The 57,671-nt window shown below is 56.3% G+C and carries 46 protein-coding genes and 1 other RNA gene (2 of these 47 cut by a window edge); 16 read left to right on the top strand and 31 right to left on the bottom strand.

Annotated features, from left to right (window positions below; genetic code table 11):
- The 3 genes in view from ABEA92_RS24955 to hpt are tightly spaced (each overlapping or abutting the next) and all read right to left on the bottom strand, a layout consistent with a single transcriptional unit that may run on beyond the window.
- Positions 1 to 767: the 5' portion of a glycosyltransferase family 4 protein gene (locus tag ABEA92_RS24955; RefSeq protein WP_345687397.1), read on the bottom strand. Its footprint begins 343 nt before the window's first position; 767 of the gene's 1,110 nt are visible here — the first part of the coding sequence; it begins with the start codon at positions 765 to 767; the stop codon falls past the left edge of the window.
- A complete protein-coding gene (locus ABEA92_RS24950) occupies positions 764 to 2,074 on the bottom strand; it encodes a glycosyltransferase (protein WP_345687395.1) in 1,311 nt (436 codons plus the stop codon). The genes ABEA92_RS24955 and ABEA92_RS24950 overlap by 4 nt, the downstream gene beginning before the upstream one ends.
- Positions 2,071 to 2,616, bottom strand: a complete 546-nt coding sequence (gene hpt / locus ABEA92_RS24945) for a hypoxanthine phosphoribosyltransferase (RefSeq protein ID WP_345687393.1) — start codon at positions 2,614 to 2,616, stop codon at positions 2,071 to 2,073. The genes ABEA92_RS24950 and hpt overlap by 4 nt, the downstream gene beginning before the upstream one ends.
- 251 nt (positions 2,617 to 2,867) lie before the next feature.
- On the opposite strand from hpt, the gene ABEA92_RS24940 reads away from it, so the two are divergent.
- Positions 2,868 to 3,248, top strand: a complete 381-nt coding sequence (locus ABEA92_RS24940) for a hypothetical protein (protein WP_345687391.1) — start codon at positions 2,868 to 2,870, stop codon at positions 3,246 to 3,248.
- Positions 3,249 to 3,519: 271 nt separating this feature from the next.
- On the top strand, positions 3,520 to 3,762 hold the full coding sequence (locus tag ABEA92_RS24935) for a hypothetical protein (RefSeq protein WP_345687389.1): 243 nt from the start codon (positions 3,520 to 3,522) through the stop codon (positions 3,760 to 3,762).
- A 119-nt stretch (positions 3,763 to 3,881) separates the two neighbouring features.
- Here the strand turns inward: ABEA92_RS24935 and ABEA92_RS24930 are convergent, their stop codons facing one another.
- The 9 genes from ABEA92_RS24930 to ABEA92_RS24890 form a co-directional block, all read right to left on the bottom strand.
- Positions 3,882 to 4,610: a sensor histidine kinase gene (locus ABEA92_RS24930; RefSeq protein WP_345687387.1), complete on the bottom strand. Its 729-nt coding sequence runs from the start codon at positions 4,608 to 4,610 to the stop codon at positions 3,882 to 3,884.
- On the bottom strand, positions 4,607 to 4,972 hold the full coding sequence (locus ABEA92_RS24925; RefSeq protein ID WP_345687385.1) for an STAS domain-containing protein: 366 nt from the start codon (positions 4,970 to 4,972) through the stop codon (positions 4,607 to 4,609). Before ABEA92_RS24925 ends, ABEA92_RS24930 begins: the two co-directional genes overlap by 4 nt.
- Positions 4,973 to 5,165: 193 nt before the next feature.
- Entirely contained in the window at positions 5,166 to 5,894 is a 729-nt protein-coding gene (locus ABEA92_RS24920; protein WP_345687383.1) for a hypothetical protein, read from the bottom strand.
- A complete protein-coding gene (locus ABEA92_RS24915; protein WP_345687381.1) occupies positions 5,845 to 6,675 on the bottom strand; it encodes a hypothetical protein in 831 nt (276 codons plus the stop codon). Before ABEA92_RS24915 ends, ABEA92_RS24920 begins: the two co-directional genes overlap by 50 nt.
- 15 nt (positions 6,676 to 6,690) lie before the next feature.
- Entirely contained in the window at positions 6,691 to 7,206 is a 516-nt protein-coding gene (locus ABEA92_RS24910; protein WP_345687379.1) for a hypothetical protein, read from the bottom strand.
- Between the two features lie 8 nt (positions 7,207 to 7,214).
- Positions 7,215 to 8,276 carry a hypothetical protein gene (locus tag ABEA92_RS24905; protein ID WP_345687377.1) on the bottom strand — a complete coding sequence of 354 codons (1,062 nt, stop codon included), beginning with the start codon at positions 8,274 to 8,276 and terminating at the stop codon, positions 7,215 to 7,217.
- A gap of 6 nt (positions 8,277 to 8,282) precedes the next feature.
- Positions 8,283 to 8,558 carry a DNA-directed RNA polymerase subunit alpha C-terminal domain-containing protein gene (locus tag ABEA92_RS24900; protein ID WP_040770093.1) on the bottom strand — a complete coding sequence of 92 codons (276 nt, stop codon included), beginning with the start codon at positions 8,556 to 8,558 and terminating at the stop codon, positions 8,283 to 8,285.
- A gap of 213 nt (positions 8,559 to 8,771) precedes the next feature.
- On the bottom strand, positions 8,772 to 9,869 hold the full coding sequence (locus ABEA92_RS24895; RefSeq protein ID WP_345687374.1) for a polysaccharide biosynthesis/export family protein: 1,098 nt from the start codon (positions 9,867 to 9,869) through the stop codon (positions 8,772 to 8,774).
- Between the two features lie 276 nt (positions 9,870 to 10,145).
- Positions 10,146 to 13,151, bottom strand: a complete 3,006-nt coding sequence (locus ABEA92_RS24890; protein WP_345687372.1) for a translocation/assembly module TamB domain-containing protein — start codon at positions 13,149 to 13,151, stop codon at positions 10,146 to 10,148.
- Positions 13,152 to 13,782: 631 nt separating this feature from the next.
- On the opposite strand from ABEA92_RS24890, the gene ABEA92_RS24885 reads away from it, so the two are divergent.
- The 3 genes from ABEA92_RS24885 to dnaX all read left to right on the top strand — a co-directional run bounded on the left by ABEA92_RS24885 (position 13,783) and on the right by dnaX (position 18,039).
- A complete protein-coding gene (locus ABEA92_RS24885; protein ID WP_345687370.1) occupies positions 13,783 to 15,669 on the top strand; it encodes a hypothetical protein in 1,887 nt (628 codons plus the stop codon).
- Positions 15,670 to 15,978: 309 nt separating this feature from the next.
- Positions 15,979 to 16,073: signal recognition particle sRNA small type (gene ffs, locus ABEA92_RS24880), an RNA gene on the top strand.
- A gap of 118 nt (positions 16,074 to 16,191) precedes the next feature.
- Positions 16,192 to 18,039: a DNA polymerase III subunit gamma/tau gene (gene dnaX / locus ABEA92_RS24875; RefSeq protein ID WP_345687368.1), complete on the top strand. Its 1,848-nt coding sequence runs from the start codon at positions 16,192 to 16,194 to the stop codon at positions 18,037 to 18,039.
- Positions 18,040 to 18,284: 245 nt separating this feature from the next.
- Here dnaX and ABEA92_RS24870 read toward each other — a convergent pair whose 3' ends face one another.
- The 5 genes from ABEA92_RS24870 to surE all read right to left on the bottom strand — a co-directional run bounded on the left by ABEA92_RS24870 (position 18,285) and on the right by surE (position 25,079).
- Positions 18,285 to 19,079, bottom strand: a complete 795-nt coding sequence (locus ABEA92_RS24870) for an inositol monophosphatase family protein (protein ID WP_345687366.1) — start codon at positions 19,077 to 19,079, stop codon at positions 18,285 to 18,287.
- A gap of 10 nt (positions 19,080 to 19,089) precedes the next feature.
- The gene (locus ABEA92_RS24865; RefSeq protein WP_345687364.1) at positions 19,090 to 20,211 is read right to left on the bottom strand and encodes a serine/threonine-protein kinase; all 1,122 of its coding nucleotides are present in this window, start codon (positions 20,209 to 20,211) and stop codon (positions 19,090 to 19,092) included.
- A 243-nt stretch (positions 20,212 to 20,454) separates the two neighbouring features.
- Entirely contained in the window at positions 20,455 to 21,897 is a 1,443-nt protein-coding gene (locus ABEA92_RS24860; protein ID WP_345687362.1) for a PQQ-binding-like beta-propeller repeat protein, read from the bottom strand.
- A 212-nt stretch (positions 21,898 to 22,109) separates the two neighbouring features.
- Positions 22,110 to 24,155 carry a transketolase gene (tkt, locus tag ABEA92_RS24855; RefSeq protein ID WP_345687360.1) on the bottom strand — a complete coding sequence of 682 codons (2,046 nt, stop codon included), beginning with the start codon at positions 24,153 to 24,155 and terminating at the stop codon, positions 22,110 to 22,112.
- Between the two features lie 162 nt (positions 24,156 to 24,317).
- The gene (gene surE, locus ABEA92_RS24850; RefSeq protein WP_345687358.1) at positions 24,318 to 25,079 is read right to left on the bottom strand and encodes a 5'/3'-nucleotidase SurE; all 762 of its coding nucleotides are present in this window, start codon (positions 25,077 to 25,079) and stop codon (positions 24,318 to 24,320) included.
- Positions 25,080 to 25,316: 237 nt separating this feature from the next.
- Between surE and guaA the strand changes: the two genes are divergently transcribed.
- The 5 genes from guaA (at position 25,317) to ABEA92_RS24825 (ending at position 34,416) form a co-directional block, all read left to right on the top strand.
- Positions 25,317 to 26,903, top strand: a complete 1,587-nt coding sequence (gene guaA / locus ABEA92_RS24845; RefSeq protein WP_345687356.1) for a glutamine-hydrolyzing GMP synthase — start codon at positions 25,317 to 25,319, stop codon at positions 26,901 to 26,903.
- 103 nt (positions 26,904 to 27,006) lie between these two features.
- Positions 27,007 to 28,686: an energy-dependent translational throttle protein EttA gene (ettA, locus tag ABEA92_RS24840; protein ID WP_345687354.1), complete on the top strand. Its 1,680-nt coding sequence runs from the start codon at positions 27,007 to 27,009 to the stop codon at positions 28,684 to 28,686.
- A 174-nt stretch (positions 28,687 to 28,860) separates the two neighbouring features.
- Positions 28,861 to 29,115 (top strand): hypothetical protein, encoded by a 255-nt coding sequence (locus ABEA92_RS24835; protein ID WP_345687352.1) that lies wholly within the window; start codon positions 28,861 to 28,863, stop codon positions 29,113 to 29,115.
- Between the two features lie 138 nt (positions 29,116 to 29,253).
- Positions 29,254 to 33,321, top strand: coding sequence for a hypothetical protein (locus tag ABEA92_RS24830; RefSeq protein ID WP_345687350.1), 4,068 nt, complete (start codon positions 29,254 to 29,256; stop codon positions 33,319 to 33,321).
- A 276-nt stretch (positions 33,322 to 33,597) separates the two neighbouring features.
- Positions 33,598 to 34,416 (top strand): sugar phosphate isomerase/epimerase family protein, encoded by an 819-nt coding sequence (locus tag ABEA92_RS24825; protein ID WP_345687348.1) that lies wholly within the window; start codon positions 33,598 to 33,600, stop codon positions 34,414 to 34,416.
- A 79-nt stretch (positions 34,417 to 34,495) separates the two neighbouring features.
- Here the strand turns inward: ABEA92_RS24825 and ABEA92_RS24820 are convergent, their stop codons facing one another.
- The 7 genes from ABEA92_RS24820 to tpx form a co-directional block, all read right to left on the bottom strand.
- Positions 34,496 to 34,711 (bottom strand): hypothetical protein, encoded by a 216-nt coding sequence (locus ABEA92_RS24820; RefSeq protein WP_345687346.1) that lies wholly within the window; start codon positions 34,709 to 34,711, stop codon positions 34,496 to 34,498.
- A gap of 126 nt (positions 34,712 to 34,837) precedes the next feature.
- Positions 34,838 to 35,239, bottom strand: a complete 402-nt coding sequence (locus ABEA92_RS24815) for a hypothetical protein (protein WP_345687344.1) — start codon at positions 35,237 to 35,239, stop codon at positions 34,838 to 34,840.
- Between the two features lie 283 nt (positions 35,240 to 35,522).
- The gene (locus ABEA92_RS24810; RefSeq protein WP_345687342.1) at positions 35,523 to 35,960 is read right to left on the bottom strand and encodes a hypothetical protein; all 438 of its coding nucleotides are present in this window, start codon (positions 35,958 to 35,960) and stop codon (positions 35,523 to 35,525) included.
- 513 nt (positions 35,961 to 36,473) lie between these two features.
- The gene (locus tag ABEA92_RS24805; protein WP_345687340.1) at positions 36,474 to 37,298 is read right to left on the bottom strand and encodes a hypothetical protein; all 825 of its coding nucleotides are present in this window, start codon (positions 37,296 to 37,298) and stop codon (positions 36,474 to 36,476) included.
- Between the two features lie 235 nt (positions 37,299 to 37,533).
- Complete coding sequence (locus tag ABEA92_RS24800; protein WP_345687338.1) at positions 37,534 to 38,043, bottom strand: hypothetical protein; 510 nt, start codon at positions 38,041 to 38,043, stop codon at positions 37,534 to 37,536.
- 213 nt (positions 38,044 to 38,256) lie between these two features.
- A complete protein-coding gene (trhO, locus tag ABEA92_RS24795) occupies positions 38,257 to 39,159 on the bottom strand; it encodes an oxygen-dependent tRNA uridine(34) hydroxylase TrhO (protein WP_345687336.1) in 903 nt (300 codons plus the stop codon).
- Positions 39,160 to 39,187: 28 nt separating this feature from the next.
- Positions 39,188 to 39,703 carry a thiol peroxidase gene (gene tpx, locus ABEA92_RS24790; RefSeq protein ID WP_345687334.1) on the bottom strand — a complete coding sequence of 172 codons (516 nt, stop codon included), beginning with the start codon at positions 39,701 to 39,703 and terminating at the stop codon, positions 39,188 to 39,190.
- 262 nt (positions 39,704 to 39,965) lie between these two features.
- Here tpx and ABEA92_RS24785 point away from each other — a divergent pair, with 262 nt between their 5' ends.
- Both ABEA92_RS24785 and ABEA92_RS24780 read left to right on the top strand, forming a co-directional pair.
- Entirely contained in the window at positions 39,966 to 42,209 is a 2,244-nt protein-coding gene (locus ABEA92_RS24785) for a hypothetical protein (RefSeq protein ID WP_345687332.1), read from the top strand.
- Positions 42,210 to 42,277: 68 nt separating this feature from the next.
- A complete protein-coding gene (locus ABEA92_RS24780; protein WP_345687330.1) occupies positions 42,278 to 42,712 on the top strand; it encodes a hypothetical protein in 435 nt (144 codons plus the stop codon).
- On the opposite strand, the gene ABEA92_RS24775 is transcribed toward ABEA92_RS24780, so the two are convergent.
- The 5 genes from ABEA92_RS24775 to tatC all read right to left on the bottom strand — a co-directional run bounded on the left by ABEA92_RS24775 (position 42,613) and on the right by tatC (position 52,030).
- Positions 42,613 to 43,890: a M48 family metalloprotease gene (locus ABEA92_RS24775; protein ID WP_345687327.1), complete on the bottom strand. Its 1,278-nt coding sequence runs from the start codon at positions 43,888 to 43,890 to the stop codon at positions 42,613 to 42,615. The genes ABEA92_RS24780 and ABEA92_RS24775 overlap by 100 nt on opposite strands.
- 138 nt (positions 43,891 to 44,028) lie before the next feature.
- A complete protein-coding gene (locus ABEA92_RS24770; RefSeq protein ID WP_345687325.1) occupies positions 44,029 to 48,297 on the bottom strand; it encodes a sulfatase-like hydrolase/transferase in 4,269 nt (1,422 codons plus the stop codon).
- 82 nt (positions 48,298 to 48,379) lie between these two features.
- Positions 48,380 to 49,402, bottom strand: a complete 1,023-nt coding sequence (locus ABEA92_RS24765) for a tRNA pseudouridine(13) synthase TruD (RefSeq protein ID WP_345687323.1) — start codon at positions 49,400 to 49,402, stop codon at positions 48,380 to 48,382.
- A gap of 446 nt (positions 49,403 to 49,848) precedes the next feature.
- On the bottom strand, positions 49,849 to 50,610 hold the full coding sequence (locus ABEA92_RS24760) for an FkbM family methyltransferase (RefSeq protein WP_345687321.1): 762 nt from the start codon (positions 50,608 to 50,610) through the stop codon (positions 49,849 to 49,851).
- Between the two features lie 346 nt (positions 50,611 to 50,956).
- Positions 50,957 to 52,030, bottom strand: coding sequence for a twin-arginine translocase subunit TatC (gene tatC / locus ABEA92_RS24755; RefSeq protein WP_345687319.1), 1,074 nt, complete (start codon positions 52,028 to 52,030; stop codon positions 50,957 to 50,959).
- A 284-nt stretch (positions 52,031 to 52,314) separates the two neighbouring features.
- Here tatC and ABEA92_RS24750 point away from each other — a divergent pair, with 284 nt between their 5' ends.
- The 4 genes from ABEA92_RS24750 to ABEA92_RS24735 all read left to right on the top strand — a co-directional run bounded on the left by ABEA92_RS24750 (position 52,315) and on the right by ABEA92_RS24735 (position 56,298).
- Positions 52,315 to 53,289, top strand: coding sequence for a type I phosphomannose isomerase catalytic subunit (locus ABEA92_RS24750; protein WP_425572493.1), 975 nt, complete (start codon positions 52,315 to 52,317; stop codon positions 53,287 to 53,289).
- Between the two features lie 319 nt (positions 53,290 to 53,608).
- Positions 53,609 to 53,875, top strand: coding sequence for a membrane or secreted protein (locus tag ABEA92_RS24745; protein ID WP_345687315.1), 267 nt, complete (start codon positions 53,609 to 53,611; stop codon positions 53,873 to 53,875).
- Positions 53,876 to 54,121: 246 nt separating this feature from the next.
- On the top strand, positions 54,122 to 55,399 hold the full coding sequence (locus ABEA92_RS24740; protein ID WP_345687313.1) for a pseudouridine synthase: 1,278 nt from the start codon (positions 54,122 to 54,124) through the stop codon (positions 55,397 to 55,399).
- A 5-nt stretch (positions 55,400 to 55,404) separates the two neighbouring features.
- Positions 55,405 to 56,298, top strand: a complete 894-nt coding sequence (locus tag ABEA92_RS24735) for a dihydroorotate dehydrogenase electron transfer subunit (RefSeq protein WP_345687311.1) — start codon at positions 55,405 to 55,407, stop codon at positions 56,296 to 56,298.
- Positions 56,299 to 56,363: 65 nt separating this feature from the next.
- On the opposite strand, the gene ABEA92_RS24730 is transcribed toward ABEA92_RS24735, so the two are convergent.
- Both ABEA92_RS24730 and serS read right to left on the bottom strand, forming a co-directional pair.
- Positions 56,364 to 57,314 (bottom strand): hypothetical protein, encoded by a 951-nt coding sequence (locus ABEA92_RS24730; protein ID WP_345687309.1) that lies wholly within the window; start codon positions 57,312 to 57,314, stop codon positions 56,364 to 56,366.
- A 303-nt stretch (positions 57,315 to 57,617) separates the two neighbouring features.
- Positions 57,618 to 57,671 carry the 3' end of a serine--tRNA ligase gene (gene serS, locus ABEA92_RS24725; protein ID WP_345687307.1) on the bottom strand. It continues 1,221 nt past the right edge of the window, so the window shows 54 of its 1,275 coding nt (coding positions 1,222-1,275); its start codon lies beyond the right edge, outside the window; the stop codon is at positions 57,618 to 57,620.

The following is a 57,671-nucleotide window of genomic DNA, read 5'->3' as shown; positions in this document are numbered from 1 at the left end:
TCGTGACGCGTTCCGGCGAATCGAACACGATCGGGAATCGTCACCGAGTCACGAAAACGCAACAGTTCACCGCGTTGCGGTCCGTCACCGAGGATCACCAACGTCGTGTCCTCTCGCGTGGTTCCGAGCAATTCGGCAGCCCAAATCAGATCGCGGTAGCGTTTCTGAGGCCACAATCGGCCCACGGCCAAAATTAGTTTTCGGTCGGCCGGAACCTGTAAACGAGCAAACGCTTCGTCACGCTCGATCCGGTTGCCCGATGGCGGTTCGATTCCATTGGGGATGACACAAAATTTGTCTCGGTCGATCCCGTGGGCGGCATAAAAATCGACCACTCCGGTGCTATTGGTGGTGATGGTGTCGGTCAGCCGTGCAAGCCGGCGATCGACAAAAAAGTGCGACTCGGTTTTCCAAGAATCAACACATCGCTCGCTGGCCATGATCGTGGGAACTCGCGCCAACCGAGCCGCGGCGCGACCAAAGCTGTTGGCCGCAAAGATCCATGTATGAACGACGTCGGGTTTCAAACGGACCAATTCACGTCTCAAACGAAATAGCGCCGTCGGATCCGCTTTGAATCGTTTGCCAATCACCGTGACGGGGATCCCGGCAGCACGCAGCGACTCGCTACGCGGGCCGTCACGCGTCAACAGGATGACGTGAACATCAAACGTGTCGCGTGGCAGATTTTCGGCCAACAAACAAAGTTGTTTCTCAGCCCCACCACGATCCATCGTTGGAATCACCAATGCGATTCGTCGGCTCATGAAGCAGTCTCGATCGAATTGGAATCATTGGCAATCCGCGATTTGCCGCTGGATTTTTCCTGGACGACTCGCGTCATTAAATCGATATACGCTTCGATCACTTTGGTTTGCGGACGCGATCGAATCAGATCCCGACGGAGCTGCAATGCACGCTGTTTTGCCTGGGAAATGTCATCAAGGGTGCGGCGAATGGCGATGCGAAGCGACTTGGATTTGCCAGCCGCGAACCACGCAACGGCTTCGTTTTGCGGATCGCCCACTGGCCCCGTTGATGCCGTCGCCGCCGTGGTTCGTTTGATCGGTTGTCCGGTGGGGGTCAATATCGAACGCAGTTCCGGAAACTCCGCTGCGACGATCGGTATCGCCGCAGAAACCGCCGATGGCAACGCAAAATCGAGACCTTGTTGATCACCGTGAACGAACACATCCGCCGCGATCATCAGATCCGTTGCGTCGACAAAGGATCCAGGCATGGCGATTGAATTCCGCACCCCGTCGGCACGTAAAAAATCGTACAACGTTTGACGTTCGGGACCGTCGCCGACGAACCAAAACCGTAAATCCGGTCGGTTGGCAATCAAATGCCGCGCGGTGGAAGCCAACCACTGCATCGCCCCCTTTTTCTGCATTCGGCCGGTGCACAGCACGACCTCGGATTCAGCCAACGTGGTCAGATCCGAATTGACGGCAGCCAAACGATTGCGAGCCGCCGCACGATTGTCTTCGAGGTTGTTCACGCTGCTGGTGAATCCAATTTCGATTCGATGCAGCTGAGATTGAGGAAAGCCTTGGGCGATCATCATCCGCTCGGCCGCGGCGTTCTTGACCACGATCGCATCCGCCTCTTTGGCCGTCGCTGCGCAGCGGCGGGCGGTTCGCGAGGTTTGCCACCACGCCGCATCACTTTCGTCACCCCAGCCTGCGGAAATCAACACCGAGGCGATACCGGCGGCGGCCGCCGCGTCGATGACCGCCTGTGATTCCTCGCGTATCGCATCCGCCAAAATCAAGTCAAACGATCCGCTGTTTTCTTTGAGCCAAGTGGTCAAATGACGCACGTAACGCCCCATCGACCAATCGCTGCGAGGGGCCGCGGCGGGACGGTGCACAGGGATCTCACGAAAGTGAAAATGCTCGGGCCACGACGCGGCATAGCGGGGCGTCACCACTTCGACATGCACCCCACTGCGATACAGATCGGTCGCCAATTGAGCCAAAAACCCTGCAGCATCAAATGAGGCATGGGGCCAGAAATGCCGCCCCACCAACAAGACTCTCAGCGATCTCGCGTTGGGATGAACACTCACGGTTGCGATTCCGATGCCGTTGCCTCAATCTCGTCAGGTTCAAGCACAGCCAGATAGGGAAGATTGCGATACATATCTAGATAGTCTAATCCGTAACCGACCACAAATTCGTCCGGAATCTCAAAGGCCACAAAGTCGGGTCGCATGGCGACAGAGTGTTCTCGATTTTTGTGCAACAACACGGCCGTCTTCACCGTCGTCGCCCCTGAATCGAGCATCATTTGGCGAAGCCGATCGAGCGTTTTGCCGGTGTCAAAAATGTCGTCCACAAGCAAGACATCACGGCCCGAAACGTCGATCATCATTTTCGAATCCACCTGCAGATCGCCCGATTTTGTCCCTCCACGATAGCTTGATGCTTGCACCACCCCAACCCGTTGTGGCATCGACAGCCGGCGGATCAGATCCGCAAACAGCACCAAACTGCCCGTCATCACGGCGATCACCGTCAAATGTCGCTTGTTGCCGTAGAAATCGTCAATCTCGCGTGCCAGACGCAGAACGCCCTCGTTCAATTCCGTTTCGTCTAACAAGACTCGCATCACACCAATTCCTGGAGGCAAAGAAAGCAATAACCGATGGCAACTTGGGAAGTTTAGGGGCAGATTGCCTACGAATCGAGATCGATCGAACGAAACAATTGCAATGAGTCGAAAAAGAAAAGACCGGCGGGTGGCCACCAGGGACGGGGGCACATTCGCCGGAGCTCTCGCTTTTCCAGGGATCACCACCGCTGTACCGAACAACGCAGCGGTTCGTATCCCCCTCGATTCGACCGTGATTTGACCATCGAATGACAAACTCTCAACGCCTGGAAACTGTCCGAAGCCGTCTGTGCCAATGGATCAACGACCAGTGTAACGATGCGGATCAAGCAAACGGGCCCGAAACGCAGGGGCCCGAAAAAATGGGGCCCGCGAAGGTGTTGTCCGAGTCGCTGTTGATTCGTGATGGTTTCTTCTGTGGACGCTGTTTCCGCACCGAAACGTTTCGAGCGGTTTGGTTTATCGAAGAGGACGAGCTAAAAATCTATTCCAATTCCGGCAATTTGGAATGCGTCTTGACCGGTGACGAGATCGATCAAGTCGAAGAAGTCCAATCGGCGGAAGAATCGATCCTCCGCATGCCCGAACGAGTTGCCGAAAACGACACGCCCGTTCGGCGAGCCGCGTAGTCTCTGCGTAACGTTCGCGTCCAGGATGATCTTCGTCGCGTTGCGGCACCGCGTTCCAGTGGCGCAAATCCACCGGCAGGATTTTCACTGCCGAAATTGGACTGCTGAATATTTACGGGCCGTTTGGCGGGTTGTTCACTTCGCCATGCGGCGGGCGGCCAAATCGGTCTAGACGCTCGGCTGCTTTCTTTTCTAGAACCGGCAACGCGTGTGAGGCTTGGACACACCGCGTGGAAAAGATCAGCAAACAAACTAAGGACGGAGAGTTGGAATGAACGTAAATTTCTTTGAATGGCTGCGAGACGGCGTACGCCAATCGGTGCTGTTGGGCGTCAGCGACGCGATCGAGCAAATCGGAACCCCAACCGACAGCGACGACCTGCATCCCAACGTAGCGGCTCTTTTGGCGACCGACACCGGGACGACCAAGGGAACTCGCGGCAAAACGACCGCTGCCAGCAAAAAACGACTGGGCAAATCGCTCAAAGACATGAATTCAAGCGACGCGGCGTAAGGCCCGGTCAAAAGGCCCGGTCAAACGGAAATTCAAGGGTCACGAAACTCACACGCGAGTTTCGGATCGTTCGTGAAAAAAGAAAAAGTCTCAACGACTTTCCGCGACGACGATTCACCCTATTTTGACTCGGATCCCACCTGCACGCGGCAGCGAAACGTGACGGTGGTAGGACAACTTGGTTTGGCGGCCAGCGTTAGTTGTCCACCGACTAATTCCGCACGCCCTTTCATCGACCGGATCCCAAAGCGGTCCGATGAAACCGCTTGAGGGTCGAATCCGGCCCCGTTGTCCTCGATCGTGAGGGTCAATGTATGGTCATCGACATTGGCGGCGACGCGAACCTTCGTCGCCATGCCATGGCGAGCGGCATTGCGGATCGCTTCGATGGTGATCCGATAGGCCGCCGTGGCAACGTCTTCGGGCAACTCCGTGGCCGCGTCGGAAACATCCCACTGGATCACCGTCCGACGCTGGGCGGCACCATCAAGAATCCGCGTCAGCGTTTCCGCAGCCGCGGCGGACCAAGTTTGGTGCCGTAGTTCCGCGGGGTAGGCCGCGCCAAGAATTTGTCGACCGGTCTGCAACGCCTGGTCGACCCACTTTGTTATTTTTTCAAGCTGCTCGCGTCGCTCGATCGCCTCGGCGTCCAACTCACTCTGCGGCTTGCGATCATGACGATCGATCAAGTGATGCAGCCCTGCCGAAGCCCCGAAGATCAACGGCAACAAAGCGTCATGAATCTCGTGACCGATCGCCGCTCGCTCGGCTTCAATCAAACGCGAATTTTCGAGCGTTTGATCCTTGTCGGAGTGATCGTCCGTGGGCTGAATGTCGGCTGCGTTCAACCGAACCAACCTTTCTTGTCGAAGCTCGCCATCGCTTTCTCTTCGCCTTCCTGAATATCAAACAGCTTGTTTAGCTTGGTGATCTTGAAGACTTCCATCACGTTGGGCGAAACTTCACAAAACTTCAAACCCACCCCTTGCGCTTTACAACTTTTGTTGAGCATCACCAATTTGGTGATCATCGCGGAGGACATGAAAGAGACGCCGCGAAAATTAAGCAGCATCTTTTTGTGAACCGCTTGTGGGACGGCCTCTTGAAGTTCGCGTCCAACCTGCTCGATGCGTTGACTGTCAAGAATCTTGCTGTCGGTAAACCCAACCAACAAAATATCATTAACAACTTGGGTGGTGATTGCCGACATACAGAGCTTTCGAAGGATGGGAAAGAAGGAAAGCGGGTGCCCGCCGGATGACGGTTTCCGCTAATAGATTATCACCCAAAACCGCGGCTGGCAATTCACCCAAAGCAAGCAAATGACGTGGAAACACGATTAAACACGTCGTTTTTCGAATGTCGCTCGCGTCAATCGCTTCGGCGACCAAGCCGACAACGGACTAGGGATCAAAATCGTCCAGCTGGTCGACCAAAGAATCCAGCTGCTCGGAAGTGACCGAGCGGCGGAGCGAGCGATCGAGCGGCGGAGTCTGCGAGTTTGCGTTGTCGCTTGGCTCGTTGTTGGCGTCGCCCTCCGGTTTAGGACGGATCGGCTGAGTCGACGGTGGTAGTGAGGGCGCCGTTTGCGGTTGGCTCGACACCGGTGATTGGGGCCGTGCGGCCGAAGGGGCTCCGAGTGACAACGAAAACGTTTTGACCTGCTTGCTCGCATGCAGCCGCAAAATCGATTCACGCAACTTCTTGGCCTCGGCAAACCGACGTAGATCAAACGCATAAACTCGCCGCGATCGCTGCGTGGGATCGCCCACCGCGTCGGGATCATCCGGGTGTGGCCAGCGAACAGCATCAACACCGATCGCCTGCAGCGACTGACATGTCTGCGACGCCGTTTGCCAATCCAACACCACCACGTCGCCCGTGATCGATTGCAGGGTGAGATGATCGGTCGACGCGATCGAGACGGATTCGAGACGATTGACCAAGGTCAAATCAATCTCGGGCAACCCCAACAGCTCGCCCAACACCTCATCCACGCTGCAACCGGCAATCCCGCTGGCTTGCCCGCCGTCTCGCTGCGAATCGCCATTGGACGCGCCCGAATTGACCGAAGATTGCAGATCAGGGGTTGGGGGTGATTGAACGATCACGACGGTCAAGCGAACGGGCATACTGTTGTCTCCGAGATGTTTCTATCAAGTCGTAAAGGTCAAACCAAAGATCTCGCAGATTGGTTTGCGGACCAAGCGAACGCCGCTGCAGTTCTTGTCGCACAAGCGTCTGCTCGGACTCGGCGAGCGAGACGATCAACCATTCCGTCAGCGCGGCAATCTTTTCGGAATCGAGCGTTGTGTTCCGCAGCATCGCGAAACCGCGATGCAAACGGTGACTCGTCGCCAACACGGTTTGTCGCCACCGCTTCGCTCGCCGCCGAACGTGCATCACGGACCACCACGATAATTGCTCGAGCCCATCAATGATCAACAATCCCTCGGGTCGAGCTTGGCGTTGTTTTGCGGCCACCCAACGAGCCATTTTCCAGTGGTGCAGGCGACGCTCGATCGCGTTGGCAAGCCAATGGCCAAGCGAGACGCGATCCGGTGCCAGCGATTGCGATGGAGGTTGATGCAAATGAACTTCGATCAGCTTGGGAAAGTGTTTCGCCAGCGGTGGCACCAGCGAACGAACCAAGGTCGATTTGCCCGATCCATGAGGCCCTGCGATCAAATGGAACGGGGCCAGATGCCCGGAGTCGCCGCAGATTCGCCGCACCAATTCATCGAGCTCATTTGACTGATCGAGCTCATTTGACTGATCGAGCTCATTTGACTGATCCGGCCCATCAAGTCGATCGGGGCGATGACCGGCATCACGCTGCGGATCGAATCGATACTCGATTGCCCCGGGACGAACGATGCGGGTGCAAAACGGATTGGAGGGCTGAAAATCCACCGCCGTGCCTACGGCTTAGTATCGCTTCGCGCTAGAAGCGGTTGCCAACCGACTCGAGCGACTGTGATGAACGAAGCCCTTTTTCAGATCCAATGACTTTTTGACGTCGGCGGAAAGCGTCGATGGCTTTGCTCCGTCCTGGTTCGTCATTTCGCATCCCAGCGGCGCGTTGGCTCGCAATCGGTTGGACACCAAATGGAACGGTTGTTCACTGACCGTTTCCCGGGCGCCGGCGACAAACAATCGCAAACGCAGGCACCAACACACCCGGATCAGATGACCGTGATAGCTCAGCGGTGTGTAGGGCAATTTACACGACAATGACTGAGTCTCGGCGAGTCCCGCTTGCCGCAATTGTTGTTCATCGAGTCGGTGAAAATGATGAACGTGCAGATCCTCGTCGCCTTTGCCTTCGGTGTGCCAGAGCACCGAAATTTCGACGCCTTGCACTTGATCCAGCGGGACGCGGCTGATCCGCCAACGCGCGGTCAATTGGTCTCCCACCTCGTAAACCGCGTCATCCCGGCACAACGCTACATTTACCGCGGGTTGCGTTTCGGCGGCAATCCGGGTGGATGAACGATGACGGGGAAACTTCGGCAGAACGATGGCCAAGGGCGTGACTCTCCGGAAACGACGATCTTCCAGCGAATTGCGTTGTGAGAACCAACAAACGAATGCATGACGTTCTCGGGAAGCTCGATGGCTAATTGTTGTTCCCAAGGGGCCTGTGGGTCAACCGCAACGTCTCGCTGATTTAGGATTACTTGGCTAAACGCTTCGTATTTTTCCACCCTTACGTCCGTTCCTTGGCGATAAAACGTCTCTTCCTCGCAACACAACAAAATTTTTAATCGGCGAAGTTTTAGACGTCCCATTTGGCAGACATAGACGCGATAGTCGTCGCCTGGGACCAACGGATGATGGCTGATTTCGACAATCGTCGCCCCAACCCCCGCAATCCGCCGGACTTGCGAGATGAACGATCGAAACGCCCACAAGCCAATGCCGCCTAGCGGCAACAGCAGAAATGTCAAGATATGACGGGGGCGGTCGTAATAAATCCCCGAAACGACAACGGCTAACAAAACGAACCAAACGGTATTCCATAGCAGCGCCAAAAGCGCGGGTCCCAACACGCCGCCGTCGTCGGGGTTGGACATCGCTAAACGATAGGTCAACCGTTCACCAGGACTATCGGTCAGCAGCCGACCCTGTGGCACACTGGGCAATTTGGAATCGTCGTCCGCCGATGGACCGATGATTTCGATCGAACCGCTGCGGCTGGCCTTCGCCGAGCGTCGTTCGTGGCTGGTCGCCAAACTACTGAGCCGGATCAGCAACCCGCCACCTCCACTGGCGATCGCCGCCAGCGAGAGAATGCCGAACACCCAAAAGCTAAGCGAGCTTGAAAGGGTCTCGGTTGACCCTTCGAGTGCCTGTTCGGGGGCAAACCGGGCGATCATGACGACCGAGATCCCGAACACGCCCAGCAGAAACAGCGAAACGTAAAAGACTGCTTCGCCGGCTAGTCCACTGAGCGCATGCCCTAAATGACGCTTGCCCCGCTTCTTGCTCCATGGCTTTGGGAATCGGGGCATCAGCGACTACGAAACCACCGCAGTGACTTCGCGACCAGGACGATAGAAACCGAGCTCTTCGAGCGCGGCGTACACCTCTTCGAGTGTCTTTTCACCAAAGTTGCTGATCCCCAACAATCGTCGTGGGGTCGCGTTCAAAAGATCACGGACCGTCAAAATCCCCGTCTCTTCCAAACAATTGGTGGTTCGAACCGAAAGCCCCATCTCCGCAATGCTGAGGTCCAATCGTTCGCGGCGAAGGCGTGCTTCCTCTTCCGCTCGGCTCAATGGAATACGTGTCATTGTCTTCAACTCCCTTTTCAACAAATTGCCAACAAAATGCGTCCGCATTTAATCGCCGGGGCTGCCGTCTGCCACACACAAACGATGCACCGTGATTCTGGGCCGAGATATTAGGCAATCCGGCGACGCAAAGCAAACGTCTTCGCAAAAATTTCGTTAGCAATTTTCTAGTTAAAATGCTAGCAAAGAGAGTTTAGCGACCGACCTCAGCGGCTAAGGATTGGGGGACGCCATCGGTTCGGAAAAGTCGAGTTGGCCATCCAAGGCCGGATTGGACTGGGACGTCGCAGGCGGTTGCGACGATCGCGGCACAAAAATCCGGCTCGATTCAAGCGAGTCGGAATCGTCATCGTTTGCTGCCGGGGTCGGCACTAGCGACGTGTTGGGCAGCATCTCGACGTCCTGGCGATACGACGTCGAGGGCTCGAGATCCGAGATTTGCGCCCCGTGTTGCCACGATTCGGGCGACAGCATGACTTCTTTAGCGTGGGGTTGCCGCGCCATCGGGACGCCGATCAAACCGGGGGTCACCGGCGCGATCGTGCTGACCGTTTCGGGATGAGGACAAGGGGTTTGGCATTTACAGCAGCGGTCACAGGTTTGTGTGGCCTGCCAAAACATCAGCTCTTCACAAAACGTGCGGCCAGCGACATAGATGCGGTCTCCCGGCATAAGCTGGTAATTGGTTGCCGTATCGCCCATTTGAGTGATTTCGCGATAGCAAATCGGCAGCGTGACTCGACACGAATGGGACGTGGTTGGGCGCGCTAGCAAAAGCTTGCAAGGTGCCGCATCACTGGTCAAACCGCCGGCGGCCAAGATGCCATCGAGCACCGTTTCGTAACCGGTCAACGGATAGCTGCCTGGTGAATTGACTTCACCGAGGACATAGAAACGATGCATCGCTTCTAGCAAGCGAATATTGATCTCGGTTTCTTCTTCGCCTTCTTCCACCAACGTCTGTTCCACGAGGGCTTCGGCATCTTCGAGCGTCAAGCCGGCAACGACGACGCGGCCGTAACCGCCGAGATCGATGCTGCCGTCGGTCAACACATGCTGGTCCGCCGGCAATCGCACATCGCTGTCGAGTTTTACCGTTTCGATTAACAGCACGTCGCCGGGTTCGAGATAGTGCGCTTCGACCACCGTCCGGTTGAGCTCACGCGGCAAATTGGCAGGACTGGGCGACTTCTGCAAAAGCTCTTCGCTTTGCCGGGTCAAATAGTGTCCAGTGGGAAACAGCGAGAGTCCCAGAGCGCTGCACCCTACCAAAGGCATAAGCAGAACGGCGACGAGGAGTGTGCGAAACATGATGGGTAGGCCCCAAGGCAAGATTAAAATCGACTAAATTGATCCAGTCGGTTTTATCGTCCTAACAAGAGGGGCATCGCCGATGCAATTGAGATGCTCCGGTATTTCTACGCAAACGCCAAGGTTTCACAGATTTCGAAGGCAATCTCGCCAAAAATCGACCATGCAGCCAAATTCATGTCGACCGAACATGACAGAGGTCCGACGCAGCAAGGCCCGGGTCGAACAGGCATGGCGGGTCGATCGGGCAAAACGGTCGATCAGGTACAGAACGGGTCAGTTTTGGGCTTGGAAGGGGTTTTCCGAGCCAAACACGGCACAATTCAGCCCCAATACCTCGCTGACGATATAACGAGCCACTTCGTCTCGCAGGGTCGCGAGCGGCCGCAGTCTCAGTTTGGGATCGTACAGGGTTCCCCCGACGTCCACATAGATGGTGCGATTGCTGAGCAGTTGGTTGATGCGAATAAAAAGAGCGACTGGCGAAAGCGAGGTAAACGAGGCAATTTGCAGATAGACCTCCATCACTTGGCTGGCTTGGAAGTTGCCAGTCGAAATCACCGCCTCGACATCCATCCGCAGATTATCTAGCTGCACGTAGCCGTCCGCCCATACTTTGAGCTGCGGGCTACTGAGGACAAATTCATCGATCCGGGCACGACCGCGAGTGATGGTTCCGCTGAGCTGGCCGTCCTCGATTCGGATCCCGGCCAACGGAACGGCGCCGAGAAACCGCTGGGCCTCGCTCAGCCCTGGGATCGCCGAGGCTTGCGAGCCATCCAATTCGGTGGAAAAGGATCCTCGAAGATCATCGCTGCTGGCAATCGCCTCGCCGCCCAGCGTTAACTTTCCACGGACTTGGCCGTTGGCGTAGGAAAAACTTCCGCCTCCAGCGTCCGCGATAAACTTGGCAAAATTTACACGTTCGAACGACCATTGGCTGGCCAAATCGAAACGATTGGGGCGATAGGACGATTTGAGTTTCGCAAACCCACGCAATCGTCCGCGAGCGACTTCGCCATGAATCGAGGAAAAGGAGGCATCCCATTGACCGCTGCCAAGGGAATAGGAGGCGATCATTCCGCTGTTGGCATCGCCGACGGGAATGCCAGCGACCACGGCATCGTGTGCCTGGACCGCACCTCGCGCCCGAATCGACCCTCCACCGGTCACATGAAATTGGCCCGATAATTTTCCTTCGACAAAATCAGCCACCTGTTCTGATAACAATCGGATCGAAGGGGATGCATCGACCGACGCGACCTGGACATCGATGTGTCCATCGTTCTGTAACACGTCCCACTGGCCGCGCGCTGTGATTCGGCCTCCGGCGTAAATCCCTGACACTTTATCGACATCGACGCTGCTGCCACGCGTTCGCAGTGCGATCTCCAGACGATGGGTGATTAAGACCGTGCCAAGTGACAGATGGTCGAGTTGAATTCCTGCGGTCGATCGCAGCGGAGCATCCTGCTGCGACGCACCCAATGCACCGTCCAACTCGATGTCAGCCGATACCAGACCACGAAGTTGGCGAAAGCGTGGGACCAACCAGGACTGCTGCGGCATCACCATCACCAACCGATCGATGCGAATCCGATTGACCGACAAACGAATTTGCGAGGGGCGTTGCCACAGATCTTGCCATGTCATGTCGGCGGTCACGTCGGATTGCGTTTCCACTTTGACATCGCCACCGAACAAATTCCCGTCGGCGGTGAGTTTCAAGGCATCGTCGGATTTTGAAATCACAAGATCCATCTGTCCGATATCAGCATCGCCTACTTTGATCGAATCGAGTTGAACTTGAACATTTCCGCTTTGGTCGGCCAATCGGCTCCAATCGCCGGCGGGAAGCGTCCAATCGATCTTGCCCGAGGAACTCGCGGAAATCACCACATCGGCGAGCGAAAACAGCTGAGCGTTGACATTGGGCGAAAGCCCTTGCCAGCTCAAGTTCAACGTGCTGCTGTCCTGTTTATCCAGTGCCACGGAAGCCTCTCCGGAAATCTCGCCCCCGAACAATTGGGCATCGATTTGGGAAAGCACCCAGCGGCGATCCTGCAACGTGTAATTGGCCTGCACGTTTTGCACGATCAGATCGTCGCGTGGTGGATTGCCGCTTGCACCGATGGGCGCGAGTTTGAAGTGTTGCTGATCAAACTCGAACGCATGTTCGATCAAACCAAGCTGCACCCCGGCGATACTTAAACGGGGCGATGCTACCCGTCCCGCCATCGTCCATTTCGACTGTGCCAATTCGCCAGTCGCGGTCGCGTCCAGATCAACTTGGCCTGCGGCGAATCGATTCGCGTTCGCTCCGGCAAGCTGTGCCAACGTATCCAAGGGAAGATCATTCGCGCGAACCGCAAACGAGAATCGCTGTTGCTGGTTCAGTTCGATCCGTCCCTGAAGCGAAGCGGACAGATCCGCCGACGCGCTCGAGCGGATTTGCAAATCGTTGGCCATCAGTACCCCATCCGCGATCGAGATCGATGCCGATGGAATATCTAACGGCAACGCGTCGCCGCGAGCCAGAGAGTCAATTCGCAATTGAGTCGTTGCATTCCAACTTTGGATTTCGCGAATCGATTTCAGCGGGGCTTGGAACTGAATCTCACCCGACACCACGCCATGCAGCGGTTGTTGGTCATCGCGAGCTTGGATGGCCAAAATCAGCTGGTGTAGTGGTTGGATGGCCACCGATTCCGTCGTGATCGCGGCATCGATTTGACCAAGCGGCGATAACTGCAGCGTCGCCGCCCCAGTGACCCGGCCGGCACCGGCGCGGTTCACCTGCCGGGCCCCTCGCGGACCTGCGGCGTCAATCAAACGTCCGTTGATTTGATCTACCGTCATCACGCCATCGGCGATCTGAACATGCGTTTGAAAATCCTCGAGCACCAATTGCTCGAGTTTCAACCGCGGCGAGCGGACGAGGCCTTCGAGTCGATATTTCTTGGCGTCGGTCAGGGCGGTCAGCGGGACCGAGACGTTCAAATTGACTGAGACCGCCCCCTCCATTTCGATTGGAATCCCAATTCCCAACCGCTTCAAACGTTCGGACAGTCGTTTAACGTCAACCGAGTCGAAATCCCACGAGGTGGTCCAGTAGCGGGTATTGTCCTTTGCCGCAGCTGCGGGCTTCGGTCTCGCAGCCGGTGGGGCTTGAGCGGAAACCTCGGTCCCGCCCCCCCATGCAAGCATGATCCCCAGCATCCCGGCGAACGAGATCCAGCGAATCCATCGAGCGAGCGAGTGTTCGGCTGGTCGCATCATCATGGGCAATTAGGGATAGGGGGTTGAGTGATCGATTGCGTTCCCATTGATCTAGATCGGAAAACGGACCCGAAAAAGCCAACGTTCCTGTGCGAAACCCTGGGATCGGAGACCGAGTCGATGCAAAAACAAGACCAACTTTGTTTCCCTCGCTGACAAACCACCCAAATGGTGGAAACCGATCAAAATCGGGCGTCTGATCGTCAAACTTCGTCAAAAACCGAGGAAATGCGTAAAAAAACGGGGTATGACGGGCAGCAACAACAAAGCGATTGAAGGGACTCGAAGCCACAGTTTCCGGCATCGGAATCAGTATATTTCGAGCTTCGGGCTTGGGAGAAAAATCCCACCAAGCTATACATAGGGGTGAATCGGATGGCGCACGCGTACGACTGTGTCGGTAAGCTGCACTGAATCAGCCTAGTCGATGCCTCAATTCACAAGCAAATTCCCTCCGGAATGCTATCCAAAATTCAACGATATCCCATTGTTTTGCTGGATTCGCGCGGATCACGTTTGATGCGATTACCGAGCACCTACCACGACACACCGGTAGGCTGCCGACGCTCCACCCTGCTGCTGCGACCGACCAAAACACTACAAAACACAAAAAATTCTACCCAAACAGTTATCCATGAGATCTGATCACTGGAACTTTCTTGCCAATCTCTTGGGCACTTCTGGCTCAAGCGATTCCCCAAAAAAGAAAACCTCTCCTCCTCAGTCGCCTGCCTCTTCTGCGGAATCCGAAAAACCCAAAGCCGAGTCATCGGCCCCTTCTTCTTCCCCTGAATCGGACTCGAACGCGAAAAAACTTTCCGATTCGGGAACGACGCCACAGCGACGCAGTGCTCCGAGCCCGGTCAGCAGCGAAGAGTCGGGCGACACTCCGAAAAGTGTCGAAGACGTGCTAGAGGCTTTGCGTTCGCCCACTCCACCACAAAAAATCCCCGGCTTTGGTCCTCCTAAGAAAACAGAATCGGTAGCCAAGCCAGCTGGACCATCAAGTCGCCCCACGGACGCGGCCCCCAAAAAATCGTTCCAAGATCGACCTCGCGATCCGGTAGGCACTGCTGGATTGCAAGAGAAATCCAAACCCATCGGGGCGGCCGAAGAACCTGAAAATGCCGATACCGATCGTGCTTGGGGCAGCTTGGCCAACCAGTTGGGCGTTGCGGTGGACGATGATTTCGCAATCGAGCGGGAATCCAAGCCGGAGCCCGAGGTTGCTCGAGAACGCAGCTCTCGAGAACGCAGCGTTCGAGCGGAAAAGCAGGCAGAAAAACGCGATCCTGAACCGGCCAAGGCAGAAAAACGCGGCGGATTTGGCACCGGACTCGGTTTGGACATCGCCGACGACGATGACGACGCCAGCGACGTCGACGCAGGTTTTGGCGCGCCTCGCAGCGAAAAACCGGCCCGTCAGGAAAGGCCAGCCCACCAGGAAAAACCAGCCCGTCAGGAAAAATCGGCTACCGAAAGCCGCGAGCGATCGAGCGAGTCGCCCAAGCGTCCCGCACGTAGCCGCGATACCGAATCCTCGACCGATTCGGACCAAAAGTTCATCTCGAAGAAATCTTCGTTCGACGACAAAGATTCTGAGGGGAACGAACGCAAACCACGTCGCCGTGGTCGCCGCCGAGGCGTCCGCCAACGGATTACCGAAGAAGAGCTCGAACGCAACGAAGGCAGCCCTGCGAAACCAGCAGAAGCGGCTGACAGCAGCGATGATGCCGGTCGTGGCGATGATTCCGGTCGTGATCGTGGCGGCCGAGGCCGCTCCTCACGCGATTCGTCTCGCGACTCCCAGCGAAGCCCGGCTGCCGAAGGCGGTCGCCGCCAACGAAGTGCAGCAAAATCGTCGGATGAACCAAGCAACCGTTCGGATCGCTCACGGTCGGATCGTGGTCGCCATGCGAACCGCGATGCGGATGAAGGTGGTTTCGGTGCCAATCTGTTTGTAGACGACATTGACGACGACGAACTGCTCGTCGACGAACAAGACAGCGACGACACCTCGGCCAAGTCGGGTGATGCGGCTGCGGATCGCGACGAAGATGCTCCGCGACCTCGCTCGCGACGACGCGGCCGCCGTGGCGGACGACGTGGACGCAATCGTGATGAGTCCCGTAATGCGGACGAGAGCAAAGACGTCGACAACGATGATACGTCGGACGCCTTTGGCGAACTTCCTTCGTTTGTCGATGACATGGAAGACGATGACGAAGCCGAAGCCCTTCGCCGTGAAAAATCGCGTTCGCAATCGGGCCGTGGATCACGTGGCAACCGAGATTCCAAGGGACGCGATTCTGCAGACCGAGACAACTCGTCTGATACCTCGTCGCGTTCGCGTGGTCGGGGACGTCGCAATGAGTCGTCCGCTGCTGGATCGGCGGATCGCCCCAGCGCACCGACTTGGCTTGAAACGGTCAGCATCCTGGTCGATGCCAATGTCGAAAACCACAAAAAGACACCTGCCCGTGGCGGCGGTGGACGTGGTCGAGGTGGCAAACGCCGCTAGCGATGGAGCCAAAGGATCCTAACGATCCTGGTCGTAAAAATCGCTTGGAACGCAAAAGCCATTGGAACAGACTGGCGTTGCTTCGTCCCCAATTCCCACGGACGAAGCCGCCGCGGTCCCCCCCAGTGCAATCTACTTTCGTCCCAAGCGGATTGGTTTTCGTAAGCGGAGCGTTACTAAAGTAAATGGCATTGACGGTCCGCCAGCAAGAATCTGTTTTCAACTCAGCTCTTTTGCAGTGGGACGGTTCCCAAGAAACCGTTTTTCTGTCAGAATCACGCGTCCTCAGTGAATTGAATCGTGTCCGAAAGTGGCGACCCTTGCGATTGTGAATCGTGAACCTGGTCAGGCCTTAACTGGAGCAGCCATAAGCGGTGTAGCTCTGTGTGAGGGTCGCCTCTTTCGGGCATGACATTTCACCTCAACGCATTTCGCTCTTGAAACGTTTGGGATCGAACAAACGCAAGACGCTTGCTCGCGACGCGTTGAAAAATCATTACGCGAACGCTTTTGCCCCGCACCATGCCTGAGTCTTCCGGTCAGCAGAACGCCTCTTCCCAAGACTCGTATGTGGTGGTCGCACGGCGGTATCGTCCTCGTGCGTTTGACCAATTGGTGGGCCAAGACCACGTCGGCCGCGCGCTGAAAAACGCGATCGAAACCAATCGCGTAGGGCATGCCTATCTATTCACCGGGGCACGTGGGGTCGGCAAGACGTCAACCGCGCGGATTTTCGCCAAAGCGCTCAACGATCCATCGGGACCAACGGCGACGCCGGACAACAGCACCGATGTGGCGCAAGCGATTGACTCGGGCGAAGACGTTGATGTGATCGAAATCGACGGTGCCAGCAATCGCGGGATCGACGAAATTCGCTCGCTGCGTGCCAACGTGGGAGTCCGCCCAAGCCGCTCGCGGTACAAGATTTACATCATCGACGAAGTTCACATGTTGACCGGCGCGGCCTTCAACGCGCTGCTGAAAACGCTCGAAGAACCCCCCGAGCATGTGAAGTTCATCTTCTGCACGACGGATCCCGAAAAACTTCCCATCACCGTATTGAGCCGTTGCCAACGGTTTGATTTCGCGCCGGTCGAAGTTCCCAAGATCGTCAATCGGCTGCGAGAAATCGTGCAGGCCGAGAACGCCGAAGCCGACGACAAGGCACTCGAACTGATCGCGCGTCGCGCTGCCGGTTCGATGCGAGACAGCCAATCGCTGCTTGAACAAGTCCTTAGCTTCAGCGATGGCAATCTAACGGCCGAACAAGTTCACGCGATGCTGGGCACGGCCGACGATGAACGGCTCCATGCACTGGCCAAAGCGATGGCCGAGCGCGACGCCGCCGAGGTGATTCGTCAATTGGATGCAGGCATTGACGCCGGAGTCGACGCAGGTCGTTTGGCAGAACAGCTGCTCGCCTATTTCCGCGACCTGATGGCCGTGACCGTTGGCTGTGACGCGACGCTGATGCGTCACACCTCGACGGCTCTGTATGATGAACTCAACGAACTCGGTCAACGCTGGGGACTACAAACCGTCTTGGCGGTAGTTGGCCTTGTCGACCAAACGCTCGTACGAATTCGCCACAGCGTTTACGCTCGCGTTCTGCTCGAAGCCACGGCGATCCAGATCTGCAACCTGCCCGATCTGCAACAGATCGCCGACTTGGCTGCTGCCGCCGATTCCATCGCAGCCTCTCCGACTCATCACGGTTCGTCTGGCGAAAAAAAAAACATAGTAGCTAACGCCGGTTCTGCCCCGCCCGCCGCGGCGACCGAACCGAATCGCCCGGCGGCAACAACAAACGCTACTGTAACGGGCTCCACAGCAACGACGGCGGCAGCCGCTCAGCCGCAAACAGCTGCGCAACCACAGGCCCCGGTCCAATCGCCCGCAGCAGCGTCGACAGACGCCCCGGATCAAGCAATCCCGCCAGAGCCCAACGACACATCACCGCCTCGCGCGGCAGTCGCTTGGAACCAGGCCAATGCCGAACGGATTTGGCAGGAAGCGATCACGATGGTCGAACCGATGACCGAAACCTTGGCTCGGGCGGTTCAGCGTGTCGTGGCCGAAGAAGGCAAGCTGCGGCTTGTCTTTCCCGGAGAATCCAAGCTTGCATACAGCCGCTGCGAAAACCCGCAGCACAAGACCTCGCTGAATACCGCCGTCGCAAAATTGGCGGGGCGAGACATTGTGCTCGAATTTCAATTGGCCGCTCCCAAACCGGTTCAAGTCAAAGCGGCACCGGTGGAGCCAGGCAAAGCGAGAATGCAGCGAATGAAGGAGATTGAAGCCAACCCGTTGGTCAAATCCATCGTCGAGGTGTTTGACGCCGAGATCGTGAAAATTGAAAAGCCACGCTAGCCACGATTTCGCCGCGAGCTTTCTGCGTGGCTTTTGATTCAGTGAGCCGCGACGCGTCAGCGGCCGGGTCCCACGCACGACCCGGCGCCTCACGGCCCGCGGCTCAACGTTGCGATTTGCAGTTGGATTAGATCAACGAGCCGCCAAAGATTCCTGGCAGGCATACGACATGAGAACGAAAGTCTTGACGACTTCCGCTACGGCGAAATTGGTGCAGACGCTACAAGAAAAAACGCTCTCTAGCGTTACGCCAACAATTCGACCAGCGACTGCTGCAGTTTCGGCGAACTCGAAACACAAAACCGCGGCTCCCAATCGTCAAACTCGGATCCGTCATACGAGGTCAACGTGGCTCCGGATTCGCGAGCAATGACGATCCCGGCAGCGGCGTCCCACGAGTGCACGCAGGTAGCCCAATAGCCATCCAAGCGGCCATCGGCGACGTAGCAAAGATTCAGTGCACAGGAACCAAGTCGCCGCAGCGCGCGTGTTTTTTCAAGCACACGAACGAAGCGGGCCACGTCCGGCGAATCCCCCTTCACGCCCGCTGGAAAACTGCACGCCATCATGCTGTCGTATAGATTTTCTTGACCACTGACGTGCATCGGGCGACCGTTGACAAAAGCGCCACCGCCATCGATCGCGGTAAACATTTCATCACAGACAGGATCGTAAATCACGCCCAGCCGCATCTTTCCGGCGACATACAACCCGATTGAAACTGCAAAACTTTGCAAGCGATGGACATAATTGACGGTGCCGTCGAGCGGATCAACGACCCAGCAAGGCGGCGCGTCCTGTTTGCCCTGTCGCACCGCTTCGGGAGGCTCATTTTCACCTTCCTCTTCGCCCACGAAGCCGTAGCCGGCAAACGCATCCATCAAAATTTTGCGAACGGCTTTCTGCGAGGCGAGATCCGCGTCGGTCACCAGATCTTTGGGAGCTTTCTCACGCACCACTCGGTCGTCTCGGCGAGCCATTAATTCGACCGCGCCGGCTTTTGCCGCAGCCACTGCGACTTCTAGATGCTGCTGATCCATCCTAAAACTACTACTCAAATTCCTCGAGTTGCCTGAGCTCTTCGAGCCAGACGCGAATGTCATTGTCGTACTCAGTTGCCATGTCGCTGCGAATCAATTGACGATGAAATGCCGCAGCGCCTTGCTCGACATGCTCGGCCGCCTCGGCGCTGGGAAAGCGTCGATTCGGATCCGGTGCGATCAGCCCCAACAAAAAGTTCATCAGCAATTCGTTTCGCAGCACATCGCCGGGCAAAATTTTGTGCAAACGAGCCGGGAGCTCGCGTTTGGCTTGCAACAATTGCCTTAGATTCTCAAATTCACTAAACGGATTCAAGCCGCTTAACAATTCGATTAACACGTAGCCCACGCTGGCCAAGTCACTGCGCGGTGTCGCTTCGTTGTTTTCAAGGACTTCGGGAGCGGCGTATACCGGAGTACACTCGCGATCCCGCGGCGGGTTGGTGAAATCGAACGCCGACCCCATGTCGATCAACTTGGTGTGCCCGGATCGCTTCAGCATGATGTTCGCTGGTTTGACATCGCCGTGGACGATATTTTCACGATGCAGCGCGGCAAGCGCCGCTAAACATTCACGCACAATTGCGACGGCCACACCGGCCTTGAAACGCGACTGCTGCATCCCATCGGTCAGGATCACCTCGTTGATGTAATCCCAACGCCGCTGGCTGACACGATTGTGTAGCAACTCTAAACAGCTCGGCGAAACCAATTGCCGCAAATCGTAACCATCAACCCATTCCATCATCATGATGCGGATGCGGTCGCGTTCGAAGAAATTCTGCACGTCCAGCAAATTGTCGTGCTGGATCAACGCCACACGAGCCGCCACCGTGGCGACCCGCGCCATCGATTCTTCGTAGGCACGTGCATCGGTGTAGCGTTCCGGCGAGAACACCTTCATCGCCACCGGAACGGTAAACCCGTCGGTGCCTCGGTACTCGGTCAGATACACTTCACCCTGGCCGCCCTGGCCGAGCAGACGAAGCAAATGATGATGCCCCGTCCAGCTGACCTTCGGCGCCCGAGTGAGTTCATCATAGCGACGCACCAACTCTTTATCGGTATTACCATGAGCCGACCCATGAAGAGTCACCGTGGGATTCGGCTCAAATCGTGTTGTCGCTTGCATAAGTTGCTGCCCATCCTTGTTTTATCAAGACAAGCCCCCCTAAGTGTATTAACGGGCACCCGCTCGATTTGTACTGTTTAAAAAGTCCCGCCTACCAACAAGTTAGGAAAACCAATCCCCCGTAAATGAAGATAAATGATGCTAAAATGGGGCCCAACGCGAATCGATCCGCCAAACATATCGCGAATCACGGTGATCCGATATTCCCTCGATTACCCCCTTGAAGACACCCACCAGATAGCCCTACCTCGCTTCGCCCTCAGTGCCCAGTTGATAGCAGACCAGAGAGTCGCGTCGACGAACCAACATGACCCCATCGCTGATTGCAGGCGTTGCACACGCCAACGGGCCAAACGAGAGTGCTTTCTGCCAAACCTTCTCTGCTTCGCCAGCCCCATCCTGCTCTTCGATCGCGTCAAGATTCAACTTGCTTCTCAAATCGTCACTCTTGATTAGGCGTCCTTCGGAATCAATTTCCGCATCAAAAAGCGCCCGATATCGATCGTTTGCGGCATCCACACACAACACGCCATCCCAACCGAAATAAAGCAGGTCGCCGGCTACCACCGGGGATGTGTAGCGAGGATTGGAAATGGACAACGTGGTTTGCCAAACAGTATCCCCATCCTGCAAACGAACCTTGGCCAACCGCTTTTCGCCTTGCACAAAAACTGAGTTTTTGTACACAGCCGGCGTCGATCCAGAATCCGCAGCCCCGCGAAAACGCCACGCCAATTCAGGCGCGACGTCCGCCGCTGTGGCGTCCAACCGATACGCACTCAAACCATTCTTTCGCGACGATCCATAGGTCAACAACAAATCTGCGGTGACAATCGGCGTTGATTGCCCGGCCCCCGATTGCAGATCCCATAACCATGTCCCATCGGCAATTCGATAGGCTTCGGTTCGCCCGCCTTTGGTGTTGGCGATCACGACGTCCGCACGGCTTGGCTGATCCCCCAACTGCCAAACCACCGGACTGCTATGCGATGCGTAATCCAGCGGTGTCTGTCCCTGCCACAACAAACGGCCATCTGACACATCCAACGCGACCAGGGCTCCACAGGCCACCATCGCCACATCCGCGTGCACGACAAACGAGCTAGCGAAGAACTCGTCACGAAATTCGCCGGACAACCGCTCGGTCCAAATCACGTTGCCTGTTTCTGCGTCGTAGCAATACGCCGTTCGCTCGGGGCCGAGGACCAAAAGTTTTCCATCGGCAACACACGGCGTTCCCGATTGAACAAATCGCGTGTAAACCACTGGCGTTCGCTTGTCCCAAATCGTTTCGCCCGATTCTAAATCCAAGCAAACGACTCGCTGCTCGAAAGAGAACGCCTTCGCACGAGCCTCGTTTTCATCACGCCGTTTGACCTCGTACGCTTCGTACTCGGCATCGGTCATCCCGGTGCGTTTTTCAGGCGGCAACCAAGGGTATTGTGCCTGCCCCAGCGTGCCCCCCTCTTTCTTGCTCTTGGTGTGGGCGTAGACGTAGACCTTGCCATCGGCAATGACCGGCGAACTCCATCCGCCGGAATTTCCGCCTTCAAAGCCGGTCAATTCCCACATCGGCGACAGCCCCGCTGCGGGCAAATCGCGAATCAAGTTAGTCGATTCAGCGTACCCATCGCGGTTGGCTCCGCGCCACTGCGGCCAATCGGCCCACAGCTGCGATTCACCCATCGCCCCCCAACACAGCAATCCTAGAACGATCCTATGCAGTGAACCGTGTCGGTATCGGAGGTGCAAACAGCACATCGAACAAACCTTCGTCTTGCAATCGCGATGGAAATCAATGGCGGCCCCACCAAGGGACCGCCAACGAGACATAGTAGGCACACGCCTAGATAAAAACCACTCGCTCAAACTCGGTCTGCCCCGAAAGCACCGTAGGATCAACCTTTAGCCGCGGCAACCACTGCAGCTGTATTGATACCAAAGTGCTCATAAACGGCGTCAAATGGCCCGCTGGCCCCAAAACCGCTCATGCCCACAAACTTGCCCTTGCTGCCAATCCAGCGATCCCAGCACATGCGGATTCCCGCCTCAACGGCGACCCGGTTGGTCACTTCGGGCGGCAACACACTATCAATGTACGCTTGATCCTGGTTAGCAAAGATGTCCATACAAGGCATGCTGACGACACGCACCTTTTTGCCGGCCGCGGTCAGTTCAGTTGCCGCATCGACAGCCATGTACAATTCGCTGCCGCTGCCCATCAGGATCACGTCGGGGGTTCCCTCGCAATCACTCAAGATGTAGCCACCGCGACTGCATCCGCTGGCCGCTGCATACTTGGTGCGGTCCAAAGTCGGCATGTTCTGACGTGACAATACGAACATCGACGGGTGGTCACTGATGTTCATCGCCGCGCGATAACATTCGGCCACTTCGTTCGCATCGCCGGGACGGAAAACGTTCATCCCCGGAATGGCACGGCAAGCGGTCAAATGCTCGATCGGTTGATGCGTTGGCCCGTCTTCACCCACGCCGATCGAATCGTGCGTCAGAATGTAGATCACCGGTTGATGCATGATGCTGCTCAATCGCAGCCCGCCTCGCATGTAATCGCTGAACACGAAGAAGGTCGCCGCGTAGCTTCGCAGTCCTGAGAGCGACAAACCATTGACGATTCCGGACATCGCGTGCTCGCGGATTCCAAAGTGCAGGTTGCGGCCTTTGTACTGCCCAGGCAGAAAATCGCCCGCACCTTCGAACGTCAAATCGCTCTTGTTACTAGGAGCCAAGTCGGCGGATCCCCCGATCATGAACGGGATGTTCTTGGCGATCGCGTTGAGCACCTTGCCGCTGCTATTGCGGGTCGCGTCCCCTTTTTCGCTCGCTTCGAAGACTGGAATGTCCTTGTCCCATCCTTCAGGCAATTTGCCAGCGAACATCGCTTCGAGTTCAGCCGCTTTTTCGGGATTCGACTTCTGATACTTCGCCCACACGGCATCCCAAGCTTCGGACGCTTCGCTGCCGCGGGCTCCGACATTGCTCGCAAAGTCTTCGCGAACTCCCTCGGGCACGTAGAATTTCTCGTCCGTCGGCAATCCGTAGGCTTTTTTGGCCAACGCGACTTCGTCCCATCCAAGGGGTGCACCGTGCGCCCCGTGCGTATTTTGCTTGTTTGGCGCCCCCCAACCGATCACGCTGCGAACGATGATCAACGTCGGTTTGTCTTTGCATGCATGGAATTTTTCCAGTGCTGCAGCCAAGGCTTTGGTGTCGTTGGCATCATCCACGCGAAGCACGTTCCACCCCAACCCTTCGAAGCGGGTCGCAACATCTTCGCTGAACGAAAGATCGGTGTCGCCTTCGATCGTGATATGGTTGTCGTCGTACAACCAGCACAGGTTGTCGAGTTTCAGGTGGCCGGCGACCGAAGCGGCTTCACAAGCAACGCCTTCCATCAAGTCCCCATCACTGCAGAGCGCGTAGGTGTTGTAGTCAAACAGCACCTCGTCGTCCGTGTTGTAGTTTGCCGCGAGCCATTTTTCGGCCATCGCCATCCCGACCGAATTGCTGACACCGGCTCCCAGCGGCCCCGTGGTCGTTTCGATCCCGGCCGCCTCAGCGAACTCGGGGTGCCCGGCACAAACGCTGCCAATTTGACGAAAGTTCTTGATGTCTTCGAGCTTGATCGAAAGCTCATCGAGAACCTTGCCCGATTTATCGACCGCCTTAACTCCCGCCAAATGCAGCGTGCTGTAGAGCAACATCGATGCGTGGCCACACGACAGCACGAATCGATCGCGGTTGGGCCAATGCGGACGAGCGGGATCGTAAGTCATCGTCTTGTTGAAGACTTGGTAAGCCACCGGGGCCAATGCCATGGGGGTACCGGGGTGCCCGCTGTTTGCTGTCTGCACAGCATCCATGCTGAGGGCTCGGATGGTATCGATGGCTAGAGTTTGAATGTTCGTGGTGGCTACGCTCATCGGTACAGTCGCTCTCTGGAAGAGGGTTGGAATAAGTAAATCCGCGATTCGTTTCGTGGAAATGGCGATTTTAACAGGGGCTGTGGAAGGGATACGCGACCACAGCAAAATGGTACAGTTCTGCAAATATTAGCCGCCCGGAGCGAACGCCAAAAGGGTCCGTCAAATCTCGAGCCCCCAATCCCCCATCGATTCCAGCAGCGGCTGAACGGTGAGGTCGAACTGTAGGGGGGTTAGAGTCACGTTACCGTTGCGTAATGCGGTCACATCGAAGTGTTCGGCCGGTGGTTGCTTGGGTTCCGACCAAAGCGCCCAGTAGTAGTCTCGCCCCCCCGGATCTTGGCGTTTTTCGTAAGTTCGGCCGTATTGGTCCAGCCCCATCGGGACGATCGCTAGATGGGGAGGCGAAAGCGTGGCTGCAGTGGGGATATTCAGATTAAAGAGTTTTCCCTTGGCTTCGGAACGTTTCATCAGTCCGCCGACGACGTCGCGTGCGATCACGGCGGCCGCCTGGAAATCGGCATCGGGATCGTACTCCAACGACACTGCGACGCTGGTCACGCCAAAGAAAGCCCCTTCGATCGCGGCGGCGACGGTCCCGCTGTACAGCACATTGACGCCGGCGTTGAGACCGTTATTGATCCCGCTGACGACCAAATCGACCGGATTGTCCTTGAACAGCTCGGCGATCGCCAATTTCACACAATCGGCGGGCGACCCATCGACCGCCCACGCCCAATGCCGACCGTCGCGGCGGATTGATTTGCAGGTCAGCGGTGACAAAAACGTGATCGAATGCCCCACTCCGCTCTGTTCCGTCGCCGGCGCCACGACCACAACCTCGCCTAAATGACGAAGTTGTTGTTCGAGTGCGGCAAGCCCCGGAGCGAAAACGCCGTCGTCGTTGGTTAATAAAATTCTCATTGCGATCGATTTAAAGAGAGATTGACGAACGATACCGCAATCAAAGGAGCCCCGCCGCTAAAAAAACGCCGTGCAAAATAACGCGGGATCGCAGAACGATCCAAGCAGGCCCCTTGGGTATCAATGTGGCATTTTCTACACTTCGTGATTCTTTCCTGCGACACCACTCATTCCGCTCGCTCGAAAAGACTCTCTGCAAAGACGATTTCCACGCGCGGAAACAACCCAAACGTTGCAATGGCCGACACGACTTTATCTGCGTCTGAATACACGACCGACAGCCTGACCGCCCAGCGGATCGTGGTGCTCGATTTTGGATCCCAGTACGCCCAACTGATCGCCCGCCGCGTGCGGGAACAAAATGTTTACTGCCAAATCCTGCGACATGACATCGCGGCCGATCGGATCGCTGAACTGAATCCCAAAGGGATTATCTTGTCGGGCGGGCCGTCAAGCGTTTACGTCGAAGGGGCGCCCAAGTGTGACCCGAAACTATTTGAATTGGGCATCCCGGTGCTGGGCATCTGCTACGGCATGCAATTGGCCTGTGCCGCACTGGGGGGCAAAGTCGACAACACCCCTAGCCGCGAATACGGCCGGGCGGCATGCACGATCAAAAATAACGAAACTCTGTTCCGCGACCTCGAAGGCGAAATCGAAGTCTGGATGAGCCACGGGGACCAGGTCTCTTCGATCTCGGAAGTCTTCGAACCGCTCGCTCAAACCAGCACCTGCCCCTACGCCGCGATCGCGCATCGCACGCTTCCGATCTATGGGATGCAATTTCACCCCGAGGTCACGCATACGCCCCAGGGCGGGCAGATCCTCAAGAACTTTGTCATCGACGTGTGTGGCTGCGAAGGCACTTGGCAACTCGGCGATTTTGCTCAAGCCGCCATCGATCACGTCCGTGAATTGGTCGGCGATCGCCGGGTGATTTGTGGACTGAGCGGGGGTGTCGATTCCTCGGTCGTCGCGGCCCTGTTGTACAAAGCGATTGGACCACAGCTTTCGTGCATCTTGATCGACAACGGCTTGCTACGCAAAGACGAGCAAGCGTTGGTGATTCGCGAATTCAGCGACCACTTCAAAACCGACCTGCACGTGGTCCATGCCGAAGAACGATTCCTGGCGACGCTGGCTGGAATCAGTGAACCACAAGAAAAACGTCGACGAATCGGCTTCGCCTTCATAGACTGTTTCAAAGAAGAAGCAACCAAGATCAAAAACGCTCACTTCTTAGCCCAAGGCACGTTGTATCCCGACGTGATCGAAAGTGGCGCCGATCCCGACGGGCCTGCGGCGACAATCAAACTGCACCACAACGTGGGCGGTCTGCCCGAGGAACTTGGGTTTGAATTGATCGAACCGCTGCGGGACCTGTTCAAAGACGAAGTGCGTCGATTGGGGCTCGAATTGGGGCTACCTGAATCGCTCGTTTGGCGACACCCGTTCCCAGGCCCCGGCTTGGCCGTGCGTTGCCTTGGCGAAGTCACTCGCGAAAAATTGCAAGTCCTTCGCGAAGCCGACTCGATCGTCGTCGAAGAGATCGTCAACGCGGGACTGTATCGCGAAACCAGCCAATCGTTTGCCGTGCTGTTGCCGGTGCAAAGCGTTGGCGTGATGGGCGATGCACGCACCTATGACAATGCGATTGCGATCCGCAGCGTCAAAACGGATGACTTCATGACCGCCGATTGGAGCCATCTGCCCTACGACCTGCTGGCCCGCATGAGCACGCGGATCATCAACGAAGTCGCGGGAATCAACCGAGTGTGTTACGACATCAGCAGCAAACCCCCAGCAACCATTGAATGGGAATAGAGGAAACATCGCGGGCATCCTGCAACACGCGGTCGCCCCGAGGCTGCTCCGTTTCTTCCTGTAGCATTTTTCAACCTTTCACTTTTAACTTCAGACTTCTGCCATGGCTGGACAATTCATTTACCAAGTCACCAACCTCACCAAGAAACACGGCCAGAAGGTGGTGTTAAACGAGGTCAACTTGGCGTTTTACCCCGGTGCAAAGATTGGCGTGCTCGGCCCCAACGGCGCCGGGAAATCCACGCTGATGCGAATCATGGCGGGACAGGACACCGAATTCGAAGGCACCGCGCGATTGGGCAACGGATTTAGCGTGGGTTACTTGGAACAAGAACCGCCGCTGGACCCGACCAAAACGGTCTTTGAAAACGTGCAAACCGCGGTGGCCGACCGTCGTGCGGTGATCGATCGCTACAACGAGATCAGCGTGCTGCTTGGCGATGTCACCGACGACAACGAGATGATGAAACTTTGCGACGAAATGGCAAAGCTACAGGACATCATCGACACCCAAAACCTTTGGGAACTCGATCGCCAAGTGGAAACCGCGATGGCGGTCATGAACCTGCCGCCGGGCAACGCGAACATCGACAAATTGTCCGGGGGCGAACGCCGCCGCGTGGCGATGTGCCAACTACTGATCCGCCAACCCGACCTGCTGCTGTTGGACGAACCGACCAACCACCTGGACGCCGAATCGGTCGCCTGGCTCGAACAACACCTCGCTCGCTACAGCGGCACGGTGGTCGCCGTAACGCACGATCGCTACTTCCTCGACAACGTGGCTCAGTGGATTTTGGAAATCGATCGCGGCCAAGGCATCCCGTTCGAAGGCAACTACACCGCTTGGCTTGATGCTCGCGCGAAACGCTTGGCGGTTGAAGCACGCACGCAGAAGGCTCGCGATAAATCGCTTGCCCGCGAATTGGAATGGATTCGCATGAGCCCCAAAGCGCGGCAAGCGAAGAGCAAAGCTCGTATCAAGTCGTACGAGGAATTGTCGGCTCAATCGTACGAGGACAAACCAGACGAACTGGAGATCCAAATTCCATCCGGCCGCCACCTGGGCGACCTTGTGATCGAAGGCAAAAACATTCACAAAGCGTTCGGCGAGAAAGTCCTGATCGACGACCTCAGTTTCCGTTTGCCACCGGGTGGTATCGTCGGGGTGATCGGTCCTAACGGGGCTGGCAAAACCACGCTGTTCCGCATGTTGACCGGACAAGACACCCCGGACTCGGGCACGATCCGCGTTGGCGAGACGGTCGACTTGGGCTACGTCGACCAAAGCCGCGACGCATTGGATCCGAACAAGACCGTTTTCGAAGAAATCAGCGGCGGCCATGACCACTTGGAAATGGGCGGACGCAGCATCGCAGCTCGCTCGTATGTATCGCGATTCAACTTCAAAGGCCCCGACCAAGAAAAGAAGGTCGGCAACCTTTCTGGTGGAGAACGCAATCGAGTCCACTTGGCAACACTACTACGAAAAGGTTGTAATGTGTTGCTGTTGGACGAACCGACCAACGATCTCGATGTCGATACGTTACGCGCCCTTGAAGAGGCGATTGAGAACTTCGCCGGTTGCGTGGTTGTCACCAGTCACGACCGCTGGTTCCTTGATCGACTCGCAACGCACATCCTGGCGTTTGAAGGCGACGGGAAGCTAACGTGGTGCGAAGGCAACTTCGACATCTACGAACGAAACCTTCGTGAGCGGATGGGAGACGATCCGGACGAAGTTTCCAAACGAGCTCGTTACAAAAGCATTCACGCGGGTTAATTTCGCTGTCGCGGTTTTGTCCTCCGAAGGCTGAAGTTCCTGGAAAACAGGATTCAGCAAAATGAACATTCAGTACCGCAGCACTCGGATTCGACAACCTGAACCGATGTGCTGCGCTGCCCCTTTGCGGGTAAACCACCCCACACTCTCACACCACAACGAAAGACAAAATCAATGACCATTCTTCGAGTCGGAACAAACGAAAAGTATTCGGACGGTTGGAGCTCTATCTTCGGCGACGGCCCCAAGCCCCAAAAGACAACGAAGAAAAAGTCCAGCAAGAAGTCGGCTAAGAAAAAAACGACAAGCAAAGCAAAGGCCGCCGCCCCGGCGCCGAAAACCAGCAAAAAGAAAACGACCAAGAAAAAAGCGGTAGCCAAAGCCACGGTTGGCAAAAAGAAGGCGACCAAAAAGAAAAAGAAGGGCTGAGCTAAGAGCATGAACAGAGCGGGACAGGCTTCCGGCCATCCGATTCACCGATCGGCCCGACCGGAAGCGGCGTTGCCACTCCCGCAGTGACACCCCTCCCTTCCACCGACGCTTTCATCCCGAAACGTGCCCTACGAGATGCCAAACCAATCGCCCCCCGATGCAATCAAAGAACCGCTTCGGCGACTGGCGGGTTATCTAAACTTCTCGTCCGGCACCAGCGACCCCGCGATCTTCACCGCTTGGAACGAAGTCTATCAACAAGCATCCGCAGGGGACCCGCTAACCGGGCCCGCCGCGTGGTTGGTGCTCAAGGATTGGATGACCGAAACGCTGGCGTCGCTGCAAGCCAGCCAAGCCGCGTTTCGGGATACCAGCCAAGCTCAACGAGTCGTCAAGATTCTGTGGAGCGATCTGCTTCCCGCGTACGTCGATTACCATCGCGATCTGCTGTTTCACCAACAGCCCGAACTGCTGTTCAACGGCTTCTTCATGGGCCGTGCGGCCGACGTGATCCTAGCGATTGCGTTCGCCGGTGATGCCAATGACGCCAGCGACGAAGCGATTGTCGATCGTGCGATCGAACAACTCAACGACTACGTTGGTTATCGCCCTGTACCGGTGCTCGAGAATCGCCGCTGCGAACCGTACCCACACGAGTTTGTTCGGCCGATCCCGCTGTACATTGCCGGCGCCGGAATTTCCGCGGGCCCGTATCATGATGTGATCGAAGCGGCTCTGGAAGTACTCCGCGACACTGACCCGGACATCCTTCGCGCTGCCTCGTTTGATCTGAACCGCGTTCAAGAGCTTTCGCTGGACCCGCGCGCGTTCGATTTTGATCACCCGGTGAACCGAAGGCCGAACTATCACTTTGGCGGCTGGGACACTCGGTCGATCACACTGGACGGTCACTACGACCGATTCGTGTTGCGACAAGTCACACTGGATGCCCTGCTCAGCCGGCTTCGTGAACCGAGCGACATGGAACGATCCGAACTGCTGGTCGAAGCCGCGACCGTTCTAGCTGGCACGATCTTGATGGCTTCGGGAATCAGCGGATGGGGGCCGGGTGCGTACACCAGCGACATTACTCTGACGTCGCTGATGAAGCCCATCGCTTCCTACCGGGACGCGTTTTACGAAGATCGATTGAGGCAATTGCAAGGCCAACATGCCGAACGTTTGGCGCAAGAACAACAACTGCGGCGGCAACCGTTTGGAGCCGTCCGGCAACACCTAAACGCGGCCCTTGCCGAACGCCGCGCCGTGCAGGTTCAACATGTCCAACTAGCTCGCATGTATGCCCGCATGGGGTACCCGGATGCGGCCAAACGGCAATCCGATACGGTGCCTGCAGCATCGGCGAGAATGTTTTGCCGAATCGATTGCGACATGACCTTGGGTCTACGCGCATTGCGAGCCGGACGGATCGAAGACGCGCTGCGTGTGCCGGCGGAAACATTCGACCTGCTTCGCCGTGCGATCGAATGTGGCGCGGTCATCGACCCGTGGGACATTCTCGGGTTTGGGGGCAACTTTAGCTTGTACCCCAGTCCCGAATGCAGCGTCCATGACGCCCGCGTCGATGATTTGTTGTTCATGATCGAACAGATGTTTAGTTACATGGCCCGGGTTTGGAGCGAAGCTGCAGCGCAGAACAACCAAGCCGCCTATGACGAGATGGAAACGCGCTATCGCGAAATGGCCGAGTGGTGGCGTCAATTCGCCGCGCACACGATCGATTCGATCGAAGCCACCGATCCGCTGGAATCTTACGAGTCGGCTAAACTTGTCGCGCGAGCCCTTCGGCTGTGGCACGAAGGGGGCGCCGAAGCCGGCAATATCGCTTTCTGGGCACCGCATGCGGAACTGTTTGACTCGCCTCGCGCTTATGCCCTAGTGATCTCGGCGCTGCTTGACCGCGACGATTTCACGCCCGCAATGGCGTTGTTGGTGCACTGGCTAAACAACGCCGATCGCGTTGGACTACGACTCGGTGGCAGCTCGCTGCCGCGACTCGCCGAGCGTTGGTTGCTGCGATTGCGATTCTCGCTCGAAGGCGAAGGCGAAGCCTACGTGCAGCCCGCGCTGAAACAGTCCGCCGGAAACGACACGGCAAAAATCTGGCCAATGGTTCGTAAATTCTTCGACTACCTCGAAGCCAATGCCGAATCATTCTGGTCCGCACCGCAGTTCAACCTCGATCAATCGCCTGGCACATCGAAAAACCGCGACTGGGATCGCGAACTGCTGCAGATCGAAGAAGGCGACGACGAGGACGGCGGACTGTATGACGCCGCCTACGAGGACATGTCCTATCGTGACACCACCGACGATGGCAACGAAGGTGCGATTTTCGAATATGGCGACGATGGCAGCCGCGATGAGCTCGAAGCGGAATCGAAACGGCTGACCGAACACCTCAGCTTCATGCAGTCGTTGGCACGCATGTGGGCCGTCGCCGCCGACGTTGCCGTGATGGACGAAGACGAAAACGATTTGCCCGACCGCGTGCAATCGCTCGAAGCGTGGGGCGCACGCGCACGTGAAAACCGGATCGGGCTGCTCGAGCTACTCGATGCCGTCCGTCGTTACAAAATCACCTCCGGCGGCAGCGACAAAGAGTCGATGCGGAACTATGACCGCCACCGGGTGCTGCGTGACTCGTTGATGGAACGAATCATCGGCACCGCAGTCGAAATGTCGGATTCACGGCGATTGGTTTGCGGCGCCTTGCTGGCTCATCCGACCACCAGCTGGGATTCGATCGATCCCGACGACGAGATGGTCGAAGACGACGTGAAGAGCGTCAAGATGTTCGCCGCCCTAATCGCTGGTGATACCGAAGCGGTTCGCAAACAGTTCCCGTCGTTCTTGGCGGCACTGCGTGACAAGAACCTGCTATACATCCCGCTGTCACGCGGCGGTGATCCGGTGAAGATCTATGTCGCACGATTACGACAACGTGTGCTGCGTCACTTGATGCTGTGGTTGCCCCGTCGTGGTTTGATCGCCGAAGCATGCCAGTTGATTGAAACGGCACGCGAGATGGAACAATTGAATCCGATTGGCGTCGGCGCAGTTACCGAGTTTGATGGACTGTTCCAAGTTGGATTCCGCGCTCTGGTCGCTTCGATCGTCGAATCGGTACGCATCAATCGCGAAGCCAACCATGACGAACCGGTGGACGAAAAAGCGATTGCCGATGACCTGATTCCGCTATTGGAACGGCTGACCGAAACCCTGCTTGGCAGCTGGCTTGCACACAGCCAAACGCTACGTCTGTCGCCGCTGGAAACCGTCACCGATCCGAAGAAGTGGGCGCAACTTGTTGAGTTCATCAAAGAGTATGGCGACCCGATCTTTACGCAAATGTTCCTGCAACTCGGCAACGTCCGCGCCATCCTGCATCAGGGCGTCGGCGTTTGGTTGGAACGTGTCCTCGAAGAAGGGGACGACCAATTTTGTGACACCAAGCTGTTTAGAGATCTTGAATCGGGGGCACTGAAGATCTCACGTGCCGAACGACCGATCGCACTGGTGTATGAAGCATTGATTGATCATCACGCCGAGTACCTGGATTACAACAGCACGACGACGCAGAGCGATCGTGGCGACTTAGTCTATATGTTCTTGGACTTCTTGCGTTTGCGAGTTCGCTATGAACGCATTGCATGGAATTTGAAACCAGTGATGTGGGCTCATGAAGTCTTGGTGCGAAGTGGACTCGAAGCCGCATCGGTACTGTGGCGACGCAGTCTCAGCGAACGTATTGACTCGGAAGCCGAGATCTACGTCACCAAGCTTCGCCAAATGCAAAAGGATTATGCGATGCGAATGCCGACGGTCGCTGACCGCATCCTTGAACGGTTTGTGCAACCAATGACGATCGACCGGATGCGTGCGTTGGTGGGACCGGCGATGCGTGATGCCGAAAACAATCAGCCCAGCCGCGCGTTCGAATTGCTCGAAGAAGAATCTGAAATTTTGACGCGGCATCCCACCGGAGTCGGACTCGACGTTCCCGCTTGGCTAGATGCTTTGGAAGAAGAAGTCGAACAGCTAGCAAAGCGAAGAATCAGTAGCGAAATTGATCCTCAATCGCTGATCACCATTCCGGTCACACCGCTAAGTGTCAGCGAACTGAATGATCAATTGACGCTTGCTCGCAGCCAAGGACGTCGTTTGCCGCACATGCAATAGACAAACCGCTGTTTTGACCGCGTCCTGCCCTTTTCTTTTAAACATGATTTCCCTTTTCTTTTCGATCTAAGTTCGCGAGATTTTTTCTGCGAAATTTTCTTCTGCATGCTATGCGGATAAACGAATCTTTACAAAAGTGGCCGAGCTATCCATACTGCGACCCGCACGTGATGGACGCAGGGCACTCTGTAAACATTCGTCCGGATTATTTCGTTCGAAAAACTCACTGAGAACCAAATCGGAATGGACCACTTTTCGACAAGCAAAGACACACGGATGAACATGCTTGCCATTAGCCAGTTATCCACACTGCGATGGAGTTTTTCAGAAGACGTTCACGCTTACGCATCACGAGGCTTCACGGGGATCGGAGTCTATCGTCCCAAGCTCGAAGACTTTGGTCTTGACCGCACCATTGAACTGCTGGCCGAGGCCAGCATGTCGGTCACGTCACTGTCATGGGTCGGCGGTTTCACCGGCAGTGATGGACGTGCCACCGATGATGCGATTGCCGATGCGATCCATGCGGTCCGCGACGCAGCCAATTTAAAAGCCGACACCTTGATCGTGCTCGCCGGCGGCCAGAACAATCACATTCGCAACCATGCCCGACGCACCCTTTGTGACGCACTGCACGAGATCGCGATTGTGGCCGAAGAGTTTGGCGTTCGATTGTCACTCGAACCATTTCACCCGGGGTGTGGTGACGAATGGTCGTTCGTGAACGACTTGCAATCGACGCTCGACATCATCGAAACCGTGGGCAGCCCCAACTTGGGTTTGGTACTGGACACGTACCATGTCGGCATGGACGAAGAGGTTGTGCGTTGGCTGCCCGACGTGGTGCCTCATTTGCATCTGGTTCAACTTGGCGATGCCCGCCATTCACCGCTAGGTGAGATGAACCGCTGCTTGTTGGGCGAAGGCTGTGTTCCGCTACGCACGATTCTGGAAACGCTTCGCGAGCATCGCTACGCCGGTCCGCTGGAAGTCGAATTGATCGGCGAAGATGTCGAGACTCATTCGTACGACGAGATCCTTGATCACGCCCGCAACTTCTTTGATCGCATGCCCGGACTCGTCGGCAACAAGTAAACGAAGCGGCCCTGCCAAGAGTCAATAGAGTATCGGCTTCTGCAGTGCCCCTGCTCGGGTCGCTGCGTGTCTCCGATAGCTATCCGCGTTTTGCCGGCGAAGCGGTGTCGCCTAACGTCGCTTCGGTTCCAGGGGAACGGGCTGCGGCAACCAATCCACCGACATAGATAAGTCCAGCAGACACAGCCGAGGCAGTGGCGATCGCAGTCAACGCACCGACCGCGTATCGAATGTACTTGGCGATGACAACCATCCCCATGAACCCGATCTCGCCCGTAGACTCAGGTGCAAGCATGTCCGCACTTGGCCAGACACCCCAGAGGACTGCGGCGAAGCAAGCCAGCGAGAACAATACGAAGAGAGCAAAAATCAACTTCGGCGGCAAAGCAGTGACTCCATGATCCTTGACCAAGCCGGCAGCTTATTCACCGTTTTCGGCTGTCGTTGAGTGCGACGTCGGTGCTGCTGCAGAGACCGTCCATTGCGGGATCGGGATCATCGACGACCGAGCCACCAGCAGGAGCATGCCAGCCAAGATCACGAGCATCGGCATTTCATGATCGACGTGAAGTCGACCAGATTGCCGGAGCACCGAGAGCAGGCTTGCGATGAGGAAGAAGGGACCGATGGCGACCGTGACTTTGTCGATACCGTGCATGACCATCGGAAGCAGCCCGGCGGCCGCAAGTCCGAGAGTCCAAATCCAGTTGATATCGGGCGCTAAACCGAGCGACGAGAGTAGCCATCCCACTCCGACAACGATTAGCACAAAAGGAAGCAGAAGCGTTCGTTTGTCGGCAGCAAATGGAGGTCGATCAGGCATTATCGGTTGGATGCGGTGCAATCGGCGTGGAGGACTGTAGCAGGGATATCGTTTACAGACGGGTGACACCTGCCTTGACGGCGGAGAACGAATCCAATCCCCCCACCAGCATAACACCGAATCATCGACCACGCGGCGGCGAATGCAAAAAATCGACTGCGTACCTTGTCGGGGTTACTGCCTCGGCGGCACTCGGCAGCTCTGGTGTCTCCGCGTTTTCGAATTCGACGCAAGGTTCGTCTGAATCACCACGCTCGAGCGACGGTGACCTGCCGCACCTTCCCTAGCGACTTGTTGTTTCACCGTTGGCTTGGGCGGTATGGGAATCCCAGAGCGGGATGCGGCGGTCTTCGGAGAGGAATTCGCGGTTCACTCGCTCGGGGTCCTGCTGTGACCACGTCTCACGCATCGACGCCGATGTGACCATTTTGCGGACGCCGTCATCATGCCAAACACATTCGTAGAGTGTTGGGTTCCAGCGACGGGTGGGCAATTGCGAGGGCTTCTTCACCAAACGCCAGGCGCGGACATGAAACCGCTTCTCTTGTTTTGACCAATCGTAGAAGATCAGCTGCTGAAACACCTCGCGTCCGTTTTCGTCGACAAAGTGGTTCAGCTCGATCATATCGACCCGCTCCGTCAAACTAGATGGACTTTGATCTGCCACGCCTGACGCGACGGTGGCGATGATAAAGGTGGCAATGGACCAGAATGTAGACATCGCGATTCTCCTTTATTTAGAAATCACAACATTGGCGTTAGCGAATCGTACCAACGCATGTAAAGAGTGATACCAAGGCTAAAAAGATCGGGGGGCGAACATGCCCTCAACCCGACCGTCGGCAATTTTGACCGCCGCTGCCGAAATGGATTTTCTCGGAACGCTCGACAAATCACGAGACAAATGGCTCCCGTGACGCCAGAGTTTCCGGACCGATTTGAGCATCCGATGCAGCCTGTCGCCGGCGAATTGCGAAGCAAATGACGGAAAACAAGGCGGCAAACCGCAGAAAAAACACAGCCTTTCTGCGACGACGAAACCTGCTTTTTTGGGGGGAGCGGACGTCGTAAATCGTAATTGAAAATTACCGGGCGGCTCGCGCCGCACTGCTATAAAAACCACTCGGTGAGGGCCAAAGCAGATGCATTGGTTGTAAGGCACCGGGTAGCGAGTGGGACTCGGCCGCGGACGCGCGAGCGGCTCAGTTAATCAACAAGCCGTGGACAACGTTCGCTAGGTGGAACCCTGGTTTTTCAGCCCAGATGACACAGTATCCGAACCAACTTCGCCTTGTGCCGCGTCGACGGTTTCACGCTCGGCCGACGGGTCTTCGGCCGGACTGGTTTCACTGGGCGTCTCGGTTCGAACACGAAGCCGAACGCGGTCGTCCTCGAATTCAATCTCTTCAAACCGGCTCAACCACTTCGCGGTCTCTGGATTCTTGTAGAAATCTTTTGCTAGGTTTTCACCAGCCATCGCGTCGACAATCGATTGCGGCACCTCGCTCCCTTTGACTTCGGCGCCAATCAACTTGATCACCACCAAGCCATCTTCGAGTGCCACATCGAAATGGGCTTTGGCATTGAAGTAACGTCCCTCGCCGCCAGGCAACATGTCGGTCGGCACGCTGACGTCCCCCACCACTTGCCCATCGACAATCTCGACGTGCAGTTTGCCACGCAGCGAATCATCCCGGCTGATCAACGCGTTGATATCGTTGGCCGTTAACACCAACTCTTTGTATTGTACCTCAGGCTCAGGCACTTCGAGCGATTGCTTGAAGGTTTCAATCTCGGCTTCAAGCTCTTCGTACTGCTCTGGCGCGTACTGGACGGTAGGCAGTTCAACCGGAGCGGTGGCCGTGAACTTTTCGACCTGCCCCATGTACAGCCAATAGGCTCCTGCGGCAACGCAACCGACCGCAGCGGTAAGAAAAAAGAAGCCCGCCAAACATCCATAAAACCAGCACCCTTTTGAACTCGGGGATGCAGGTGAATTCGCAGAGACGGAGGATTCCGAGTCTTGCGAAACGCGGTCGTCGCGAAGGGAATTCGACATGGAACCTTGGACCGAGGCGTTGTGTGCAGGAAGGGAGGAAGTCGAGGGGAACCCGGATTGGTTCCCCTAATGAATGACTCACCAAACTTGGCACGGAACCCAACTGTGTTCCGCTGCCTCAATCACTGTACTCGTCACTGTACTCAAATTCCCAGCACTCAAGATCGCTGCCCACGAAGTCTGTGCAGGCAAAATCGAGGTGCTTATGCAATGCAATTGCAGCCAAACCGCCGCACTAGCCGACGCACCACATTTCTTGGAACCACTGCACTCGCACGGCGCGGGTGGCAGTGTACTTGCCGTTGACGGGATCGAACTTGTTGTTTTGCAGGAAGCTGACGAAAGCGTCGTGGGGCACTTCGGCGTGCTGCGCGACCACATCCACCGTTTCACTTTCGGGTTTCCAGTCGTAAAGCAACTTATTGTCACGTTCGAACCATTGGTCCAAGTACTCAGCGTTGCTGCCGCTGGTGACGACAAAGTCACATTGCTTCTTACACAAAAAGCACAGCAACTTCGCCGCCAATTCGCGTGCTTGGACCGTATTTTTGTTACAAGCGTTCGCAGCAATATTCCAAATGCTGACAAAACCGTCGTCATCGATATCCTCGGGCGCCGCCTTGATATCGGACAACGTCAACCCTAGGTCGACGGGAGTCGCTGCTTCGGTTGCCGCATTATCCCCCTCGTTTTGACCTTCGATCGCAGGCTGTTCAGCTGTGTTGTCTAATTCCGTATCCGCCATCTAAATTCCTCAGTAATATCAAACTAAATCATGCAATCGTTCAGGTATGCCCGTATTGTAACACACTGAACCTAAAAAACGCATCCGTGATTTAACGACGGACCGCCGCACGTGAATCAACCAAAATCAATGGCAACAAGATTATCACGCCCCAGCGATCACTAAATCCATTGCGTGGGTCTAATCCCCACCTTAAGAAAGCAGCAAAAAGGACTAACTTTTTTGCTTTGCTTGTTCGACTTGTCGCTGCCGTTCGGCGAAACGACGTTTTTGTTCGTCGCTAATTTTATCAACACATTGCGGACAATGAATCCCTGGTTTGTAATCGGGATGCTGTTGTGCCTCGGTATCGACGGGCCAACCACAGGCGAAGCACAAGACATGGTCACTGACTTTCAATCCATGCCCGACCGCCACGCGTTCATCAAAAACGAAACACTCTCCGTTCCAGCGAGATTCTTCTTCGGGGACCTGCTCGAGGTATTTCAAGATGCCTCCGCGAAGATGATACACCTCTTTGAAACCACGCTGCTTTAACAGTGCCGTCGACTTTTCACAGCGGATCCCCCCCGTACAAAACATCGCCACTTTGGTGTGTTTTTCAGGATCGAGATGGTTGTCCACGTAATCGGGAAACTCACGAAACGTATGCGTCTCTGGACTGGTCGCTCCTTCGAAGGTACCGATCGCCACTTCGTAGTCGTTGCGAGTGTCGATCAAGACGACATCGGGGTCGCTGATCAAATCGTTCCAGCGCTCGGGATCGACATACGTGCCGACCGTGTCGTTGGGATCGATCCCATCGACGCCGAGCGTGACGATCTCTTTTTTCAAACGAACTCGCGAACGTTTGAACGGGATCTCGTCACAGTAGGATTCTTTCACGTCAAGATCGGCCAACCGCGGGTCCGAGCGAAGCATCGACAACAGCGCGTCGATCCCTTCTCGCGAACCCGCCACGGTCCCATTAATCCCCTCGGTCGCCAACAACAACGTGCCTCGCACGCCACGCGCCATCATCTCGGCAAGCACGCGAGGTCGGAGCTCGACGTAATCCGGAAGCGACACGAACCGATACAGCGCGGCCACAACGACCGCAGGGGATTTGTCAGCCATCTTGTTCACTCAACCACCGCAATGTGGATCACACCAACATGCGAAGTGCAGCCAATGCAGCACTGTAATCTGGCTCTTGGGTGACTTCGGAAACGATTTCCTTGTACGCCACTTTGCCTTCGGCATCTAACACGATCACCGCACGGGCCAACAGCTTCAATTCTTCGATCGTCAAACCGTAGTCCGAACCAAAAGCGTGCGTTTGGTAGTCGCTAGCGGTTCGCATTTTGATGTTTTCCGCGCCACAGAAACGGGCTTGAGCGAAGGGCAGATCGCGGGTCACGGTGACGGCGTTGATCTTGTCGCCGAAAGCCGCCAATTCCTCATTGAAACGCTTGGTTTGGATCGCACAGGTGGGGGTATCCAAGCTAGGTGCGACGCTGATGATCGAAGGTTTTCCCTTCAAATCGTCGAGCGTCAATGTTTGAATTCCGTTTTCGGCGTAATGCAGCGAAAACGCAGGTGCAGCAACTCCCACGGCCAAATCGTTGCCTTCCAAAGTCATTGGATTGCCCTTGAAAGTGATCACTCCTGAACGTCCCATATCGAAATCCTTGCGTAAACGGTCTATAAACTAGTCAAGACAAAATTATGATGTCGAATCGGCGAATCGTGAATAGGGTGCATTTCGGCTTGGAATATCCGTTCCACCAAGGACAAACACTGTTTGCCGTCGATGTTCGGCCAGCAGAGCGTGTTTTTTTGTTTCGAAAACGTCCTCGTGGCTGCTTATCCATTCGCCCTGCATTGAAGATTTGACTTTTTGCCAATTTGGCTTTAACTAGGAATTTGTGTTGGCTGATCTGATGTCTCGTTTTCGCGATTTCCAAGCGGGTCGCTGTTTCGATCCCCATTTGCAATCTCAGCGGCCCAGTGGCCGAGTCTCGCAAATGGGCCGTGTCCCACAAAGCCAACGGGCACAGTTTCGCCGCCCCATCATCCGAGTGATGAGGTTATGGGTCGTCGCGTTGGGGCTGGCCTGCATTCCAGCGGCAAACGGTTTCGCAGCGGACTCGAAATATGCCCACAGCGATTCGAATGCTCGCTACATTCACCACATTGATCTTTACGATATCAATAATCGCAAGATCACTCCGGAATCGGACCAACCGTATTCGCCGCTGAACACCTGCGGCCGCTGTCACGACTATGACGCGATCTCACACGGTTGGCATTTCAACGCCTTCATGAACGATTCGGTCGACGGTCGCCCAGTCGACGGTCGACCAGGTGAACCTTGGATTTGGACCGATGCACGCACCGGCACTCAGCTACCCTTGTCGTACCGCGATTGGAAAGGGTCGTTTGATCCCGCGGAACTGGGGATCAGCCGCTGGGAAATGACGCATCAATTTGGCAGCCGACTCGCCGGCGGCGGTGTGGCCGTCGCTCCGGAGGACGATGCCGAATCAAAAACGGCGGCGAAGTCCGATGCCGAGCAAGAGCCATCAGACACCGAAAGCGACAATGCTGCGGCGGATTCGGCCAAACCCAACCGCTGGCCGTTGAGCGGTTCGATCGAAATCGATTGCATGGTTTGTCACGCCAGCAGCGGTGTGTACGACTTCAACACCCGTCGCGAACAGATCGAAGACGAAAACTTTGCCTGGGCGGCAACCGCCGCACTGCGACTCGGGACCGTCAAGGGAAGTGTTTCGCGGATCAAAGACGGCTCGGACCCGAACGATGAGTCGACGCAGCAAAAACTGCCCAAAGTCACCTACGACGCGCGGAAATTTGAACTCGATGGCACCGTCTTCATGGACGTGATCCGTGAACCGCATAACAACGCGTGTTTCCAGTGTCACAGCCAACGGACGGTCACCGAATCTGGAATCGAACATCGCTGGATGCATGACGAGGACGTTCACCTTCGTGCGGGGATGCAGTGTGTTGATTGTCACCGCAACGGTATCGAACACCATACGGTTCGTGGATTTGAAGGCGAACAGAACCCTGCGTCGTCGTTAAACCCAACCGCCACATCAACACTCACTTGCAGCGGATGCCACTTGGGCGACGAACAAAATTCGTCAACGATCGCGGCACGCCCAGGCCGGCTGGGGGCTCCCTATCCGCATCACCAAGGTTTACCACCGCTGCATTTCGACAAATTGTCTTGCACCGCGTGCCACGGTGGACCGGTCCCGCGTGAAGAGGCGGTGCGGATCATGACCAGTTTGTCGCATTCGCTGGGATCCAAAGAACATCGCACCGGGTTCGAATTGCCTGCAATCGCAGGCCCGATCTATAGCAAGATGGACGATGGAAAGATCTATCCGCAGCGAGCCATTTGGCCTGCGTACTGGGGCTCGCTGAGCGATGGCAAAATCAAGCCGCTGGATCCAGCTAGCACGTATGACTTGACGCGTCGATCGCTGCGAGTGCGACGTGATTTTGTCGAAGAAATTATCTCACCCAAACTCGGCAGCTCAGATCGCAAGAAGATCTTAGGCGATGACCGCTACCGACTGCCCGACGAAGAACTCAGCGAGGAAGAGCGAAACAAATTGGCGATCGCTCAAAAAGAAGCCGGCGCTGAATCGTTCAACGAGAAAGTCGCCGCGTCGCTGGAATCGCTTGAAAAAGAGCTGAAGATCGATACCGCCGTGTATGTCTCGAGTGGCTTTGTTTATCGCCGTGGTGAAGATGGCAAAACGGTGACGCAGGTTCCACGTGACGAGATTGAAAACGCCGAGGCGATTGAGATGACGACATGGCCGATCGCGCACAACGTTCGTCCCGCAGGCTGGGCGTTGGGGGTCGGCGGCTGTACCGAGTGCCACCGCGAAGACAGCGTCATGTTTGCATCGACGGTCCAGTCGATCGGTCCCGGTCCCGACCAAGGAACCCGCGTCACGATGGCGTCGCTGCAGGGCCTCGATCCAAACCAATCGCTGATGTGGAACCAATTGTTTGTCGGGCGAGCGTCGTTCAAGTACTTGATGGCAACCTCGATCTTGGTGCTGTGTTTGATCTTGTTGGTTGGCGTCGGAGCGATGGCATCGCGGTTGGCGGGACATCATCGTCATCATCCGCCCGCCGCCTAATTGCCTTACGATATTCGACTCAAACCTTCGCCGACAACGGTTCCATCCGTACATCCCTTATTGAAGTTATGATCAAACTTGCCACTCAAATCTGCTTGTTCATCATCGTGGTTTGCACGATCGTCCTTGCTGCCACGGCGCTGCCGGCGTTGTTGGGCGATCACCTCGAAGGCAAGACACTGATTCTGCACATGATGGCCAGTGGCGGCGTGGTCACGCTACTGCCGATCTTGGCAATCCTGTTGCTTGGCCAAGCGATCGGAGTCCAGGGATCCAACGCGTTGCTGCAAGTCGGATTTTGGACCTCGGTGGTGACGGGGTTGCTTTCGATCGCCAGCATCTTTGGATGCATGATGCCAATCTCATCCACCGCTACCATGCACACGTTGGTGCTGATCCACGGTTACACCGGGTTTGCGATGGTCCCTGCGGTTACGCTGTTGTTGTTCGGAATGATCCGTTGGCGACGCATGAATTCAATTCGGTCGACGACGCCTGGGTGAAGCCAGGTGGGTTTTCGTGCAGCCGGATGGTCGGCGGTGACGCGAATCAAAGCTCGACTGAGGGTTTCCGCAGCGGCGGCGTAGGTTGATGGCACACCGTCGACCGACGAGGCAATTTGCTCGGCGAGTCGGCAGGCCTGGACATCGGCATCAAATTCCGTCCGATAGGCCACCCAACGCAGCATCACCAACGTCAATCCAATCGCGACGACGCTGCCCGCGACCATCGCCCAGCCCGCATCTCCGGCGAAATGGGTCACCGACGCACCGACGGCCCAAGCGGGCAAAATCGATAACATCCGCAGCGGCACATGACGACGACGCAGATGAGCCGCTTCGTGAAGCACCACCATCGCCACCTGTTCGCGTGGCAGTTCGTCGAGCAATCGATCCGATAACAACAACGTGCGAAGCGGGGGCACGACGCCCGTGATCATCGCGTTGAACGAATTGCCTTCGGTTTGCCAACGGACCATCTTGGTGCGACGCAGTCCGGCGGCGGACAAGACATTGGCCACCCAATGTTCCGTGTCCGAATCGAGTGCGTCGGTTTTGAATAGCCGCGAAACCAACCAAGGCATCCCGGCGACAAGAAACACCACCAACGACACGCCCATCACCCAACCGGTCTGAGTCTTGCTGATCGGCAGTTGCATGATCGCATCGGCGCTAGCCAACAACATCAACACGGGAACGACCAACCAAGCCGTTGCACCTCGAAACGAGCTGATGATGCTGCGTAGATGCGATCCCACGCCTCGATCGGTGTAATCAAGCAGAACACCATAACGATGTTCAGCCGACCAACTTGCGGCGGCAAGCGCGAGCCCTGGAAACAACAACACCAATGCTTGCAGGAACATCGAATTCTGAATCACGGGCAACGTATCGAGCGAGCGAGCCAATCCGAATCCGCCCAAACACATCACGACCACGCCCAGGCTAAGCCAGCGAAAGACATCGAGCTGGGTTTCCAACCACTGAGCCCCTTGAATCGGCTCGATATTGCCCGCCATGACTTGCCGCGATGTCGTGCGGGCGGCGACGTGACAAAGGATCCACCAGGCGGTGATCATTCCAGCTGTCGCCACGATCGCTCGCATCATGTCGACTTCGCCAGCAGGTAGCGAACCACAACTAAGCGAAAGGACGACCAACAGGAAAGATTGCAGATGCATGATTGAGCCGGGGCAAAGGGAGTAAGCTCCGCGAATGGGAATCCCGAGTGTAGCACCCAATTTTTCAAATTCGGGAATTTCGCCCACAATCCCTCGCCAACAAAGTCGCCTCGGATCTGAATATTTCGATTGGATCGATTACAACGGCTTGAGACTCAGATCGGAAAAAACGGCATGCGTGTTGACCACACGCAGCCCAATCGCGCCGGCTGCATAATGATCATCGCGGCTCGTCAAAACGAGCTTTCCGTTGTCAAACACTTCAAAATGATCACCCTTGGCTCGCACCCGAAATCGGTGGGCGACATTGGGATCAATTTGCAGATCCGCACGAGCGATCTCACGCCAATTTTGGCCATCGGTACGGCCAAAGATCACGCGATTGTCACGTGGAATCAAGCCAGCAAAATATCCTCGCTGGGCGTCATATCCCACCGCCGTAGCGGAGGTGCGAAACAGCAACCCCGCATCCCGAGCCGTCGCATCGCCGCGGAAATCGATCGTGACCTCGGCATCCACGTCGGCCGAGACCTCACCGTCGAGCATCCATTTTTCGCCGCTTCGGTATGCGTTGATGGGCGTTTCAGGAACAACCCCAAGATGCACGCCCGCATCATCATGACGGATGAATTGATGGTGCCCGTAGTAAGACCCATTGCCTAGTTCAGCAGGATCCTTAAGCGAAGCATTCCAAGGCAATTCCAACTTCACACTCGATTCACCGGAGGGCCGATCCAACGGCACTCCCGCAGCGACGGGCTTACCGAACATCGGCAAATGGTTAGGTCGAAAACGCATCGGCTGGACCAACACGCTGCGTCGCCACCCTGGTTCGCGGTCGCGTTTGGCGTGAAAGACATGCCACCACTGTTTTCCGTCGATCGTTTGAACGAAACAAGAATGCCCGACGCCATAGGTTTCCGCGGTCGCTTGAAAAACGGGGCGATCGTGTTTTTGCCACGATGCGGGATCGAGCGGATCGTCGCCCTTCAGTTCCAATCGGCCGAGCTTGTAGGTCGGCAACCAAGACGCACCACACGAATAGATCACAAACGTTCGATCCCCGTGTTTGAGCACCTGCGGTCCTTCGGCAAGTCCTCGCTCATCTGGCTTGGGCTCAACACGCTCCCACAAATAGTCGTCGTTATCACAAATGCGAACACGAGGTCCCGCTAGTTCCGTCGGCGATTTCATGGGGGCGATGTACAGGTATTGTTGATCGGTCCCCGGTGCATCCCAACCAGACCAAATCGCGTACCGCCGCCCCTTGTGCTCTAGCACGGTCATATCGATGGCCCACACATTGGGGGAGCGTCCATCATCGCCGTCGCCGGTGGCAAAGGGACCATGCAGTTTGTACGGCCCCAGCGGATCCTTAGACTGCGAACGCAATACATAAGCCAAGTGGTTTTCATTTTTGCCATCAGAGCCTGCAAAGTAGATGTGCCATCGGTCGTCGAGGTAGTGCAGTTCGGGCGCCCAGATCTCTTGCGAATACGGGCCGGATTCCGGTGCCTGCCAAACGATGTGCTTTTCACCTAGCGACGTGATCTTATCCGTGGTGTGAATCGCAATCCCGCGATTGCCATCGGAAAAACACCACAGGTACCGTGCTGCATTGGGGTCGCGAACCAACCAAGGATCCGCGCCTTCGGCTATCGGATTGACAAATTGATTCGACGACAACGAGCTGGTCGAGTCGGTTGGTTTGAAGGTGGGATCGCCCGCATCCTTGGGAAGTTTGCGGTTCCAATCGAGGAGTGTTTTTTTGAACTGCTGGACAAGGTCGGCATTCGCATCGGCAACATTGTTGCTTTCGGATACATCGGTGCTGAGATCATACAGCTCGGCACCGCTGCCGTCGTAGTTCAGATGAAATTTCCACTTTCCATCACGCATTGCCAAATCCGAATTGGGCTCTCGCTTCGTTCCAGGACGATCGGGGGGACGTCGCCAAAAAAGCGGCGCTGTACGGCTTTCGCTTGCCAAACCAAGCAACGTCGTGTGCAAATCTTCGCCGTCCAAGTCTATCTTCTCGGGCAGTGGCGTGCCGGTGATCGCGTACAGCGAGCGATTCAGATCGATTGCGGAGAAGACCGAGGTCGAATTGACAGTGCCCTCCGTCCCCGCGGCCAAAACTCCTGGTCCCCAAACGATCAGTGGAGACCGAATGCCTCCTTCGTACAAATACGTCTTTGAACCGCGTAGCGGCTTTGCCGATCCCGCCCCCGGTTCAGGACCGTTGTCCGACGAAAACACGATCAACGTATTGTCCTTCAGATCGGGATCCTTGCGAATTCGATCAAACAGCACGCCAAGCTGTTCGTCCATCGCTTTGAGCACTGCGTAGTACAACTCTCGCTTTGATTCGCCCGTTGCATCCCGCAACACCTTGGGGGGAAAGAATGGCGAATGGACGTCGTCAGGCCACAGGTTGATGTAAAACGGTTTCTTCAACACTTGTGACTGGTCAATAAATGAAACCGCTTCGCTGACAAACGCGGCGGTCACCACGCTGCGATCCTCCCACCGAATCGGTCCCTGACCAAGATTGGCCGATCCCAAGTCATGTGGCTGAGGCTCGCTGCCATCGTAAGCGTCCTTGAGCGGCAGGACACGCGGCCCGAGTCCTTCGAAATTGGTCAAGCTACGATCAAACCCATAACGACCAATCAAAGGCGCGTCGCCCACATCCCGCTGGCCACCCATGTGCCATTTGCCAAAATGCCCGGTCGCATACCCAGCCGCATTCAACTCACGCGGAAGCACTGGAGCCTGTGGCGAAAGCCAATTTGCGATTCCTCGCTGGCGATTGCTTTGTCGATTAGCCAAGTAGGAACTGATCCGATGTCGCTGAGGGTATTGTCCGGTCGTCAACGCGACTCGCGAGGGAGAACAGATGGGCGAATTGACGTAATACTGCGTGAACTTGATTCCTTCGCTCGCCAAACGATCGATATGAGGCGTTTGCACCTCGTCCCCACCGAAACAGGAGACGTCGGACCATCCCATATCATCAATAAAGACATTAACGATGTTCGGTGTTTTGTCCGAAACGATCGGCTTGGGTGGGTTGTAGAAGGCCAATGTGTCATGCGTTTGTGCGGTCCACTGATCGACCGCCGCACGCAGCGATGCCAATCGATCGGACTGCGATGGATCCGCAATCAAATTGTTTTGCTCCGCCGGATCACTGCTCAAATCGTAAAGCTCTTCGGCGGGACGCTGCAGGTAACGCTGGACTTTCTGCTTGGCTTGCGGCGAATGCAACGCCTGCTCGACCCAACTTTCCCAGTAATTCGATCGTCCCTGAACTTCGGTGACGTGGCTGGTAAAACGAAACTCGGGATACAGATTGCGGATGTATTTCCATCGGTCGCTCGTGCGCGCTGCGCGGATCGGATAGATGTTCTTGTCGCCATCGCCGCTGTGCGTCGTCAGGATGATGTCGCGGTGTTTGTCCTGCTGACCGGATAAAACAGGCAAGAATGAGCGACCATCGATCGACGATGGCGGATCGCCTCCGGCAACATCAACCAGCGTGGGCAGAATGTCGATCCATGAAACCATTGCATCCGAGCGAGTGTTGGGCTGGACTTGCCCCGGCCAACTGACGATCAACGGCGTGCGGATACCTTCTTCGTATAAATTCCATTTGCCAAACGGCCACTGCGCCCCATGGTCGCTGGTGTGTAGAAAGAAAGTGTCGCTGCCGAGTTTTTCTCGCGCCAAATCAAAGACCTGACCGAGTTCGTTATCCATGATTCGCACGGCGGCAAGGTACTCGGCACGCGCGGCTCGCGTTTGCGGTGTGTCCACATGGTGCGGCGGAACTTGAACATTATCGGCGTTGAATTCGCCGGTCTGTTCGGGCCATGGAACATGCGGCCAATTGGTGCCGACAAATAAACACAGCGGTCGTGAATTCTCGCGTTCTCGCAACCATTTCAGTGCATTGGGAACCGCCGTGTCTTGGTGATAGTTAAAGTCAGAAGCGAGATCGAACCCGTATTCCGTGGTTTGTTTGTAGTGCCCGACTTTGCCAAACGAGACCACTTCGTAACCGAGTTGCTGCAGATACGCCGGCAACTTTTTGATGTCCGCGCGAGGACGAGAATGATTCGGCTCGGCACCATTATTCGCAGGGTACAGACCGGTCAACAGCGCCGCTCGGCTTGGCGCACACGCCGGTGACGCAACAAACGCTTGGTCAAATGTCATCCCGGCCGCGGCAAGCCGAGCCATGTTTGGCGTGTCAATTTCGTCCGATCCGTAGACCGACGAGTCATGCCAAGTATGATCGTCTGACAAGAACACCACGATGTCAGGACGATCCACTGCGAACCCAAGCGAGCCAGCAAACAGAGAACTGACACACGCAAACAGCGTGACTAAAAAACGGTTCATCAATTCAAACATCCAATGAGAAAGGAAGGTCATTGAGGAGAGCAAAAGGGGGGGATGGATGCCCAAGCGACCATGCGGTCCCTTAGTGCCAATCCACTAATTCACGCAGCACGGTGGTGGCATAAGTGCCTTTGGCTAGGTCAAACTGCAGCACAAGCGTTCGGCTGTCTTCCCAGTTCAACTGGGACGCGACCGCGCGCAACCGCATGACGCGGCGCTCTTGTTGTAAGTTAAACGACGCAAGTCCATCGATGATTTCAGGGTAGTCCTGAACCACACTCTCTTCCAATCGCTTGACTTCGTTTTCAGAGATCAGATCGCCCTGACCCCACAGCGGCGACGTCAGTTCGAGTTGTTTTTGACGAACTCGCTCGGCTTCGTCCCCACGGACATTTCCAGGAAGCACTAAGCTGCGGTTGTCGGCGAAACCAAATACCTCGCCCCGCAACGGCGTGTCCCAATTGCCTTGCTCGACACGCCGAGCGACACAGGCATTAAAAATGAAACTGCGAGCCGCCGAAATCAGGATGCCTCGCAGCGGACGATCGCGAACTTCGATTTCACCCGACATAAAACGGCGAGCCTGATCGACATTGCCGCCGTCACGTCCGAATCGCTGAGGCCCGAAGTAGTTTGGCACCCCGCGATCACTAATCTGCTGCCATCGCTGGTTCACCTCGGCTTCGGAAAAATCACACTCTCGCAGCCGAATCAGAAATCGATTGCCGTCGTGCGATCCGCGGTGCAGTTTTCGCAGATTACGAGTGATGCTTAGGATGCGGATTCCATCGTCCGCTAGGTCGTCAGCGGACGGCGAGGCTTGGCCGGGTAGGTGGAGGCTAAACCATTGCCGCGTGATCGCGTGGTTGTCTTTCATGCCACAGTGGCTGACCAAGCGTTTTCGAATCCCCAGTTTTTTGGCAAACAATGTTGCCACATCATTGGTATTTCGCTCGGACTTTTCGACCCAAATCAGACAGTGTTCGCCATCGCCGGACGGTTCGAACCCCAGCCGTTCTTCGACCTGAAAATCCTCGGGACGGCTCTTCAAGCGGACCATCCCGAGCGGTTCGCCATGCAGTCGCGGAGGATTGATCGGGTTCATACGAATCGCATCGAGGTAGCACAAAGCGGACGGGAACGCAAAACGGAACGGCACCGACGATTGATTTATATTACCAGCGACAACGTGATAAACAACCCCCACAAAACCCCGCACTGCAGCCAACAAACCCCGTCAAAAAACGTCTGAGATCGTTAGCCCAGCCAATCAGAACGTGAAACGGAGAACCAAACACTACGACATATTTCGCTGAGTCGCTGGTCACCCCAACGCGGCGGAGCGAGGACAGAACGGCAGAGGTGCCACGCGAGCACCGATCGCAAAAACGTGCCGCCCGTCTGGCAGCGTCTTCGAATTTTCGCGCAAGCCAAGTTAGGCTGATCGCTTCGTTCTGACATCGAGCCACCGCGCTCGTGCTGTCGCAGCGAGACGATGAAGACGCCAGCGACACGGTTGCAGCAATCACAAATCGAATCGTCTGCCGCAACCTACTGTGGTTCGGGCATATAGAGTGCGTTGTAGATGCCGGTGGCTCGATCGGGGTGAACGTGGTCGGTGTAAAACGCAACCAAGCGGTATCCATGCGACACCAATGCCTCGTCCACGGGAAATAGCGTCCCGCTGGCGCCGGTTGCATCAGAGGGGCGATAGAATTCGAAGACGATCAAACCGATGGCCTTGCTTTGCAACGACGCCTGGGCACCTTGGATCGTTCGCAAATCTGCTCCTTCGGTATCAATTTTCAGCAGATCAATTTTTTCGACCCCGAGCTCGGCACGCGCCTTGTCGAGCGTCTTTAGCTTGATCGTCTCGGTCCGCAAGTACGTTTCGTTCTCGGGCGACATCACCGGAGTGCGGTCACACGTCGATGCGTACACACTTGATTCGTAGATATGGATCGAGCTATTCGCGTTGACGTCACTGAGCCCGTAATTCAGACAATGCACCGACGTCAACGACTTGGTATTGGCTTGCAATTGGGCAAACGTCGACTCGACCGGCTCGAACGAATAGATCGCTTGGGGTGAGATTCGCTGGACCAGCTTGGACGCGGTTTGGCCGACGTTGGCACCGACATCAAACACGACATCCAACTTGGTAAACGAGGGATGCCAACCCTGGCGAGCAATCCGCGACGCGTCATCGAGCCAATCCAATCCGAAACGCTTGGTGCGTAAGAATCGATAGCCAACCTTGGCTTGCATGCGGTGACTTGCCCGGGCGGCCCAATCCTTGACGAGACTTGGCATGACGTTTGATTCCATTCATCGAAAAAGGGGGAAAGCGAGGCCGTTGGATGCCCGAGGCCGAAGCGAACCCGAGGCCGAAGCGAACCCGACACCGAATCGCTTGGCATTGCCAGTCGCCTCGCGCCCACGGTTTGAAGTTGCGCCATTGTCGTTTTTCCTGGCCAATCCTAACCCGACGCGTTAGCGAGGGACCGAGAAAATCACGAGATTCCCTCGCTTACGCTTCGGGTTGTGATAAAAGCGCGACTTCAAAAACGCACGCGGCGACCACGACCATCGGCGGGAAACGCTCCCCCCGACGCTCGCTTAAGATACCCTGGAAACCGGATCGCTGGCAACGCGAATCTTACGCCGGATCGTACGCGGCACTGCCCAAGCCACGGCCACGGGGGATGAATTTACACATCAAAATCCCCAGGAAGTACAAAAACATCAACGGCACCGCCAACGCGACCATGCTGGTGACGTCCGCCGGAGTGAGCAACATCGACATCACAAAGATAACCAACACGGCGACCTTCCAGCTCTGTACGTAGGCCTCGGTTTCGAACAATCCGATACGCTGCAGGAACAACATCACCAACGGCAACTGAAACGCGATCCCGAACCCAAGTGGCAACATCAAGACGAAGTTGACGTAGTAGGTCAATCGGGGCTCGACCGCCACATCCATGCTGCCGTTAAATGCCAACAAGAAGGTGAGGACATAGTGCAACACCAGAAAGAACGCCAGCACAACGCCGCTACTAAACAGAACCACGCTGATCGGCATGTACAGATACACATAGCGTCGTTCATGCGCGTGCAGCCCCGATGCGACAAACGTCCACAGGTGATACAGAATCATCGGTGATGCTAACACCGCACCCACGATCAAGCCTGCCTTGACCCAGATCATAAAGGGCTCTTCGATCTTCAGTGAACTGACGCTCGTCTTGCTCTCACGCAACTGAATCTTGGGCTGCAGCGCCGAGGGGTCCGGCAACCGCTGCAGCAACTCTTTCATCGCGTATGGTTTGACGGTCACTGCGGGAACGTCGGTTACTGCGTCCGCATCGAGATTGGACTCGATCGCGTCGGGGGCTAGCGTTTGCAATTCCTCGGGGATCTCGTAAATGGTCTCCCAAACCAACGCGTTTCGCATTAAGAATTCGCGAAGGGGCTGAATTTCGGGATCGTCCAGATCCGAATAACCTAGACTGGTCAGATCGCGATCCGCGTTGAACTGCTGAATCGCACCTTGCAGCGGCGCCTGGATAAACCGGATCACGTCGTTGGCAAAGAAAAGCCCGACGCACAGGCCAACCCCTAGCCATATGATTGCCTTGACCAGACTCGACCTCAACTCTTCGAGGTGTTCCCCAAAGGTCATCGTTGAGTTTTCAAACAGGTCGTCTTTAGGAAGTGCCGGTCGATCCACGATAGATAATTTTAGTTGAAAGTCGGAGGGGATGGGTCAGTTTTGAACGATTGGAAAGCCTAGCTTACGAATCTTCCAGCGGGCATTTGTTGGCAGCCGCATGCGGTCACGTGGCGGAGAACCTAAAATTCCTCAACTCCACCTCGTAGAATACTCCACGAATGCGTACACCTCGGCACTAGTCTATCAACGCAACCTTCGTTATCGATGTCACCATCGTCGATCCAAGTCTCGAAAAACCTGAAAGCCTCGATAAACCCGAAAGCCACGATATTGTGTCCATGATTGAGCCATATCCTCTTCGCTTCAAGCCCGTTTTGAAACAGACCCTGTGGGGCGGGCGTTTGCTCGGTGAACAACTGGGCAAACCGATTGGGAATGACGCGAATTACGCGGAAAGCTGGGAGGTTGTCGATCATGGCACTGACCAGAGCATTGTCCAATCAGGCTGCCTAGCAGGAAAAAGTCTTCGCGAACTCCTTTTGAACCATCGCGAATGGCTGATGGGGGATGCCGAGGAAGACCAGTTTCCGCTGCTGCTGAAGTACCTCGATTGTAATCGGGTGTTGTCGGTGCAAGTCCATCCGTCGGACGATTACGGAGCAAAAATGACGATTCCGGATCGGGGTAAAACGGAAGCATGGTATATCGTCGCCGCCAAACCCGATAGCGTCGTCTATGCGGGGCTAAAACCAGGAATCGGTGAAACCGAACTGCGAAACGCGATCCAGCAAGGCACCGCCGACGAGGTGCTGCACCAATTCCACCCTGAACCAGGCAGTTGTGTGTTCATTCCCGCAGGAACCGTGCATGCCTTGGGCGAGGGATTGTTGGTGGCCGAGATTCAACAATCCAGCGACACCACGTTCCGCTTGTTCGATTGGAATCGTGTCGATTCTCAGGGAAATGCCCGTGAATTGCATATCCAAGCCGGAATCGACGTCACGGATTTCAGCCGCGGGCCGGTTCAGCCAATCCAGGTCAAAACGGGCGTGCATGCTTGGCAAACGCTGGTGATGTGCGACAAATTTGTGCTGCGAGCCTTCGACAGCGGATCGCAACCCCAGCAAGGGGAAGAGTTTGGCGATGATGACCATTTTCACATTCTCACGATCCCCAAGGGAACCGCCACGTTGACGACCGAAAACGAGGAAATCCCGCTCGCGACCGGAGACTCGCTGCTGCTGCCCGCCGCACTGGGGCAAGTTCGCGTCGATTTGGCCGCCAACAGCACCGCGCTCGAGATGATCGCCGTCTAAGAATGATCGCGGACCGAGAGCGTGCAGTCGGAGCCAAAGGGCGTGCGGACGTGATAACCGGCAAGATCGCCCCTCTGCAGAGCCAATCTTGCTAGCAAATACGATGCGGATTGGACTCTCGCTGGCGTCAGTCTCGATAAAGAAGAGCGAAGGATCGAAAGCTCCCCTTCTGCTGCCACCTCCCCCAAAAAGTTCCTCTTGGCAGCGTGCTTACAGACTTCGTACTCTCCCACAAATGGGTTGTGACTTACTAAGAGCCGTCAAGGTCTTCTCGGTGGATCGCGTCGCCCGGCCGTGGTAATCCAATGGAATCGGACACATGCGAACCACACGACTGAATCTTCCCACCCTGCTGGGTGTTTCTCTTTTATTCATCAGTTTCACCGGATGCCGAAGCGGCGGATGGTTTCCCCCAGCCGGGACGATGAACCAACAGCAGGCCAACGCGATCGTCCACGATCCGTATCCGCAGAACGACATTGGGCCCTACGAGGCCGCTTCGCGACCGCCAAGCTACCAACAACCGCTGCCCGAACCGGTCCGCAACCGCTTGATTCCTGACGCGATGCCTTGGCTGGGTCGCTAACGTGACGCCATCGCGTTTGGCTGGAAGTATTAATTCTTAGCGGTGCGGCGCGAGCGGCTCCGCTATAAAATCCACTCGGTTAGGACCAAAGTGGATTCGAAATTGGCTGACCGGCCGATTCGACAGGCTCGGTTTGCCTACTTTCCCCAAACTTCTTTGCCGAATCCAAAAAGTCCCTCCGTCACAAAGAGGCATGGTTCTGGTACCTTTTGTCGGTAAGTCCACGTCGACGGTCCGAGAACACGAATGCCACGCCCCAGCTCTAAAAAATCAAAATCCCCTCGCCGCAGCTCCCCATCGGAAGCATCCTCCGAAAAGGGGGCTGAAATTCGTTTGCAAAAACTGCTCGCTTCCGCCGGTTTTGGCAGCCGTCGTCAATGCGAAGAATTGATCATCGAGGGGCGTGTCGAGGTCAACGGCAAGATCGTGGACCAATTGGGCAGCACCGTGGATCCCAAAGAGGCCAAGGTTTTTGTGGACGGCACGCCGCTGCGTTCTCAAAAACTCGTCTACTATGCCGTCAACAAACCGGTCGGCGTTGTCACGACGAACTCCGACCCGCAGGGTCGTCCGCGAGTGATCGACATGGTGCCGCCGACCGAACGCGTGTTCCCGGTAGGGCGTTTGGACCGTAGCAGCGAAGGCTTGATCCTGTTGACCAACGATGGTGAACTGGCTCAAAAACTGGCTCACCCCAAGTATCAGATCAAAAAAGTCTATCGCGTGGTGGTCGCTGGCAAGGTTGACGTCAAAGCGATGAAGCAGATGGAGAAGGGGATCTACATCGCCGAAGGCTTTGTACGCGTCGAGGGCGCCAAGGTCATCAAGGCGAAGGGCAAGGCGACCGAGTTAGAGGTGACGCTTCGCGAAGGCAAGAACCGCGAAATCCGTCGTATCTTTGCCCGCCTAGGGCACAAAGTTCAACAGCTTCGCCGGATCGCCGTCGGCCCGCTTCGATTGGGCGAGGTTCCGATTGGTGCCTATCGTGTGCTCGGCCGCGACGAAGTCAAAAAGCTGCGTGCTGCTGCCGAAGAATCGATCAAGCTTGGAGCCAAGGAAGGTGGACGGTCATTATCCAAGGCCGCCATCGCCAGGAACAAGACGGAAAAGTATCGCGCGGACTCCGCAAAAGGGACAGCTTCAAAATCGTCCGGCGGCAAAACCTTTGGGCCCAAACCGGTCGGATCGCGACGCAGCGGCGAATCACGCTCGGGCGGCGCCAAAGCACGAGGCGTCAAGCCACGAGGTGTCCGCATTGATCGATCCCCGAGTTACGAGCCGCCACCGAAAACGGGGGTGATCATCGGCGGCGAAGAGTCGGAAACGAAACCGGCAAAACGCAAAAAAACGTCGACCAAGCGAGCCAAATCGGCAAAGCGAACGACCGCACGCGGCGGGATCAAACGCAGCGGCAGCCGACCGACCGGGTCGAGTCGAGCGACGAAAAAACCGGCTCGCGGCGCAGGGAAACCGGGAGGCTTAGCGTCCCGCAATCGTAACATGAAAAAGAAACGAAGACCGTAGGATCCATGTCGAAGTTGCCCCATACGAAGTTGCACGCAAAGTATTACGCCGACAAGATGGCTCAAGTCCACTCGGTCATTGAGCAAAACGAACTTGTCGGCGAAAAGACGTATCGGTTACGGATTGCCGCGCCGGCCATTGCGTCGACCGTCGTGCCTGGCCAATTTGTGATGATCCGGATCGCCGGTACCGATGCGCCGCTGATCGGCCGCGCCCTGGCGGTCTATAACGTGACAGCGGATTCCGCAGGCGATCCCACGTACATCGATTTGGTCTACCTTCGCAAAGGAGTGATGACCGAGGCGCTCGCCACTTCGCCGCTGGGAACCGCGGTCACGGTGTGGGGGCCGCTTGGCAACGGTTTTTCCACCGTCGGGTGCGATCGTTTGATCATGGCCGTGGGCGGGATCGGACAAACGCCGATGCTGATGCTCGGCCGCGAAGCGATGGGATCTCAATCGTTCGGCAGCCCAGCTCGTGAGAACGGTTGGAGCAACCATGTCGAACTGATCTATGGTGCTCGCACGAAAGCACTGCTGGCCGGAGTGGACGATTTTCGCGGTGCCAAATTTCAAGTCACGTTGTGCACCGACGACGGTTCCGAAGGCGTGCGTCAGTTGGTTCCCGATGCGCTCGCAGCTCGATTGGCCGAATTGCCCCAGGACGAAAAGATCCGCGTGGTCACCTGCGGCCCCGAAATCATGATGGAAAAGGTGGCAGAGGTTTGCGCCGCCGCCAACATCGATTGCGACGTGTCGATGGAAACCCCGATGGCGTGTGGGATTGGCGTCTGTTTCTCATGCGTGGCGAAGATTCGCCAAGAAGGTCCCGAGCCATGGGATTACAAACGGACCTGTGTCGAAGGCCCGATCTTCAGTGCAAACGACGTCTGCTGGTAACACCCAACCCGCGCCAATGTTTGGATAACGCGGCGGCGTCAAACGACGCCGGACGACATTGGCGACTAGCGGTAGAACGATCCCGAAGTGCTGGTCGGGTACTTGCTGGCGGGATAGGCTGACGCACCTCCCGTGCTGCCAGGCATGTAGCCGCCACTGCCACTGGATGATGGCAATTGGCTGCTTGCCGGAGCGTCCGACGGGTTGATCGCCGCGGCGGTCTTGGTTTCCGCGACGGAAGTCGTAGCGGGCGTGGTTGCTGCGGTGGAAGCGGTTGGGGTGGTCGACGCCGCTGAGCTTGGTGGGGTCGATGCCGGCGGAGCCCACGAGCTGATCGCATCGCTCGCGGTGGTCGCTGGCTTGGCACTGCTGCTGGTAAAGTCGCTTGGCAGCGTGAATCCGCTCGTCCCCACGTCGGCAGTGGCCGAGGTGCTGGCTGATGCGGATGACGGGGTGGCGGTAGCGTTACTTGCGGCCGCCATCGATGGCGGCGTGAACGAGGACGCCGCGGTGTAGCTGGACGGCGCTGGTTGTCCGGCAGGCAACGAGGTCGACGGTGTGGAGAGCGACGATGGGGCCATTGACGGAGTGGCCGTTGACGATGGAGTCGCGGCAACCGACTCGGACGCCTTTGGCGTGAATGTTTTCTTGCCGAATTGGTAACCCGAGGTCGTTGCGTTAGCCGTACCGGTGTTGGCGTAGGATGCCGGCTGCGAAGCTCCGGGGAATCCATTGGCTTGTGCGGCCGACATATTAGCCGAAGCGGGCGTGGCAAAGCCTGGCGAGACATCTCCGGCACCAAACGAAGGCGTCTTCGGAGCACTGCTGGCAATTTTTGCCGTGCCTCCGGTGCCTAGACCCGTCTTGGGTTCGGCGGTACCACCGGCGACCGAAGCGATCGCTTCGGGAGTCGCCGAGGCGCTAGGAGGCGCTGGATACGTTTTCGTCGGCCCGGTTCCCGCCAACGCTTCGGCCGAAGGTTCACTCCGCCGTGCAAACATGTTGAACGGTTTCATGCTGGAACGACATCCCAGCGAAAGACATGAAGCTGTCACACAAGCGGCTACGAGTGTACGACGGTTATTTGCAAGTTTTGAAAGCATCCCTGCCTACCTTGAACCTCTAGAATCCGATGAAGCGACATCCTTTCGCTCAATCGGACAATTCGATATAGGCCGATCAAGCAAACCGCTCAAAATGGCTAAATTCACTCAATAATCAACCCGTTTCTCAATCCTTTTGGAACCTATGAACTGAGCCAACGGGGTGTCAATGCCAATCCTCTGCAGAGCCAAGAGAATCTCGCCTGCCTTGCTGACTTAGCCGATTTGCTCGGATCCCACCCACGGCTGCAACACTTTCGGGATCGCAAT

Origin of the sequence: Novipirellula caenicola (assembly GCF_039545035.1) — a bacterium.
Taxonomy (GTDB): domain Bacteria; phylum Planctomycetota; class Planctomycetia; order Pirellulales; family Pirellulaceae; genus Novipirellula; species Novipirellula caenicola.
This window is presented reverse-complemented; position numbering and strand designations above follow the sequence as displayed.

Excerpts from the sequence above, each read along its gene's own strand:
- hpt (WP_345687393.1), bottom strand. The coding sequence starts at position 2,616 with ATGCGAGTCTTGTTAGACGAAACGGAATTGAACGAGGGCGTTCTGCGT.
- ABEA92_RS24940 (WP_345687391.1), top strand. The coding sequence starts at position 2,868 with ATGACAAACTCTCAACGCCTGGAAACTGTCCGAAGCCGTCTGTGCCAA.
- ABEA92_RS24935 (WP_345687389.1), top strand. The coding sequence starts at position 3,520 with ATGAACGTAAATTTCTTTGAATGGCTGCGAGACGGCGTACGCCAATCG.
- ABEA92_RS24925 (WP_345687385.1), bottom strand. The coding sequence starts at position 4,972 with ATGTCGGCAATCACCACCCAAGTTGTTAATGATATTTTGTTGGTTGGG.
- ABEA92_RS24920 (WP_345687383.1), bottom strand. The coding sequence starts at position 5,894 with ATGCCCGTTCGCTTGACCGTCGTGATCGTTCAATCACCCCCAACCCCT.
- ABEA92_RS24905 (WP_345687377.1), bottom strand. The coding sequence starts at position 8,276 with ATGCCCCGATTCCCAAAGCCATGGAGCAAGAAGCGGGGCAAGCGTCAT.
- ABEA92_RS24900 (WP_040770093.1), bottom strand. The coding sequence starts at position 8,558 with ATGACACGTATTCCATTGAGCCGAGCGGAAGAGGAAGCACGCCTTCGC.
- ABEA92_RS24895 (WP_345687374.1), bottom strand. The coding sequence starts at position 9,869 with ATGTTTCGCACACTCCTCGTCGCCGTTCTGCTTATGCCTTTGGTAGGG.
- ABEA92_RS24890 (WP_345687372.1), bottom strand. The coding sequence starts at position 13,151 with ATGATGATGCGACCAGCCGAACACTCGCTCGCTCGATGGATTCGCTGG.
- ABEA92_RS24885 (WP_345687370.1), top strand. The coding sequence starts at position 13,783 with ATGAGATCTGATCACTGGAACTTTCTTGCCAATCTCTTGGGCACTTCT.
- dnaX (WP_345687368.1), top strand. The coding sequence starts at position 16,192 with ATGCCTGAGTCTTCCGGTCAGCAGAACGCCTCTTCCCAAGACTCGTAT.
- ABEA92_RS24870 (WP_345687366.1), bottom strand. The coding sequence starts at position 19,079 with ATGGATCAGCAGCATCTAGAAGTCGCAGTGGCTGCGGCAAAAGCCGGC.
- ABEA92_RS24865 (WP_345687364.1), bottom strand. The coding sequence starts at position 20,211 with ATGCAAGCGACAACACGATTTGAGCCGAATCCCACGGTGACTCTTCAT.
- ABEA92_RS24860 (WP_345687362.1), bottom strand. The coding sequence starts at position 21,897 with ATGGGTGAATCGCAGCTGTGGGCCGATTGGCCGCAGTGGCGCGGAGCC.
- tkt (WP_345687360.1), bottom strand. The coding sequence starts at position 24,155 with ATGAGCGTAGCCACCACGAACATTCAAACTCTAGCCATCGATACCATC.
- surE (WP_345687358.1), bottom strand. The coding sequence starts at position 25,079 with ATGAGAATTTTATTAACCAACGACGACGGCGTTTTCGCTCCGGGGCTT.
- guaA (WP_345687356.1), top strand. The coding sequence starts at position 25,317 with ATGGCCGACACGACTTTATCTGCGTCTGAATACACGACCGACAGCCTG.
- ettA (WP_345687354.1), top strand. The coding sequence starts at position 27,007 with ATGGCTGGACAATTCATTTACCAAGTCACCAACCTCACCAAGAAACAC.
- ABEA92_RS24835 (WP_345687352.1), top strand. The coding sequence starts at position 28,861 with ATGACCATTCTTCGAGTCGGAACAAACGAAAAGTATTCGGACGGTTGG.
- ABEA92_RS24830 (WP_345687350.1), top strand. The coding sequence starts at position 29,254 with ATGCCAAACCAATCGCCCCCCGATGCAATCAAAGAACCGCTTCGGCGA.
- ABEA92_RS24825 (WP_345687348.1), top strand. The coding sequence starts at position 33,598 with ATGAACATGCTTGCCATTAGCCAGTTATCCACACTGCGATGGAGTTTT.
- ABEA92_RS24820 (WP_345687346.1), bottom strand. The coding sequence starts at position 34,711 with ATGCTTGCACCTGAGTCTACGGGCGAGATCGGGTTCATGGGGATGGTT.
- ABEA92_RS24815 (WP_345687344.1), bottom strand. The coding sequence starts at position 35,239 with ATGCCTGATCGACCTCCATTTGCTGCCGACAAACGAACGCTTCTGCTT.
- ABEA92_RS24810 (WP_345687342.1), bottom strand. The coding sequence starts at position 35,960 with ATGTCTACATTCTGGTCCATTGCCACCTTTATCATCGCCACCGTCGCG.
- ABEA92_RS24805 (WP_345687340.1), bottom strand. The coding sequence starts at position 37,298 with ATGTCGAATTCCCTTCGCGACGACCGCGTTTCGCAAGACTCGGAATCC.
- ABEA92_RS24800 (WP_345687338.1), bottom strand. The coding sequence starts at position 38,043 with ATGGCGGATACGGAATTAGACAACACAGCTGAACAGCCTGCGATCGAA.
- trhO (WP_345687336.1), bottom strand. The coding sequence starts at position 39,159 with ATGGCTGACAAATCCCCTGCGGTCGTTGTGGCCGCGCTGTATCGGTTC.
- tpx (WP_345687334.1), bottom strand. The coding sequence starts at position 39,703 with ATGGGACGTTCAGGAGTGATCACTTTCAAGGGCAATCCAATGACTTTG.
- ABEA92_RS24785 (WP_345687332.1), top strand. The coding sequence starts at position 39,966 with ATGTCTCGTTTTCGCGATTTCCAAGCGGGTCGCTGTTTCGATCCCCAT.
- ABEA92_RS24780 (WP_345687330.1), top strand. The coding sequence starts at position 42,278 with ATGATCAAACTTGCCACTCAAATCTGCTTGTTCATCATCGTGGTTTGC.
- ABEA92_RS24775 (WP_345687327.1), bottom strand. The coding sequence starts at position 43,890 with ATGCATCTGCAATCTTTCCTGTTGGTCGTCCTTTCGCTTAGTTGTGGT.
- ABEA92_RS24770 (WP_345687325.1), bottom strand. The coding sequence starts at position 48,297 with ATGAACCGTTTTTTAGTCACGCTGTTTGCGTGTGTCAGTTCTCTGTTT.
- ABEA92_RS24765 (WP_345687323.1), bottom strand. The coding sequence starts at position 49,402 with ATGAACCCGATCAATCCTCCGCGACTGCATGGCGAACCGCTCGGGATG.
- ABEA92_RS24760 (WP_345687321.1), bottom strand. The coding sequence starts at position 50,610 with ATGCCAAGTCTCGTCAAGGATTGGGCCGCCCGGGCAAGTCACCGCATG.
- ABEA92_RS24745 (WP_345687315.1), top strand. The coding sequence starts at position 53,609 with ATGCGAACCACACGACTGAATCTTCCCACCCTGCTGGGTGTTTCTCTT.
- ABEA92_RS24740 (WP_345687313.1), top strand. The coding sequence starts at position 54,122 with ATGCCACGCCCCAGCTCTAAAAAATCAAAATCCCCTCGCCGCAGCTCC.
- ABEA92_RS24735 (WP_345687311.1), top strand. The coding sequence starts at position 55,405 with ATGTCGAAGTTGCCCCATACGAAGTTGCACGCAAAGTATTACGCCGAC.
- ABEA92_RS24730 (WP_345687309.1), bottom strand. The coding sequence starts at position 57,314 with ATGAAACCGTTCAACATGTTTGCACGGCGGAGTGAACCTTCGGCCGAA.